Origin of the sequence: Accumulibacter sp. (assembly GCF_036625195.1) — a bacterium.
GTDB lineage: Bacteria > Pseudomonadota > Gammaproteobacteria > Burkholderiales > Rhodocyclaceae > Accumulibacter.
This window is the reverse complement of the sequence record NZ_JAZKUG010000001.1, coordinates 3,718,588-3,774,062: the sequence shown is the minus strand read 5'-3', so window position 1 is coordinate 3,774,062 and position 55,475 is coordinate 3,718,588. Positions and strand designations below refer to the sequence as shown.

55 protein-coding genes and 1 pseudogene (2 of these 56 only partly in view) are annotated in these 55,475 nt (G+C 65.9%); 12 read left to right on the top strand and 44 right to left on the bottom strand.

The window, feature by feature from the left end; translation table 11 throughout:
* Together V5B60_RS16535 and V5B60_RS16530 are read left to right on the top strand one after the other, a co-directional pair.
* Positions 1-69 carry the 3' portion of a hypothetical protein gene (locus V5B60_RS16535; protein WP_332345299.1) on the top strand. Its footprint begins 366 nt before the window's first position, so only the last 69 of its 435 coding nucleotides appear in the window; its start codon lies beyond the left edge, outside the window; the stop codon is at positions 67-69.
* Entirely contained in the window at positions 23-991 is a 969-nt protein-coding gene (locus V5B60_RS16530; protein ID WP_332347076.1) for an ISKra4 family transposase, read from the top strand. Before V5B60_RS16535 ends, V5B60_RS16530 begins: the two co-directional genes overlap by 47 nt.
* A 154-nt stretch (positions 992-1,145) precedes the next feature.
* Here V5B60_RS16530 and V5B60_RS16525 read toward each other — a convergent pair whose 3' ends face one another.
* Complete coding sequence (locus V5B60_RS16525; protein ID WP_332348306.1) at positions 1,146-2,078, bottom strand: LysR substrate-binding domain-containing protein; 933 nt, start codon at positions 2,076-2,078, stop codon at positions 1,146-1,148.
* Positions 2,079-2,176: 98 nt separating this feature from the next.
* Between V5B60_RS16525 and V5B60_RS16520 the strand changes: the two genes are divergently transcribed.
* Positions 2,177-2,953, top strand: a complete 777-nt coding sequence (locus V5B60_RS16520) for a ferredoxin--NADP reductase (protein WP_332350597.1) — start codon at positions 2,177-2,179, stop codon at positions 2,951-2,953.
* A 42-nt stretch (positions 2,954-2,995) separates the two neighbouring features.
* Here the strand turns inward: V5B60_RS16520 and V5B60_RS16515 are convergent, their stop codons facing one another.
* The 6 genes from V5B60_RS16515 to V5B60_RS16490 all read right to left on the bottom strand — a co-directional run bounded on the left by V5B60_RS16515 (position 2,996) and on the right by V5B60_RS16490 (position 6,565).
* Positions 2,996-3,880 carry an NAD(P)-dependent oxidoreductase gene (locus tag V5B60_RS16515; protein WP_332348304.1) on the bottom strand — a complete coding sequence of 295 codons (885 nt, stop codon included), beginning with the start codon at positions 3,878-3,880 and terminating at the stop codon, positions 2,996-2,998.
* Positions 3,880-4,758, bottom strand: a complete 879-nt coding sequence (locus V5B60_RS16510; protein ID WP_332348302.1) for an NAD(P)-dependent oxidoreductase — start codon at positions 4,756-4,758, stop codon at positions 3,880-3,882. The genes V5B60_RS16515 and V5B60_RS16510 overlap by 1 nt, the downstream gene beginning before the upstream one ends.
* 205 nt (positions 4,759-4,963) lie before the next feature.
* Positions 4,964-5,377 carry a secondary thiamine-phosphate synthase enzyme YjbQ gene (locus tag V5B60_RS16505; protein ID WP_332348300.1) on the bottom strand — a complete coding sequence of 138 codons (414 nt, stop codon included), beginning with the start codon at positions 5,375-5,377 and terminating at the stop codon, positions 4,964-4,966.
* A 20-nt stretch (positions 5,378-5,397) separates the two neighbouring features.
* The gene (locus V5B60_RS16500; RefSeq protein WP_332348298.1) at positions 5,398-5,538 is read right to left on the bottom strand and encodes a hypothetical protein; all 141 of its coding nucleotides are present in this window, start codon (positions 5,536-5,538) and stop codon (positions 5,398-5,400) included.
* A gap of 21 nt (positions 5,539-5,559) precedes the next feature.
* Positions 5,560-5,979, bottom strand: a complete 420-nt coding sequence (gene arfB, locus V5B60_RS16495) for an alternative ribosome rescue aminoacyl-tRNA hydrolase ArfB (RefSeq protein ID WP_332348296.1) — start codon at positions 5,977-5,979, stop codon at positions 5,560-5,562.
* A 7-nt stretch (positions 5,980-5,986) separates the two neighbouring features.
* Entirely contained in the window at positions 5,987-6,565 is a 579-nt protein-coding gene (locus V5B60_RS16490; protein WP_332348295.1) for a DUF1415 domain-containing protein, read from the bottom strand.
* 161 nt (positions 6,566-6,726) lie between these two features.
* On the opposite strand from V5B60_RS16490, the gene V5B60_RS16485 reads away from it, so the two are divergent.
* Together V5B60_RS16485 and V5B60_RS16480 are read left to right on the top strand one after the other, a co-directional pair.
* Entirely contained in the window at positions 6,727-7,860 is a 1,134-nt protein-coding gene (locus V5B60_RS16485; RefSeq protein WP_332348294.1) for an NAD(P)/FAD-dependent oxidoreductase, read from the top strand.
* Positions 7,861-7,863: 3 nt separating this feature from the next.
* Complete coding sequence (locus V5B60_RS16480) at positions 7,864-8,358, top strand: putative toxin-antitoxin system toxin component, PIN family (RefSeq protein WP_332348292.1); 495 nt, start codon at positions 7,864-7,866, stop codon at positions 8,356-8,358.
* Here the strand turns inward: V5B60_RS16480 and V5B60_RS16475 are convergent.
* The 18 genes and pseudogenes from V5B60_RS16475 to V5B60_RS16390 form a co-directional block, all read right to left on the bottom strand.
* On the bottom strand, positions 8,355-9,404 hold the full coding sequence (locus V5B60_RS16475) for a M14 family metallopeptidase (RefSeq protein WP_332348290.1): 1,050 nt from the start codon (positions 9,402-9,404) through the stop codon (positions 8,355-8,357). The genes V5B60_RS16480 and V5B60_RS16475 overlap by 4 nt on opposite strands.
* A 12-nt stretch (positions 9,405-9,416) precedes the next feature.
* Positions 9,417-10,838, bottom strand: a complete 1,422-nt coding sequence (locus V5B60_RS16470; protein WP_332348288.1) for a glutamate-cysteine ligase family protein — start codon at positions 10,836-10,838, stop codon at positions 9,417-9,419.
* Between the two features lie 71 nt (positions 10,839-10,909).
* Positions 10,910-11,680 carry a metallophosphoesterase gene (locus tag V5B60_RS16465; protein WP_332348286.1) on the bottom strand — a complete coding sequence of 257 codons (771 nt, stop codon included), beginning with the start codon at positions 11,678-11,680 and terminating at the stop codon, positions 10,910-10,912.
* A 78-nt stretch (positions 11,681-11,758) separates the two neighbouring features.
* A complete protein-coding gene (locus V5B60_RS16460) occupies positions 11,759-12,727 on the bottom strand; it encodes an ISKra4 family transposase (protein ID WP_332347076.1) in 969 nt (322 codons plus the stop codon).
* Entirely contained in the window at positions 12,681-13,115 is a 435-nt protein-coding gene (locus V5B60_RS16455) for a hypothetical protein (protein WP_332345299.1), read from the bottom strand. The genes V5B60_RS16460 and V5B60_RS16455 overlap by 47 nt, the downstream gene beginning before the upstream one ends.
* A 97-nt stretch (positions 13,116-13,212) precedes the next feature.
* Positions 13,213-14,055: a sensor histidine kinase gene (locus V5B60_RS16450; RefSeq protein WP_332348284.1), complete on the bottom strand. Its 843-nt coding sequence runs from the start codon at positions 14,053-14,055 to the stop codon at positions 13,213-13,215.
* Entirely contained in the window at positions 13,991-14,545 is a 555-nt protein-coding gene (locus tag V5B60_RS16445) for a hypothetical protein (RefSeq protein ID WP_332348282.1), read from the bottom strand. The genes V5B60_RS16450 and V5B60_RS16445 overlap by 65 nt, the downstream gene beginning before the upstream one ends.
* Before the next feature lie 5 nt (positions 14,546-14,550).
* Positions 14,551-15,060 (bottom strand): DUF1269 domain-containing protein, encoded by a 510-nt coding sequence (locus V5B60_RS16440; protein ID WP_332348280.1) that lies wholly within the window; start codon positions 15,058-15,060, stop codon positions 14,551-14,553.
* Between the two features lie 94 nt (positions 15,061-15,154).
* Complete coding sequence (locus V5B60_RS16435) at positions 15,155-16,246, bottom strand: phospholipase D-like domain-containing protein (protein WP_332348278.1); 1,092 nt, start codon at positions 16,244-16,246, stop codon at positions 15,155-15,157.
* Positions 16,247-16,595: 349 nt separating this feature from the next.
* Positions 16,596-16,718 (bottom strand): annotated as a pseudogene (locus tag V5B60_RS16430) (DNA-binding response regulator); the annotation flags it as partial.
* A gap of 9 nt (positions 16,719-16,727) precedes the next feature.
* Complete coding sequence (locus V5B60_RS16425; protein ID WP_332348276.1) at positions 16,728-17,492, bottom strand: DUF3047 domain-containing protein; 765 nt, start codon at positions 17,490-17,492, stop codon at positions 16,728-16,730.
* A gap of 28 nt (positions 17,493-17,520) precedes the next feature.
* Positions 17,521-18,768: an HD-GYP domain-containing protein gene (locus tag V5B60_RS16420; protein WP_332348274.1), complete on the bottom strand. Its 1,248-nt coding sequence runs from the start codon at positions 18,766-18,768 to the stop codon at positions 17,521-17,523.
* 134 nt (positions 18,769-18,902) lie between these two features.
* Positions 18,903-20,009 carry a class III poly(R)-hydroxyalkanoic acid synthase subunit PhaC gene (gene phaC, locus V5B60_RS16415; protein WP_332348272.1) on the bottom strand — a complete coding sequence of 369 codons (1,107 nt, stop codon included), beginning with the start codon at positions 20,007-20,009 and terminating at the stop codon, positions 18,903-18,905.
* A 63-nt stretch (positions 20,010-20,072) separates the two neighbouring features.
* Positions 20,073-21,152: a poly(R)-hydroxyalkanoic acid synthase subunit PhaE gene (locus V5B60_RS16410; protein WP_332348270.1), complete on the bottom strand. Its 1,080-nt coding sequence runs from the start codon at positions 21,150-21,152 to the stop codon at positions 20,073-20,075.
* Positions 21,153-21,295: 143 nt separating this feature from the next.
* A complete protein-coding gene (locus V5B60_RS16405; protein ID WP_332348268.1) occupies positions 21,296-21,715 on the bottom strand; it encodes a MaoC/PaaZ C-terminal domain-containing protein in 420 nt (139 codons plus the stop codon).
* Positions 21,716-21,725: 10 nt separating this feature from the next.
* Positions 21,726-22,166 (bottom strand): MaoC family dehydratase N-terminal domain-containing protein, encoded by a 441-nt coding sequence (locus V5B60_RS16400; protein WP_034934005.1) that lies wholly within the window; start codon positions 22,164-22,166, stop codon positions 21,726-21,728.
* Between the two features lie 58 nt (positions 22,167-22,224).
* Entirely contained in the window at positions 22,225-23,406 is a 1,182-nt protein-coding gene (locus V5B60_RS16395; protein ID WP_332348265.1) for an acetyl-CoA C-acyltransferase, read from the bottom strand.
* Positions 23,407-23,468: 62 nt separating this feature from the next.
* A complete protein-coding gene (locus V5B60_RS16390; RefSeq protein ID WP_332348263.1) occupies positions 23,469-24,236 on the bottom strand; it encodes a 3-hydroxyacyl-CoA dehydrogenase in 768 nt (255 codons plus the stop codon).
* A gap of 521 nt (positions 24,237-24,757) precedes the next feature.
* Between V5B60_RS16390 and V5B60_RS16385 the strand changes: the two genes are divergently transcribed.
* Together V5B60_RS16385 and V5B60_RS16380 are read left to right on the top strand one after the other, a co-directional pair.
* Positions 24,758-26,755 carry a PHA/PHB synthase family protein gene (locus V5B60_RS16385; protein WP_332348260.1) on the top strand — a complete coding sequence of 666 codons (1,998 nt, stop codon included), beginning with the start codon at positions 24,758-24,760 and terminating at the stop codon, positions 26,753-26,755.
* An 823-nt stretch (positions 26,756-27,578) separates the two neighbouring features.
* Entirely contained in the window at positions 27,579-28,685 is a 1,107-nt protein-coding gene (locus tag V5B60_RS16380) for a lipocalin-like domain-containing protein (protein WP_332348258.1), read from the top strand.
* A 24-nt stretch (positions 28,686-28,709) separates the two neighbouring features.
* Here the strand turns inward: V5B60_RS16380 and V5B60_RS16375 are convergent, their stop codons facing one another.
* From V5B60_RS16375 to V5B60_RS16355, 5 genes are all read right to left on the bottom strand, one after another.
* Positions 28,710-30,236 (bottom strand): mechanosensitive ion channel family protein, encoded by a 1,527-nt coding sequence (locus V5B60_RS16375; protein WP_332348256.1) that lies wholly within the window; start codon positions 30,234-30,236, stop codon positions 28,710-28,712.
* Between the two features lie 94 nt (positions 30,237-30,330).
* Positions 30,331-31,614 carry a molybdopterin molybdotransferase MoeA gene (moeA, locus tag V5B60_RS16370; RefSeq protein WP_332348255.1) on the bottom strand — a complete coding sequence of 428 codons (1,284 nt, stop codon included), beginning with the start codon at positions 31,612-31,614 and terminating at the stop codon, positions 30,331-30,333.
* A 78-nt stretch (positions 31,615-31,692) separates the two neighbouring features.
* Positions 31,693-32,784 (bottom strand): GTP 3',8-cyclase MoaA, encoded by a 1,092-nt coding sequence (moaA, locus tag V5B60_RS16365; RefSeq protein WP_332348253.1) that lies wholly within the window; start codon positions 32,782-32,784, stop codon positions 31,693-31,695.
* A gap of 112 nt (positions 32,785-32,896) precedes the next feature.
* Complete coding sequence (locus V5B60_RS16360; protein ID WP_332348251.1) at positions 32,897-33,550, bottom strand: TIGR04282 family arsenosugar biosynthesis glycosyltransferase; 654 nt, start codon at positions 33,548-33,550, stop codon at positions 32,897-32,899.
* A complete protein-coding gene (locus tag V5B60_RS16355) occupies positions 33,525-34,232 on the bottom strand; it encodes a TIGR04283 family arsenosugar biosynthesis glycosyltransferase (protein ID WP_332348249.1) in 708 nt (235 codons plus the stop codon). The genes V5B60_RS16360 and V5B60_RS16355 overlap by 26 nt, the downstream gene beginning before the upstream one ends.
* Positions 34,233-34,515: 283 nt before the next feature.
* On the opposite strand from V5B60_RS16355, the gene V5B60_RS16350 reads away from it, so the two are divergent.
* The 3 genes from V5B60_RS16350 (at position 34,516) to V5B60_RS16340 (ending at position 40,847) form a co-directional block, all read left to right on the top strand.
* A complete protein-coding gene (locus tag V5B60_RS16350; RefSeq protein ID WP_332348246.1) occupies positions 34,516-35,346 on the top strand; it encodes a formylglycine-generating enzyme family protein in 831 nt (276 codons plus the stop codon).
* Between the two features lie 324 nt (positions 35,347-35,670).
* On the top strand, positions 35,671-40,224 hold the full coding sequence (locus V5B60_RS16345) for an EAL domain-containing protein (protein WP_332348244.1): 4,554 nt from the start codon (positions 35,671-35,673) through the stop codon (positions 40,222-40,224).
* A complete protein-coding gene (locus V5B60_RS16340) occupies positions 40,221-40,847 on the top strand; it encodes a hypothetical protein (RefSeq protein ID WP_332348242.1) in 627 nt (208 codons plus the stop codon). Before V5B60_RS16345 ends, V5B60_RS16340 begins: the two co-directional genes overlap by 4 nt.
* An 81-nt stretch (positions 40,848-40,928) precedes the next feature.
* Here the strand turns inward: V5B60_RS16340 and V5B60_RS16335 are convergent, their stop codons facing one another.
* Complete coding sequence (locus tag V5B60_RS16335; RefSeq protein WP_332348241.1) at positions 40,929-41,459, bottom strand: low molecular weight protein-tyrosine-phosphatase; 531 nt, start codon at positions 41,457-41,459, stop codon at positions 40,929-40,931.
* Positions 41,460-41,465: 6 nt separating this feature from the next.
* On the bottom strand, positions 41,466-41,672 hold the full coding sequence (locus tag V5B60_RS16330) for a hypothetical protein (RefSeq protein ID WP_332348239.1): 207 nt from the start codon (positions 41,670-41,672) through the stop codon (positions 41,466-41,468).
* A 126-nt stretch (positions 41,673-41,798) separates the two neighbouring features.
* On the opposite strand from V5B60_RS16330, the gene V5B60_RS16325 reads away from it, so the two are divergent.
* Complete coding sequence (locus V5B60_RS16325; RefSeq protein ID WP_332348237.1) at positions 41,799-42,200, top strand: hypothetical protein; 402 nt, start codon at positions 41,799-41,801, stop codon at positions 42,198-42,200.
* Positions 42,201-42,228: 28 nt separating this feature from the next.
* Here the strand turns inward: V5B60_RS16325 and der are convergent, their stop codons facing one another.
* The 12 genes from der to V5B60_RS16265 form a co-directional block, all read right to left on the bottom strand.
* The gene (gene der, locus V5B60_RS16320; protein ID WP_332348235.1) at positions 42,229-43,677 is read right to left on the bottom strand and encodes a ribosome biogenesis GTPase Der; all 1,449 of its coding nucleotides are present in this window, start codon (positions 43,675-43,677) and stop codon (positions 42,229-42,231) included.
* Entirely contained in the window at positions 43,674-44,816 is a 1,143-nt protein-coding gene (gene bamB / locus V5B60_RS16315; RefSeq protein ID WP_332348233.1) for an outer membrane protein assembly factor BamB, read from the bottom strand. Before bamB ends, der begins: the two co-directional genes overlap by 4 nt.
* The gene (locus tag V5B60_RS16310; protein ID WP_332348231.1) at positions 44,816-45,499 is read right to left on the bottom strand and encodes a YfgM family protein; all 684 of its coding nucleotides are present in this window, start codon (positions 45,497-45,499) and stop codon (positions 44,816-44,818) included. The genes bamB and V5B60_RS16310 overlap by 1 nt, the downstream gene beginning before the upstream one ends.
* Entirely contained in the window at positions 45,499-46,797 is a 1,299-nt protein-coding gene (gene hisS, locus V5B60_RS16305) for a histidine--tRNA ligase (RefSeq protein ID WP_332348229.1), read from the bottom strand. The genes V5B60_RS16310 and hisS overlap by 1 nt, the downstream gene beginning before the upstream one ends.
* Entirely contained in the window at positions 46,794-48,038 is a 1,245-nt protein-coding gene (gene ispG, locus V5B60_RS16300; RefSeq protein ID WP_332348227.1) for a flavodoxin-dependent (E)-4-hydroxy-3-methylbut-2-enyl-diphosphate synthase, read from the bottom strand. Before ispG ends, hisS begins: the two co-directional genes overlap by 4 nt.
* Before the next feature lie 14 nt (positions 48,039-48,052).
* Entirely contained in the window at positions 48,053-48,958 is a 906-nt protein-coding gene (locus tag V5B60_RS16295) for a helix-turn-helix domain-containing protein (RefSeq protein WP_332348225.1), read from the bottom strand.
* Complete coding sequence (gene pilW, locus V5B60_RS16290) at positions 48,955-49,755, bottom strand: type IV pilus biogenesis/stability protein PilW (RefSeq protein ID WP_332348223.1); 801 nt, start codon at positions 49,753-49,755, stop codon at positions 48,955-48,957. Before pilW ends, V5B60_RS16295 begins: the two co-directional genes overlap by 4 nt.
* Positions 49,746-50,867 carry a 23S rRNA (adenine(2503)-C(2))-methyltransferase RlmN gene (gene rlmN, locus V5B60_RS16285; RefSeq protein WP_332348221.1) on the bottom strand — a complete coding sequence of 374 codons (1,122 nt, stop codon included), beginning with the start codon at positions 50,865-50,867 and terminating at the stop codon, positions 49,746-49,748. Before rlmN ends, pilW begins: the two co-directional genes overlap by 10 nt.
* 28 nt (positions 50,868-50,895) lie before the next feature.
* Entirely contained in the window at positions 50,896-51,324 is a 429-nt protein-coding gene (gene ndk / locus V5B60_RS16280) for a nucleoside-diphosphate kinase (protein ID WP_287697996.1), read from the bottom strand.
* A gap of 234 nt (positions 51,325-51,558) precedes the next feature.
* Positions 51,559-52,842: a TRAP transporter large permease gene (locus V5B60_RS16275; protein WP_332348218.1), complete on the bottom strand. Its 1,284-nt coding sequence runs from the start codon at positions 52,840-52,842 to the stop codon at positions 51,559-51,561.
* Positions 52,839-53,537: a TRAP transporter small permease gene (locus tag V5B60_RS16270; RefSeq protein WP_332348216.1), complete on the bottom strand. Its 699-nt coding sequence runs from the start codon at positions 53,535-53,537 to the stop codon at positions 52,839-52,841. Before V5B60_RS16270 ends, V5B60_RS16275 begins: the two co-directional genes overlap by 4 nt.
* A gap of 83 nt (positions 53,538-53,620) precedes the next feature.
* Entirely contained in the window at positions 53,621-54,634 is a 1,014-nt protein-coding gene (locus V5B60_RS16265) for a TRAP transporter substrate-binding protein (RefSeq protein ID WP_332348214.1), read from the bottom strand.
* Between the two features lie 209 nt (positions 54,635-54,843).
* Here V5B60_RS16265 and V5B60_RS16260 point away from each other — a divergent pair, with 209 nt between their 5' ends.
* On the top strand, positions 54,844-55,475 hold the 5' portion of the coding sequence (locus V5B60_RS16260) for a sensor histidine kinase (RefSeq protein WP_332348212.1). Its footprint extends 1,360 nt past the window's final position; the window shows 632 of its 1,992 coding nt (coding positions 1-632); the start codon lies at positions 54,844-54,846; the stop codon falls past the right edge of the window.

The window sequence follows — 55,475 nt, the reverse complement described above, 5'->3', positions numbered from 1 at the left end:
GCCATTCACGCGTTCGGCGGAGGTGGTCTGCCGGGGCTGCTCGGAGCCGCTGCAGCGAGCGATCGTTGATTTCGGGGCGGACGCGCCCGCGGCGCGCATTCCGCAGAAGCTGAAAGAGCACTACGGTATCGAGGTGTCCGCCAGTACGTGCTGGCCGATCGTCTTGCGGCATGCCGCGACGATCGACGAGCGCCCGAAAGCGGCGGCAAAAATCCCGGCACGAGACGGCGTAGAGCAGTTGATCGGCGAGATCGATGGGAGCATGATTCCCGTCGTGGAGACGGCCGAATCGGACGACCAGAGCGCGAAAGTGGACCGCCGCAAGACCCGCCGGGTGGGCTGGAGGGAAGCGCGTTTGAGTCTGGTCCATGCGCCGGGCTCCGTCACCCCGGTGTTCGGCGCCACCGTGGGCCCGCCCGACCAGGTCGGAGAGACGCTGTTGCGCACGGCGGTTCAGGCCGGACTGGGGCGTAAGACCAAGGTCCATGCGGTCAGCGACGGCGCCGCATGGATTGCGGATCAGGTGAGTGAGCAATTCGGACTGCAAGGCCACTTTCTCGTCGATTTCTACCATGTCTGTGACTACCTGACGGCCGCAGGGGACACGATCGCCGGCACGGCGGCGAGGGCTTGGCTGGAAACGCAGAAGGATCGGCTGAAACAGAACCGCCTCCAGGACGTCGTCGAGGAACTGCAGCGATTCGTCGAGGACGACACCGTTCCCGATGCCAACGCCCCGGTGCGCGCGGCGCATCGCTATCTCACCAATCGCCCGGGGCAGTTCAACTATCAAGACGCGCTCGTGGCCGGGCTGCCAATAGGGTCCGGCGAAATCGAAAGCGCACACCGTTACGTCATCCAGGACCGTCTCAAGCGGGCCGGCGCTTGGTGGAAACTGAAAAACGCCAAGCACATGCTGGCGCTGCGTGTCTGCCGTGCCAACCAGGAGTGGGACCGCTATTGGCAGTCCAGACGTCAACAGGCCGCCTGATCCACAGTCGCACTTCCGATTGCACCCCCCACCTCGGGAGAGCGGGCATCAGGTGCCCGGTGCCGGTTCCATCGATCCCCGACCTCATGTCGCCGGCGACACGACGCAACCCCGGCGGCCACGCGGCTGACGAGACGCAGGCGGCTTCCCCTGCTCACCCCTCGCCGACCAGCGACCATCTGATCAGGTCGCTGCGCTCGACGCCGACGGTCAGCGAGCGGCAGAGGCCGACGAACTCACGCATGCCCGCAGTCTGGAATTTGCGCCGCTGCTGCAGCAAGTGGAAATGGCGTCGGAGATCGAGTTCCGGTGTCGCGATCGGCAGCAGGCTGCGTCGGCGGAACGCTTCGCGCAATGCCAGGCGCGAAATGCAGCCGATGCCGAGGCCGAACTCGACGGCCCGCTTGATTGCCTCCGTGTGCTCCAGTTCGAGGCGGATCCGCAGCCGCGAGCAATCATCGCGCAGGGCCCGGTCGAGGGTTTCTCGCGTACCTGACCCGGTCTCGCGCACGATCCACGGCTGCTCGATCAACTCCGCGATCGTCGCGCTGCCCTTCCCCGCCAAGGGGTGAGTCGGCGAACAGAAAACGACCAGCTCGTCGGCCACCCATGGCTCGACAACCAGGTCGGGATGGCGGCAACTCCCCTCGACCAGGCCGAGATCGAGTTCGTGTTGCGCCAGTTGCTCGATGATCGTTGCCGTGTTATGCACCCTCAACTGCACGCCGCTTTCCGGGTGTCGCCGAAGAAACTCGGCGACGATGAGCGTCGCGAGGTAGTTGCCGATGGTCAGCGTCGCACCGATGCGCAGCCTCCCGTAGCCGGCCCGGCCTTCGAGGACGTTGTCGATCGCCGCCGCCCGCTCGAGCAACTCGACTGCCTGCGGCAACAGCGCCTGTCCGCGCTCGTTGAGCCGCAGGTTCCTGCCGAACCGGTCGAAAAGCTGCGTGTCATAGAGACGCTCGAGCTCGGCGAGTGAAGTGCTTGTCGCCGACTGCGACAGGGACACCTCGCTGGCCGCGCGCGATACGTTCTCGTGTCGGGCCACCGCAACGAAGACCGCCATCTGTCGCAAGGTGAATCTCATATCTATCTAAGCGATAAGACTTATATAAAGAATCTGTTTTACAAATATATCACGACGGAGCACGATGGCGTCGTCAGGAACATACGATCGGAAACATGATGAGCACCTACTCCGCACAACGCGTCCTTTCAGTCCGCCACTGGACGGATCGCCTGTTCAGCTTCCGCACCACGCGCGACCCGGCCCTGCGCTTCATCAACGGCCAGTTCGTCATGCTTGGCTTGCCCCAGGAAGGGCGACCGCTGACCCGCGCCTACAGCATCGCCAGCGCCAACCACGACGACTTCCTCGAGTTCTTCAGCATCAAGGTGCCCGACGGGCCGCTGACGTCCCGGCTACAGCATCTGGCGGTCGGTGACGAGGTCGTCGTCAGCCGCAAGCCGACCGGCACACTGGTGCTGCGCGACCTGCGTCCTGGCCAGAACCTCTACCTGTTGGCCACCGGCACCGGGCTGGCGCCGTTCATCAGCCTGATCCAGGATCCGGAAACTTACGAGCGCTTCGAGAAGATCGTGCTGATCCACGGCGTGCGCTGGATCGACGATCTGGCCTACCACCGCTTCATCAGCGAAGAACTGCCGCAGCACGAGTTCTTCGGTGATCTGCTGCGCGACAAGCTGATCTACTACCCTGCCGTCACCCGCGAAGCCTTCGGCCATCAGGGCCGCATCACGCAACTGATCGACAGCGGCCGCCTCTTCGCCGACATCGGTCTGCCGCCGCTCGATCCCGCTCGCGACCGGGCGATGGTCTGCGGCAGTCCGGCGATGATCAAGGACTGTTGCGCGCTGCTCGACGCGCGCGGCTTCCGGGTTTCGCCGTACATTGGTGCGCAGGGCGACTACGTGATCGAGCGGGCGTTCGTCGACAAATAGCGTAGCGCGGCTCGCTGCCGCAGGCGCTGCGCCGTCGGGCGTTCACTGGCTGCCGGTCGCCAACTGCCCCGCTTCAAGGACGCGCAGCAGCGAAGCCGTGTCGCAACGTCCCCAGCCCAACGCCATCAGCGCGTTGAGTTGCTGGCAGACCTGAGTCGAAACCGGCAGCGGAAGTCCCAGCCGGTGCGCTTCGGCGATCAACACCGCGTAGTCCTTGTGATGCAGGCGCGCCTCGACACCGGCAGCGAAATCGCGCGCCACCATCCGGCCGCCCATCGCCTGCAACACGCGACTGGCGGCCGAACCGCCTGCCAGAGCGGCGTGGGCCCTTGCCGGATCGACACCGGCGGCGCGGCTCAAATGCAAGGCCTCGGCAACCGCCTGGATCGTCGCCACCATCAGCATCTGGTTGCACGCTTTCGCCACTTGCCCGGCGCCATGGTCGCCGACGTGCACGATCGCGCTGCCGAGCAGTTCGAAAAGCGGCCGCACACGTTCCAGTACCGCCGCCTGGCCGCCGACCATGATCGACAGGCTGGCATCGATGGCGCCCTGCCCGCCACCGGAGACCGGCGCGTCGAGCATGGCGATCCCCAGCCTCACCAGCCGCCGGGCGATCGAGCGCGCCGCCTGCGGCGCGATGGTGCTCATGTCGACCAGGATCGAGCCGGCGGCGAATCCTTCTGCCAAGCCACCGGAAGCGAAGACAAGCTGCTCGACGTCGGCGTCGGCGGTGACGACGGTGAACACCACCTCGGCCGCAGACGCCACCGCCGCCGGACTGGCGCAAGCCACCGCGCCGGCCGCAAGCAACGGCTGCGCGGCCTCCGGCCGCCGCGCCCAGACCGCCAGCCGGTGGCCACCGCGCAACAGGTTCAGCGCCATCGGCCGCCCCATCACGCCGCAGCCGATGAAGCCAAGCCGCATCACCCCTCGCCCCCGGACAAACGCTCGAGGAGCTTGAGAATGGCGATCGAATCCTCCTCGCCCAGCCCCGAGCCGACCATGGCGTTGAACATCTGCGCAGTCGCCGCCGCTACCGGCAGACACAGGCCCAGTTCGTGCGCGCTCTGCATGACGATGTTCATGTCCTTCTGGTGCATCCACGACTTGAAGCCAGGCTTGAAGTTCCGGTCGAGCATTCGCTGACCGTGGTTCTCGAGGATTCTCGAGTAGGCGAAGCCACCGAGCAGCGCCTCGCGCACGCGAGCCGGGTCGACGCCACTCCGCGCGGCGAAATTCAGCGCCTCGGCGACGGTGAGGACGCCGACGCCGGTGACGATCTGGTTGGCCGCCTTCGCCACCTGGCCGGCGCCCGAATCGCCCACATGGACGATGTTGCGCCCGATGCATGCGAAGGCGGGCTGCGCGATGTCGAAGGCAGCGGTGCTCCCGCCGACCATGATCGACAGCGTGCCGGCAACCGCGCCGACCTCACCGCCGGAAACCGGCGCATCGAGGAAATCGATGCCGCCTGCCAGCAGCCTGCCGGCGATGGCGCGGGCTGCCGACGGCCGGATGGTGCTCATGTCGACAGCCACCAGTCCGCTCCGGCCGCGGCTGGCGACGCCGTTCTCGCCCAGCATCACCTGCTCGACATCGGGCGCATCAGCCACCATCGAGATCACCAGCTCGGCTTCCGCGGCCAACGCCGCCGGATTGGCGGCGCCGCTGGCGCCGGCGTCGAGGAGTGGCTGCATCGAGTCTGGCCGGCGCGCCCAGACGGTGAGCTGGTGCCCGCCGCGCAGCAGGTTGAGCGCCATCGGGCGCCCCATGATGCCGAGGCCGATGAATCCGATTCTCATTGAGTCCCCTTTCAAGTGTTGGCGGTCGCCGCGGCCGCGCGGCCATACTCAGTCATTCACGATCAGGGCGAACACCGGGCGTAAGGGTGTGACGGATGATCGCTGCCGCCGGTCGCCCGCGTCACCCGCCCTTTCGCCTGAGCGCGGACTGCGCGGCAGCGAGTCTAGCAAGAATCCGGCAGGCCCGCTGCCGCCGGGGGGCCGGTCAGCCGACGACGGTAACCACCACCCGCCGCCGATGGGGGACCGTCCGGTGTTCCCAGAGATAGATTCCCTGCCAGGTTCCCAGGCGCAGTGCGCCATGGCTCACCGGCACCGTCACCGACACTCCGGCGAGGATGCTGCGCCCGTGTGCCGCCATGTCGTCGTCACCCTCGCAGTCATGCTGATACGCCGGATCGGCGTCGGGAGCCCAGCGCCCGGCCAGGGTCTCCAGGTCTCGGCGAACCGATGGATCGGCGTTCTCGGTCAACAGCAGTGAGCAACTGGTGTGCAGGACGAAAACGTGCGCGATACCGGTAGGCACCCCCGCAGCGCGTGCAATGCGCCCCACCTCGGCTGTGATCTCGATGGTGCCGCGACCGCGGCTGTGGATGTCGAAGCTCTCCTGATAGGCCATGGTCCCTTCTCTCCTGCCGCCTACTGCGAGGCGGGAACTGGGGTCATGAGGAAATCTATCCCGGCCACCGTGGAGTGCGAGCCGAGGACGGCGTTGCGATTTGGGCATTGCGCCGGGCGCATTTCCTCAAACCCGAAGCGCAGCATCTCGGCCACAGGCATCGGCATCTCCTCTACCCTTCCTCAGCGCTCGTCGCTGACCCGCGCGCGCAGCAGTTTCACTGCGCCACGCTGCCGCTTGCTGTCCAGCCGCCGCTTCTGTGAACTGCTGGTCGGCCGCGTCGGTCGGCGCGGCGGCGTGACCGAAGCCGCGCGGGCGATCAGTTCGCGCAGACGGCACAGTGCATCGTCCCGGTTGCGCTCCAGGCTACGGTGGGCCTGTGCCTTGATGATCACCACGCCGTCGCCACTGATTCGTTGGTCGCGCCAGAGCAGTAAACGCCGTTTCAGCTCATCGGGCAACGACGAGGTGGCGATGGCGAAACGCAGATGGATCGCGTTCGATACCTTGTTCACGTTCTGGCCGCCGGCACCCTGCGCGCGTACGGCAGTGATCTCGACTTCCTCCGCGCGCACTTCGACGCGTAGCGGCAACTCGGGCATCGCCAGACTACTCCTTGGCCGCTCGTGAAACCCCGGCTGCGAGTGCCTGCCAGCCGTCGGCACCAAGCTGCCGCAGCGTTTGCAGGTTGCGCTCATAGATCATCGCCGCTTCGGGAAAAGCCGTCACCGCCCGGTCAAGACTGGCCTCGCGCAGCAGGTGCAGCGTCGGAAACGGTGAGCGGTTGGTATGGTTGGTGATGTCTTCGGCCGCGCAGTCCGCGAAGACGTAGTCGGGATGGAAGCTGGCCACTTGCAGGACGCCATGCAGGCGATGGGTCTGCAGGACGACATCGACCAGATCGAGGAAGCGCAGGAAGTCGGCGAAGTCGGTCAAGGCCCACGGATGGATCAGCAGCGTCGTGTCGACCTCGTCGGCAGGGATCGCGCAGAGCGCGAGCAATTCCAGCTGCAGGTCGTCGAGCAGCGACTCGTCGTTCGCTGCCGAGCTCACGACGTAGCGGATCTGCCCCTTGGCGTGAACACCCTTGGCAAAGGGACAGAGGTTGAGCCCGATCACGGCGCGCTCGAGCCAATCCCGCGTCCTGGCGATGACCTCGTCGTGGCTCGGTTGGGATTGGCTGTGCATGGCTGGCGATACGACGGGGGACGCTTTGACGGGAAGGGGATGATGATCGCCAGTGTAACCACTGATGCCGGCCGAGGCAAAGCCCTGCACGCCCGGCCAGCACCCCAGGCTTCGATCCCGGCGGCGTATACAATGTGCGCTTTGCGCGTGGAGAAGTCTGGATGGAACGGATTGGCGCAGCGGTCATCGGCGCCGGGGTCACAGGCCTGGCCTGCGCGCGTGAGCTGGCACGGCGAGGAATCGAAACACTGATTCTCGAACGGAACGACAGCTTCGGCCGCGAGACGAGTTCGCGCAACAGCGAGGTCATGCACGCCGGGCTTTACTACCCCAGAGGCTCGCTCAAGGCGACTCTGTGCACCGCTGGCCGGCGCCGGCTGTACGACTTCTGCCGCTCGCATGCCATCGCCCACCGCCGCTGCGGCAAGCTGATCGTCGCGACCAGCAGCGCCGACGAGGGAAGGCTGGCGGCGCTGCTGGAACAGGGCCAAGCCAATGGCGTCGACGACCTGCGCTGGCTCAGCGCCGCCGAGACTCGCGTTCTCGAGCCCGAAGTGGCGTGCACCGCCGCCCTGCTCTCGCCGTCCACCGGCATCATCGACAGCCACGGCCTGATGCTGGCGCTGCTCGGCGATGCCGAGCGCGCCGGGGCGGTGCTTGCCTGCCGCAGTCCACTCCTCGGTGGCGTGATCGAAGCGGGCGCCATCGTTCTCGAATGCGGGGGCAACGACACAGTGCGGCTGCGCTGCCCGCTGGTGATCAACGCCGCCGGTCTCTGGGCTGCCGACGTGGCCGCGTCGCTGGTCGGCTTTCCGCCCGCAGCGTTGCCGGTCATGCACTACGCCAAGGGCAACTACTGCGCCCTCGCGGGCCGCGCGCCGTTTTCGCGACTGGTGTACCCGCTGCCGGAACCTGGCGGGCTGGGGATTCATCTGACCCTCGACCTCGCCGGGCAGGCGCGTTTCGGGCCCGACGTCGAGTGGCTGCCCGACCCGCCGCCCGGAGGTGGACTCGGCGCCTTTGACTACAGCGTCAGCCGCGAACGCGCTGCCGCCTTCGAGAAGGAGGTCCGCCGCTACTGGCCCGGGCTGCCGGCAGGCAGCCTGCAGCCGGCCTACTCCGGGGTACGGCCGAAGCTTGCTGGCCGCGCTGCGCCGGCTGCCGACTTCCTGATCCAGGGGCCACCACAGCATGGCATCCCTGGCCTGGTGAACCTGTTCGGCATCGAGTCCCCCGGCCTCACCGCCTGCCTCGCGATCGCCGAGCACGTCGTCGGCGAACTGCAGCCCGGGTAGGCCATGCGCGCGGTTCTCGACACCAACAGCGTTCTCGACCTCCTGCACTTTCGCGATCCGTTCCTGTGCAGCCTGCAGGCAGCAATCGACAGCCGCCTGCTGCAGTGCTTCACCGACCGCCACTGCCTGGCTGAACTGCAACGGGTGAGCAGCTATCCGCGTTTTCGCCTGACGGCCGTGGCTCAGTCGGCGCTGCTCGACGAGTACCGCCGCTTCGCGCTCGCCTGTGAGGATCCAGGCGAGCAGGAAGAGGATGATCCCCTGCCGACGTGCCGCGACGCCGACGATCAGAAATTCCTGGTCCTCGCCCGGCGCTGTCGCGCGGACCTGCTGCTCACCCGCGACCAGCGCCTGTTGCAGCTGGATCGCCGCTGTAGACGGCGCCTGCCGTTCCGGATCCTGACCACAAGAGCTGCCTGCATCCTGTTGGCCGGTTGCCCGCCGCAAGCGGAAAGCGGCGCTGGCGACGACAGGCGGCCGAACGCACGAGCGCGCTAGGCGCCGCTGCCCAGCATGCGCCCGTGCTGCTGCCGATTGGCAAGTGGCAGGCGATCCATCAGGTAGCACAGGCAGTCCTGACGCACCACCTTCTCGTCGAGGGTCAACATGGCCGGGGTCGCCGCCCTTTGCAGGGTGATGCGACCCTCCTCACAGCTGAAGAACTCGCTGGCCACATCGCAGCCTCTTTCGTCGATGACGCCAATCGGCAGCGGCAGCCGGGTGTGGCCGAAGACGGTTCCGGGCTCGAGCGAACGGAAGTTCATGTGGTCCAGCTGCGGGTCGAAGTCGATGTCGGTGCGCGACGCGCCGAAGCCGAAGCCGAAGGAGACCGCTGCGGGAACGCGAACGGTGGCCAGCGTGTGATAGAGGTCGATATCGTGTTCGTGCACGTCATGCGAGGGAAACTGCGACAGGTGCAGGCACGCTTCGACGAAACGTGCTGCGTGTTCGGCATTGGCCTCGCTGCCCGGCTTGCCACATTCCACCGTCAACGCCGGACAGAGCGGCGAAAACGACGTGGTCTGTGTGCCGGCAAGGCCACGGAACCAGACGACCGTGCGCGAGAACAGCAGGCTCAGATGCAGGACGGCCTGGTCCAGCCGGTTGACGACGCAATAGTGCGGGTTGAGGCCGGTGTTGTTGTGAATGTCGATGCTGGCGAAAACGCCTCGTTCGCGCATCAGCCGATGCACTTCGCCCATGCTGGCGGCTTCGGGCGAGTCGAGATGCGCGTGCCCTCCGGGCCAGACGCGGTTGTAGTCGGGTTGCCCGTCGAGCCTGCGCAGTCCCTTGCGCGCAGCGGCGACATTGCCGATCAGGATCGACAGCGCACGCGGCAACATTCGCCTGCCGTTGCGCTGCAGCAGGCGCTGCAAGGCGACGACGCCGCTGTCTTCGTTACCGTGCAGCAGCACCGAGACGAACAGTGCGGGCTGCCGTCGGCCGGGCAGGTGGATCAGTGTCGGGCCACCGAAGATCTGGTGCAGTTCGCTGGCGGGGGTATCGAGAAAGCGTTCGGGCAGGGTATCGAGGATGGTCAGCATCAAGCTTGCAGCTCAAATCGGCCACTCATGCACCGGCATGAGGTGGCGCTGGTGATCAAGATAGTCGGCGGTCAGCCGGGCAAAGTCGTGGTGCCGCGCGTGGTGGGCCAACTGCCAGGCGGCGCCGTTGCGCCGGCTGCGCAGACGGCCGGCGATCACCTCCATGTAACGCGCGACATCGGCAGTGGACAGATCGAGGCGCTCAAGTCCGGCGCGCGCGAGTGGCAGCAACTGCTGCTCGAGCAGTTCGCCAGCCGACACTCGCTGGCTACCCAACCAGAGCAGCTGCGCATCGAGCCCGTAGCGAGCGGCGCGGTAAAAGTTCTCACGGGCCTGGGCAAAGGAGATCTGCGCTTCGGGGGCCAGCGGCTGCCGCATCAGCATGAGGACCGTGCCGTAGTAGAAGGCCGCGTTGGCAATCATGTCCACGATGCTCGGACCGGCGGGCATCACCCGCTGCTCAATGCGCAGGTGCGGTTGGCCCCTGTCATCGAAGCCGATGAGCATTCGGTTCCAGCGCCAGATCGTGCCGTTGTGCAGGCGCAGGTGCGCGTAGGACTCAACCGGCCCGGCGATCTCGAAAGGCAGCAGGACGGCATAGCTGGCGAGATTCTCGGCGAAACAGGCGGTTGGATCGGCGATCAGGTAGCCGGAGCCAAAGGTCACCCGCATGTGCTGTGGGCACCCCGGGTCGCAGCAGTCCACAGCCTGTTCGAAGAGCGGCACACGCGTCTCGTGCCACAGCGCACGCTCGAAAAGGAAAGGTGAATTGGCAGCCAGTGCGACCAATGGCGCCGCCAGGATCAGCGAGGCATTGTAAGCACGCGCGGCCTCGCCGGCAGGCACCTGCAGATGCACCTGAAAGGAAGTCGTCGCCGCTTCCAGCATGACGTCGCTGTGGATGGTGGACAGCGTGTCGATGCCGGTGATGTTGAGGCTCAACGGGCTCCCGCCACGCAGCCGGAGAATCTGCTCGTTGAGCACCTCGTAACGCCGCGCCGGCGACATGTTGCTGAGTGAAAGGTCCTCTTCACGCAGCGTCGGCAGGGTGCCAATGGCAAGCAGGGCGCTCTCGTCAGCGGCGGCAACGCGCTGACACTGCTCCCAGGTCGCGACAAGCTCGCTCTCCAGTCGTGAAAGTGCGCTCCCATGCAGCGGCTGCGGCGTCCCATTGATTTCGACGTTGAAGCGTGACAGCTCCGGTACGACCAGCGGATTGTCCAGGCGCGCCAGGAACGACACGTTGCGCGGCACCGGCAGGAGGTCCTGGCCAATCAGCCAGGCCTCGAGCTCGAAGCCGGCAACCAGCGCGTCGTTGGCGAATGCGCCACGGAAGTATGCCGTGTGCGCATGCCGCGTTTCTTCGCCCAGACGCCGTCGAAAACGCGCGAAGTCGTCTGCCGTGCAGCCGTTGCCTGCCACTTCCTTTCCCATCGGCCACCTCGCCAGGACAGTTGGTGGTTCAAACCCGGATGCGGGCGGGCCGGATGCCGGCCAACACCCGTCTAGCCGTCGCTATAGCACTGCGTTGGGCTCACCGCCACCGGCAGGTAGTGGCTGCACAGCCGCTGGCCAGGCACCCAGTCGTGCAGCAGACAAGCACCGGGCTCGAGCGTATAGGCCAATGGCCCATCCTGCAGGGCGATCTGGTGCGCCGGCGACGGCGCGACGATCGCCGGCCGGCCAGCAAAAGTGGTGCTGACGAAACGATGGACGTGCCCGCACAGCAGTGCCTCGACCTCATCGTGCCGTGCCAGCCAGGCCGCCAGCGACGCCTCGCCGCGACAGCGAATCCGGTCCATTCCCTCGATGCCGACGCTGAAGGGAGGATGGTGCAGTGCCAGCAGCACAGGCCGACGCCGCGGGCACGCACTTTCCAGCCAGTCGATCTGTGGCGCCGCCACCTCACCCCATTCCTCACCCGGGACGATGCAGTCGAGCAGCAGCAGGGTGCCGCCGTCGAGGTCGATCCGCTGGCAGCACAGCGGCGGCGGCGTCCAGGCCTGCTCGCAGAACGCTGCGCGCAGGTTGTCGCGATCGTCATGGTTGCCAGGCAGCAGTGCGCTGGGAAACGGTAGCGCGGCGATCCGCGAACGGAGCAAGGCGTACTCCTCGCTACGCCCCCCACTCGTCAGATCGCCGCTGAGCAGCAACAGATCAAGTGCCGGCCCCGCGGTCAGACGCTGCAACGCCATATCGAGAGCGCTCAGCGTATCGACCACGCCGTACAGCGGCTGGCTGCTCAAGTGGAGATCGGAGAGCTGGACGATGCGCATCGTCGAAGCTTACCAAAAAATGGGCCGCTCAGCCGTTCAGGTCTTCTGCTTGGGTGCAATCGGAAGTGCGACTGTGGATCAGGCGGCCTGTTGACGTCTGGACTGCCAATAGCGGTCCCACTCCTGGTTGGCACGGCAGACACGCAGCGCCAGCATGTGCTTGGCGTTTTTCAGTTTCCACCAAGCGCCGGCCCGCTTGAGACGGTCCTGGATGACGTAACGGTGTGCGCTTTCGATTTCGCCGGACCCTATTGGCAGCCCGGCCACGAGCGCGTCTTGATAGTTGAACTGCCCCGGGCGATTGGTGAGATAGCGATGCGCCGCGCGCACCGGGGCGTTGGCATCGGGAACGGTGTCGTCCTCGACGAATCGCTGCAGTTCCTCGACGACGTCCTGGAGGCGGTTCTGTTTCAGCCGATCCTTCTGCGTTTCCAGCCAAGCCCTCGCCGCCGTGCCGGCGATCGTGTCCCCTGCGGCCGTCAGGTAGTCACAGACATGGTAGAAATCGACGAGAAAGTGGCCTTGCAGTCCGAATTGCTCACTCACCTGATCCGCAATCCATGCGGCGCCGTCGCTGACCGCATGGACCTTGGTCTTACGCCCCAGTCCGGCCTGAACCGCCGTGCGCAACAGCGTCTCTCCGACCTGGTCGGGCGGGCCCACGGTGGCGCCGAACACCGGGGTGACGGAGCCCGGCGCATGGACCAGACTCAAACGCGCTTCCCTCCAGCCCACCCGGCGGGTCTTGCGGCGGTCCACTTTCGCGCTCTGGTCGTCCGATTCGGCCGTCTCCACGACGGGAATCATGCTCCCATCGATCTCGCCGATCAACTGCTCTACGCCGTCTCGTGCCGGGATTTTTGCCGCCGCTTTCGGGCGCTCGTCGATCGTCGCGGCATGCCGCAAGACGATCGGCCAGCACGTACTGGCGGACACCTCGATACCGTAGTGCTCTTTCAGCTTCTGCGGAATGCGCGCCGCGGGCGCGTCCGCCCCGAAATCAACGATCGCTCGCTGCAGCGGCTCCGAGCAGCCCCGGCAGACCACCTCCGCCGAACGCGTGAATGGCCGGATCTCCGGCCCGCGCGTCCCTTGCCGGAAGACCTGCTCCGCTACTTCGATCTGTCCGTACCGGGTCTGCCAATAGACGTTTTTTTTCCTTCCGCTGCACGCCCGGTTGTTGCGCCACCTCTTCTTCCTTCCGCTGCGCTTGCCGTCGCGCCCAGCCGTGCAACGCTTCGTTGCCCAACTGCCGCAATTCCTCCGTCACCCGCCGCTCCGCCTCCGCCGCCTTCTCAACATCGCCGGCCGCATTCTCGACCACCGCCAGCAACGACTCGATCTTGGCTTGGAGCTCGGGATGATCTCTAAACCGCTCTTCCAAACCCCGACTCGGCTTGAGTCGCCCCTCCATTTCCGACCACCTTTCTGTCATGGGTCTCGCTCCAAGGTGAAGTAACCCATCACTATTTACCCCACCTCCGCCCAATTGTCTAGTGCCGAATGCCACCGCCAACCACCTCGCCCCGGCGTCAGTCGCACTTCCGATTGCACCCCTTCTGCTTCGGGCGCTGGATCGATGGCAGCCGGCAGCTCGACCCGGAATTGGATGCGACCGGCGACATGGTCGACCCCCGCGACACCGCCATTGGTTTCGCCACCGTGCGCACAAAGTACAGCGCGAGGGCGGCGCCGGCGCCCTGCCGCGTCGCGTCGGCACGGCTGAAGCGTTTGAACATCCGCTCGCGCTGCTCTTCACTCGGCGCAACACCGTCATTGTCGACCCAGAAGCGGAGCCTGCCCACGCCCAGCCGCTGCACTCCGATGCCGACTTCGCCGCCGGCCGCAGCGTGCCGCAATGCGTTGTCGAGCAGGTTGATGGCGGTACGCACGACCGCCTCGAAGTCACCGACGACCCACCGGGGCTCGTCCGGAATCTCTCGCCGCCAGCTCAGCACGCTTTGCCGGGCCAGCGCATACATCTCGTCGGTCGCCTGGTGCAGCAGGAAGGCGAGATCAAGAGGCTGCATCTTCCGTGCATTGAGCGCCTCGGCTCGGGCGAGCCAGAGAAAGGCCTGCGCCATGTCGAGCGCGCGCCACAACTGTGTCAGCAGGCGCCCGGCGTCGACACCATCGCCGTTGGCGATCTCGCTGACTGCGTTTGCCAGCGGCGCGCGCAGGTCATGCCCCGGACGACGAGCCGCCGCCGCTCGCGGCTGATGACGCGATGCCCTGGACCCGCTTGCTTGATGCTGTGTGGACGCCGCCGGCTCGATCGTGCTCCTGCGCTCGACACCATCGCAGCTCGCTTCAGTTGTGCCGAAACGCTCGATGCACGTAGAAACGCACCGGCGTAGCCACCAAAAGCGCCTCACCAGACCGGTCGACGACCGCCAATTCGAGCGTATGCTCGACCTCGTCGCGAGCCGCTATCTGCCACTCGTCGGCGGTGACGTCGAACTGCAGTGTCGTTCGCCTGTCTGGCAACACGGTCCCGTCGAGGCGGACTGCGATGGCATCGCCCCGTTCGGGGCGAAGCGGCGGTTCGAGGGCGAGCGCGACGGAAAACTGACCGGTATTCGTATGGATGGTGCCACCATCCTCGGGCTGCGTGATCTGCACGCTGGTGTATGCTGCAGCCTGCGGCGGCGACGCGGGCAACGGCGTCGCCGCCGGCGAATCCATCAGATTCGCCGGCGGCAGCCGCACCTCGCTGGCGTCGGGGCCCGGCATGTCCGAAAACACCGGACCAGCCCGGTCGCGGCTTTCGTAGACCGGCTGTGCGACGGCCTGCGTCACGAGCAGCAAGCCGGCCAGCAGGAAGCGACGCCTGCGCCATGTCCACTGCCTGGACTTCCGCCGCATCGGGCTCAGCCCTCGCCAGCGGCCGGCGTCTGCACCTTGTCCAGGACGGCCTGCAGTTTCGCTTCCTCCTCGTGCGTCAATGAAGTCTTGATGACCTTGCCGCCCGTGCCCTGCAGTTCTTCCAGCACCTTGTCCGGAGTCGCCTTGCGGACGAGCACGAAGAGCACCGAACTGCCGTTGCCGAAGGTTGCTGCCAGATCCTTCATGAAATCGTTGTTGATCCCGACGTCGGTCAGTGCTCCACCGACGGCACCGGCTCCTGCGCCAACCGCCAGGCCGAGCAACGGATTCATGAAGATGAGGCCGATCAACGTTCCCCAGAAGCCGCCGCTGAGAGCGCCGCTCGCCGTCAGGTTGTACATCTGGTGCAGCTTGACCTTGCCCTTCTCATCCTTCACTGCGACGACGGCGTCCTCGAGGTCGATCAGGTAGTCCTGCTGCAACTTGCGCAGCTTGGTGCGGACTTCCTCTGCCCGGAACTGGTCGTCGTAAGCGACTACGATCAGATTGCTCATCAGCTTTCCCTCCTTGTTTCAGTGTGGTCCAAAAACTCGTCTGCAGTCCCCTTCCGGTAGCTGCAAGGTCGCTTTCATCGCCCGTGGGCGATGGCTAAGTCGCATGATGCCTGTGTCCCTCATGCCCGTGCCCGTTGTGCTCGGCGTGCGCGTCCGGTGTACTGTCACCGCTGCGCCGGTGATGCTCGCCACCACCGGCGTGCGGAACTTCCAGGGCGAGCATTTCCGCCACGTCCGGCTCGTCCTCGGCGAGATCCGCGAGCAAGCCCTCGTCCGACAGATCCAGCGGCCGGGAATTGTGCCAGTCCCGGGTGACCACCTCCCCGAGGCGCTTCACCACCGCCTCGTCGTGCACATCGATGGCGAGTTCGCGGCGGCTGTCGAAGCTGCCCGGTGCCAGGTTGATCGAGCCGATGATCGCCCGCTTGCCGTCGGCGAGCATCATCTTCGCATGCAGCTTGAGTCCCTTGAGACGGTGCACCTTGGCACCCAGATCTTCGAGGATGCGCAATCCCTCGACACCTTCGACCAGCTTGCCGGCCTTGAGGAAATGCATCGGCCGCGCCAGCACGTGCAGTTTGACGCCGCGGCGGGTGGCGCGCACCAGCCGTTCGATGATCACCTCGTCCTGATAGCGCTCGTTCTGCAGGAAGAGCGATTCGCTGGCGGCGTCGATGAAACGCGCGATGCGATTGCGACCGTTGATGTTGCACCAGATCAGGTGCGACTCTTCGCCCGGATCGAATCTCTCGCGCGACCAGTCGGCATCGAAGCACTGGACGATCTCATCCACCTCGTGCCGGTGCGACGTGACGACCGCGTAATCGCGTGTCACGGTGAGGTTCTTCGTTTCCCAGTTGAGCGAGTGCACGAAGGCCGTCTCTTCGTCGACGACGAGGGATTTCTCGTGCGTAATGTCAAAGGCGGGATTGCTGTCAGCGACCTCGACGCCGCCCTCCTCAAGCATCTTGCGGCTCGACTTGTTCTCCGCTTCACCACTGCGGCGCGCGGGGTTCAGCATCACCCGCACCCTGACCCCACGCTGCTGCGCCGCGATCACCGCCGCCAGCAGCGAGGGGTCGGAGAAGAGGAACATCTTGATCCGAATCGAGCGCCGAGCCGCGTTGATCGCGTCGACGATCGGTTGGCCCGTATCCTCGGGCAGGACGATGAGCGAACGATGCATCTGAGATGGGCTCCGCAGGCTGTGCGCCACCCGGTTGGCGAGACTTGCTTCCTGTCATCCCGGGAGACGGCAGTTTAGCCGCATGCGGCTCCTTCGCCAAGCGCCGCGACCGTGCGCGACGACCAGGAGCGCCGCGGTTGCCACAGTTGGCGGGGCCACGCGATGCCGTCAGCGCTGCGGGAAGGCTCGCGCAAAGGTGGGTTCGGCGGTCCTCCCGGCGGCTCGATCAGCGAAGTGCCGCCATGCTGTCGGCCGCAGGCTCCGGCATTCGACACCAGAACTTCCCGATACCCGTCGGCCGAGCGCTCTCACGCCAGCGTCAGCTGCGTTTGCGTCAGCCGATTCGACCCAGGGCGAGGTGCAGCCCGTCCACGCCGTCGCGTGCCAGGTCGACGACGAACCCCGCCTCGCTCAGCCCCTGCCCCTGGTAGTCACCGGTCTTGACCTCATCCTCGACGATCAGCATCACCATCGCCCCCACTCAAGGAAACGCGCAGGCTGCGTCCCGCGCGACGAAGTGGAAATCGGCGAAACCGGCGCGTGCAGACTCACCCGTATTGTCCGTATCGCTGGCGATCGCCAGCCCGGTCAGTCGCGCCGGCAGGTCGCCGAAAGCGCGGTGAAGATCGCTGCTCACGTCGCGCCTCTCGGTAACCCAGTGGCCGGCCCTCTCGGCGCCGCTTTCGAGCACCAGGAGCTGGGCACGATCCGTATAGGCGTTGGCCCGCAAGGTGCCAATGGGGTGTTTGTTGTCCCAGACGTAGTTGATCGCCGCGTCGGGAAGCGAGGCACCCCAGAGGCTGCGCGCAATCGCCAGCTTGCTGCGGGTTACCAGGCCGAGCGCTGCCGGAGGGACGCTGAAGCTCAGGTAGACGCGCGCCGCGTAGTCGTCGCCCGCCTTGCTCGCGAGATCGGCAGTGAGCAGTGGTGCGTCGATGCGCCAGCGCCAGCAGAGAACCGGCCTGATCTCGAGATCAACTGCCAGCGGCCGCACGAGCAGCGCCATGCTCCTGAGCGCCGTCGCCTCGACGGCGGCAACGCCATCCCACGAGCGCTGGCGGTATTCGGTCGCCGGGAGGTGGGGGTTCAGGTGCTCGACCGTCCAGCCGGCGGGCAGACCACCGGCGCTGCCATCGAAACGGCCAACCCACAGCGGCGGCGCAGCGAAGGCACTGCCGACGAGCGACAGCACGGCAACGATCGCCGGCAGGCGCCGCTGGCCTGCCGGCGGCGAAACAGGCGGCATGCCGGCATGCTCCGTTGGCGGCCGCTGTTCACCCATCCCCGTCGCTTGCCAGCGGCAGGGTCGCCGCCCGCCAACTGCCGTCGAGATCGTCGCAGGCGACGCCGACCAGATCGCCATCGAGAACGCCCTGGCGAACGAAGTCGTCGAGGAAATCCGGAATCTCTTCGGCCTGCTGCCGGCCTCGATAGGGCCGCTCCTGCGCCAGCGCCTGAAACACGTCGGCAACGGCAACGATCCGCGCCTCCGTCGACAGCCTCCCAGCATCACGCCGGAACGGGTAGCCGTGCCCGTTCAACGCCTCGTGATGGAAGGCCGCCCATTCCGCGACCTGCTCCAGACCGGGGATATGGCGAAGGATCTGGTAGGTTTCGAAGGCGTGCCGCTCCATGACCGAGAACTCCAGTGGCGTCAGGCTACCCGGCTTGTCGACGATTTCGTCCGGCACGCAGAGTTTGCCGACATCGTGCAACAGGCCAGCAACCTCGATTCTTGCCAGCGCATCGTCGTCGAAGCCGACGCGCTCGCCGAGGTGGCGCGCGAGTCGGGCGACGCCGACGGAGTGGGCTGCGGTGAAAGGGCTCTTGGCATCGACGATGCTCGAGATCAACCGCGCAACATGGCCGAACTGCGGAAAATCGATGCTGATGCGCCACTCGCTGAGCGCCAGGTCCGCGAGATAGCGTAGGACATGGCGCGGTGCCAGTGCGATCCAGAAGGCCTCGCGCGCGGCTGCCGCGGCAAAGGCGTGCGTCACAGCCGGCGACAGGACGCTGCCGGCAAGAGCCGTGATCGCCTCGACGATGCCGATCCTGTTGAAGAGCGGGTTGTCGAGACCTCGCCGCAACAGCATGCCGTCCACCCGGTCGGCGAGCTGGATCAGGTTGCTGTCGAGCGCATCCGATTCGCCAAGCCCGACCGGGAGTTCGCACCACGGTGTATGGTGATGGCGCACCGCATTGGCCAGCAGGGACAGGTGGGCAAAGGGGCGCAGCAGGCGGTAGCCGGTCTCGCAATGCGCGTTGCGGTCATGCCAGTCGGTCTGGTGCAGCAGGCGCCGATGAACGGCGGTGGAAGAAACGCCCACATCGTGCAACAGACCGGCACAGACGATGCGGTCGAGACGCTGCTCCGGCAGACCCAGCACGCGCGCCGTCTCGCACGCGATCATCGCCACCCGCTTGCCATGCTGGAAATCATTGACTCCGACCAGGTCGAGCGCGTCGGAGAGCGCCAAGATGGCGCTCCTCAGGTCGAACATCAGTGTCATGGCGGGCATGCCAGTCGTCGGTGGAAACGGAAGACGCCCCGCGCGGCGCCGCGGCTGCAGAAACGCAGCCTGACGTTGCGCGGGGCGTCCGCTTCGCTCATTTCCGCCCCCGCCCCCCGGTCAGAGGAGTCGGCTGGCGGAACTCAGGCGCCGCGCTCGCGCATCCAGCTGGCCACCTTGGGGGCCAGGACCTTCTGCGCCAGACCGCCGGTGTAGATGCCGATGTGGCCGGTATTGATGGCAAACTCGCTATAGTCCTGGCTGCCGACATGCTTGCCGAGGGCCACCGTGCACGGCGGCGGCACGATGTGGTCCTTCTCGGCAAAGATGTTGAGGATTGGCATCGTCAGATTCTTGAGGTCGACCTTGCGGCCACCGACCTCCAGCGTTCCCTTGACGAGCTTGTTGCCTTTCAGGAAGTCGCGAATGAACTCCTTGAAGGTCTGGCCGACGGCGTCGGGACCACCGAACAGCCACTTTTCCATGCGCAGGAAGTTCTGCAGGGCCGGCCGGTCATCCAGGATGTCGATCACGTCCGCGTACTTGCCGTAGTTGAGGATGAACGGCGAAGCCATCATGAACGATTCGTTCAGTACTGAAGCCGGTACGTTGCCATGCACGGCAACCATCTTCTCGACATCGGCGTCGGCACCCATGGTGAACATCAAGCCTTCGTGCGGCTTGTGGTTCGCCTTGTAGGCGTCGAAGTCGATCGGCGAGACAGTCAGCGTCAAGTGGCTGATCTTGTCCGGATTGAGTGACGAATAGGTGGTGGACATCGTCCCCCCCTGGCAGATGCCGAAGAGGGCAATCTTGTCCACACCATGGTGCCTGCGGATGAAGTCCACCGTCTCGTCGAGGTAACCGTTGATGTAATCGTCGACCGTGCGGTATTTGTCCACCTGGCGCGGGTAGCCCCAGTCGTTGAGGTAGACGTCGAGGCCCTCGTTCAGCAGGTTGCGCACGACTGAGCGATCGGGCTGCAGGTCGGCCACCTCGTAGCCGTTGATCAGCGGCGGCACGATCAACAGCGGCGTCTTCATGATCTTCGCCTGATCGACCAGCGGGTGGTAGTGATAGACCTTGATGCCGTCCTGGGCGAAGACGACGTCCTTCGGCGTGCTGCCGATGTCGATGTCGTCGTCAGTCAGGTTGGTGAGATTGTTGATGCCCTTGGCGAGCTTCGCGTTCAAGGCTGCGGTTTCCTCCGCCACGTCGGCGGGGAGAATCTGGATCGGGAAAGAAAACATCGATAGCACCCTCCTAAAGGTCTATTGGCTTGTCAGCCGGCAAATGAGGTTCAGGTTTCCGGCTCATTCGCTCTTGGCACGCGCTGCCGCAGCCTTGCGCGGCGCAGTGACGGCCTTGGTCGCTGCCGCCGTTGCTGCTGGCAACAATGCCTTCTTGAGAGCTCGGACCTCCATCTTGAGTTCGTGGATCACCTGATAGGCCTCATCCAGTTCGCTGCGCGTCGGCATGTCGAGACCACGGAAGATGTCCTCGACGACCGCGCGCTGGGCGAGCTTGAATTGCTGTTGCGACCTCGTGAAGGCGTTCTGCTTGTCGAGGAACTCCTGCGTGTTGAAGGTCACCAGCAATGACTTGTCGGCCGTACGGTACCAGAGCCCCATCACTTGGCGCACCGAACTGATCTTCTCGCCCTTGGCGGCGACCTTGGCAAGTTCCTCGACGGTCGCTTCGACTGCTCTCGACAGCGCTTCGGCGAAAGCGGTGTGGAAGCTCAGACTGTCCTTGCGCAGATCAACGACCGCGTCGACGAGACGCAACAGCTTGGCATTCTTCTCGCGCGACGCGCCAAACAGGGGAATCTCGCCGACGCCGGCGAGCGCGCTGCCCTCTCCTTCCATCGACAGCAGGCGATTGAGTCCGGCTGTGCCGCCAATCATCGCTTCGCCGACGTGACCGGCTGAAGCGGCCTGCATCAGGAAGGACAGCCACGGTCCGAAGGCCTCGGGCAAGTCCTTGTTCAGCGTTCCGCCGAGGGCGCCAAGGTGCGAAGCGAGGCCGGAACTGCGCTCGAGCATGGCCGTCGACTCCTTGGCCCACTGCTCGGCAAAGCCCTTGAGGTCGGGCCGCCAGTCTTTGCCGGCATCCATGTTCGGCGCGACGACCTTCATTGACTTGAAGAAGAAATCCATCACGCGGTTCATCGCCGTCTGGCTGCTGTTCATGCGATCCATCAGCATGCGGGCAGCTTCGTTCGTACCCGTGGTCGCGGCAACCACACCCTTCTTGACGGCCTCGGCAGGACCGCCTTCGGCGCCAGGGAGATTCTGCAGCAGCGAGGCCCAGTCGCCCCACATCCGCTTCTGCATGTCAGCCCAAGCGTTGACGACGCCCTTCAGTTGGTCATTCGGATTCTTGTTTTCCACTCCTGTGATCTCCTTTCAGTGTGCCGGGCACACCTGCCGGCACGGCAGGCGGATGCCCCGCGGTAGACTGAGTGCACTCTACAACCAAACTGCGGCCGTCTGACGACGGCCGCGATCATGCAGATGTCTTGGCCCTGAGGGAATCAGTTCAGGGCCACCACTGCATCTGCCTTGTGCTTCGCCTCACCCTGCTCATTGGCGCAGGTCAACTCGAGACGAACACATTTCTCACCGGCCTGCTCCAGTTTCTCGACCACCTTGCCGGTGCACACGAGGCGCTCACCAACCTGCGTGATGGCCGTGAAACGAACACCGAAGCTGCGAATCGCCGCCTGCGGCACCCATTGCGTCAACAGCCGGCCGAGATAGGCCATGCCGAGCATGCCGTGCGCGAAAACGTCCGGAATCCCCTTCGAGCGCACGTAATCCTGGTCGAGGTGCAGCGGATGGTGGTCACCTGAACCCGTGGCGTAGAGCGCCAGGGTCAGCCGCGACACCGGCTCGGTGGTGAACGACGGAATTGCATCGCCAACGTTCAGCGCATCAAAATTCGGTTTCGTCATCGACGTTCCCCTATGCCCGAATGACCATCACGGAGTGCACGTCGCACACCAACTCGCCCTGACGCAGCACCTTGACATCCTTGACGACGAACTGCAGTGCGCCGTTCTTCTTGTCGTAGATGTCGGTGATGACGCCATCGAAGTCCAGCTTCTCGCCCGAATGGACCGGCTTGTGATAGACGAACGACTGCTCGCCGTGCAGCATCTTGCCGAGGTCGCAGCCCATCGTTTCGAGGTAGTCGAAGGGATGGTCCTTGTCCATGTCCATGCAGAAGAAGAAGGTCGGCGGCACCAGCACGCCGGGCAGTCCCGCCTCTGCAGCGGCCGCTTCATCGAAGTAGATCGGGTTGCTCTCCCCGGTCGCCTTCGCGAACCACTTGAGTTGCCACGCCGTCGGGGTTACCGAGTGTGGCGGCACTTTCATGCCGATATGTTTCTTGTCGATCAACATCGGTTTCACTCCTGGCCCACCCCGCCGCGCGGGGTGGGAGCATGGGTTGGCGACTGGCTCAGAGTACTTCGATGGCGATGGCCGTTGCCTCACCACCACCGGCGCACAGCCCGGCGATGCCGCGCTTCAGCCCGCGCGCCTTGAGCGCGTAAAGCAGCGTCACCAGAATCCGCGAACCGGTGGCGCCGATCGGATGGCCGAGCGCGCACGCGCCGCCATTGACGTTCACCTTGTCGTGCGGCAGGTCGAGGTCACGCATCGAGGCCATCGTCACCGCCGCGAACGCCTCGTTGATTTCCCAGAGATCGACGTCGCTGGTCTGCCAGCCAACCTTCTTCAGCAGATTCTGGAAGGCGAACACCGGTGCGGTGGTGAACCATGCCGGGTCGTGCGCGAAGGTGGCATGACCGACGATCCGCGCCAGCGGCGTGATACCCGCCTTCGTGGCGTCGGACTCCCGCATCAGGACGAAGGCCGCCGCGCCGTCGGAGATCGACGATGAGTTGGCCGGCGTCACCGCACCGTCCTTCTTGAAGGCCGGCTTGAGTTTGCTGATCTTCGACGCGTCGCATTTCATCGGCGTCTCGTCGAGAGCGAACACTTCCTCGCCCTTGCGCGTGGTGATCGTAACCGGAGCGATCTCGGCGGCGAAGACGCCGGCCGTCACCGCTTTCTGCGCCCGCGTCACCGATTCGACGGCAAAGGCATCCATCGCCTCACGCGAAAAACTGTACTTGTCGACACACAGCTCGGCAAAGGCGCCCATCAGCTTGCCCTGCTCATAGGCATCCTCGAGGCCGTCGAGGAACATGTGGTCATGCAGGACGCCGTTGCCCAGCCGGTAACCCGAGCGGGCGGTGGTCAGTACGTGCGGCGCATTGGTCATCGACTCCATGCCACCGGCGACGGCGACGTTGATCGAACCCGCCAACAGCTCGTCATGGGCAATCATGACCGACTTCTGCGCCGAGCTGCACATCTTGGTCAGCGTGGTGCACGGGACGGACTTGGGCAGACCGGCTCCGAGCACGGCTTGCCGTGCCGGTGCCTGCCGCACACCGGCCATCAGGCAGCAGCCCATCAGCGCTTCATCGATATCCTCTCCCTTGACTCCCGCCTGCTCGACGGCAGCCTTGATCGCCACCGCGGCGAGTTGCGGCGCGCTCAGTGCGGCGAACTGACCCTGAAAGGCGCCAACCGGCGTCCGCTTCGCGCCGACAATGACAACAGACTCACTCATGAGACACTCCTTGCAAATGGGCGGGCCACGCCCGCCTGGTTGATCTTCAGTCTGTCCGCGGACTACTTGGCAGCCATGCGAATGGCGCCATCGAGGCGGATGACCTCACCGTTGAGGTAGCCGTTCTCGCAGATGTGGCGGACCAGCGCGGCGTACTCGGCCGGCTTGCCCAAGCGCGACGGGAACGGAACCATCTTGCCGAGAGAATCCTGCGCAGCCTGCGGCAGGCCCTTGAGCATCGGCGTCTCGAAGATGCCGGGGGCGATGGTCACGACGCGGATACCGTGCGCCGCGAGTTCGCGCGCCACCGGCAGCGTCAGGCCAACGACCCCCGCTTTCGATGAGGCATAGGCGGCCTGCCCGATCTGCCCATCGTAGGCGGCCACCGAAGCCGTGTTGACGATCACGCCACGCTCACCCCCTGCGTTCGGCTCGTTGCGCGCCATCGCCTCGGCAGCCAGGCGAATCATGTTGAAGGTGCCAACCAGGTTGATGTTGACCACCCGCGCGAACGTCGCCAGGTCATGCGGACCTTCCCGGCCCAACACCTTCTTCGGTGGAGCCACGCCGGCGCACTGGACCAGTCCGTGTACGCCGCCGAACTCGCTGACGGCGAGGTCGATGGCGGCGCGTGCGCTCGCCTCGTCCGTGACGTCGGTCTTGGCAAAACGCGCACTGGCACCCAGCGCGGCGGCCTGCGCCTCGCCGGCTGCGGCGTCCACGTCGACGATCACCACCTTTCCTCCAGCGCTGATCAGGCCGCTCGCCGTTTCTGCTCCGAGACCCGAACCTGCGCCCGTTACCACAAACACACTGCCATTGATTTGCATGTTAACCCCCAAAAAAATATCGCGACATCACGCGATGCCGCGCTCCTGGCCTGCGCCGACCACCGCTCCGAGGAGTCTCGAAACCGTCGTCGTCACAGGAAATTGCGTGCCTCGTTTGCGTGCCTGATTCGCCTGTCCCGCCATTTGTTGCGTGGCTCGGCGCCGCGGCGACAAGAAGTCGCCTGGACATGCTGCCCCGCAATAGCGATGCCGGGGTCGTCTGCCCCGGAGTTCCCGTCAGCGTTACCCCCGGGCCGACGTTCCTGCCGCCACTACGAGCAATCCCGGCATTGTCGACCGTTGAGTACCGTCGAGTCAAGCATCGGGCGCGGCGCAACAAAAGGGCCGGGCAGACGATCGTTGCGACCACCGGCGAGCGGTCGCAACGACCAGCGGCAGCGCGGGCCGGGAGGACCGGCGGCAAGCGGCTCACGCGGCGGTGGCAGCAGTTGACCTGGATCAGCAACGCATTGCGACGATGCCTTAGGATAGCCTGTCACAGCGCACAACGGAGAGTCCCCATGGTCCAGATTGTTGAACAACCTTTGCCCGGCGACGCCGCAATGGCAGACCCCGGCGCATCACCCGTCGCGCCAGTGAAGCGGCGCACCCGCTCGGCCACGGATGGTCGCAAGAAGAGCAGTGCGCCGCCGGCAGCCCCGGCAGCCGGCTCGGCGCTCGCGGCAACGGCGCCCGCGGCGCCAACGGCGGCAGCCCCGACCGCGGCACCGACCGCCGCACCGCGAGCGGCCCAGGGCGAGCTTTCGCGGCGCTTGGGCGACCGCCACCTGCTCGACTCCGACGCGCTGGAAAACATCGACCGCATGACGAACATCGCGCTCGGCCAGATGAGCGGCGGCATCTCGCCGGCATCGCTGGCGATGGCCTATCTTGATTGGACGGTGCATCTGGCATCCTCGCCCGGCAAGCAGTTCCAGCTCGGCGCCAAAGCGCTGCGCAAGGCGATGCGCCTGGGCGCCTATGCCCTCTCGTCGGCGATGACCGGCAAGGCGGAACCGTGCATCAAACCCCTTCCGGGAGATCATCGCTTCGATCATCCGGGGTGGGAGCGCTATCCCTACAACGTGGTGTCACAGGGCTTCCTGCTCAACCAGCAGTGGTGGCACAACGCGACGACCGGGATTCGTGGCGTCTCCAAACATGCCGAAGCGGCCGTCTGGTTCACTGCCAAGCAGATCCTCGACATGACCGCCCCCTGCAACATCCCCTTCCTCAATCCGGAGATCGCCGAGACGACCATCCAGGAGCGGGGCGCCAATCTCGCGCGCGGTGCCGAGTTCTATCGGGAAGACATCCGCCGCTCGCTGCGGGAGGAGAAGCCTGCGGGCCTCGAGGCCTTCCGCGTCGGCGAGAACCTCGCCATCACTCCCGGCAAGGTCGTTTATCGCAACCTGCTGATGGAACTGATCCAGTATTCGCCGACCACCGACACCGTGCAGCGCGAACCGGTGCTGATGCAGTCGGCGTGGATGATGAAGTACTACATCCTCGACCTGTCGCCACACAACTCCTTGGTCAAGTACCTGGTCGACCGCGGGCACACGGTGTTCATGATCTCCTGGATGAACCCGCGCGCCGAACACCGCAACCTGGGCATGGAGGACTATCGCAAGCTCGGTACGATGGCCGCCATCGACGCCATCTCGGAGATTCTCCCCGGCCGCCGGATCCATACCGTAGGCTATTGCCTCGGCGGCATCCTGCTGACCATCGCCGCCGCCGCGATGGCCCGCGAGGGCGACGACCGCCTGGCGAGCATCACCCTGTTCACCACGATGACCGACTTCACCGAGGTCGGCGAGATCAACGTCTTCATGGATGCCAGCGAAGTCACGCTGCTTGAGGACATGATGTGGGAAAAGGGCTATCTCGGGCACAAGCAGGTCTCCGGCGGCTTCCAACTCCTCAAGTCAGCCGACCTGATCTGGTCCAAGATGGTGCGCGAGTACTACCTCGGGCACCGCGAACCGATGTTCGACCTGATGGCCTGGAACGCCGACGGCACGCGCATGCCGTATCGCCAGCATTCCGAGGTCCTGCGCCGCCTGTACGTCGACAACGAGCTCTTCGAAGGCAAGTACATGGTCGGTGGCCGCGCCATCTCGATCAGCAACATCCACGTGCCGATCTTTGCCGTCGCCGCGGTCGCCGACCATGTCGCCCCCTGGCACTCGGTGTACAAGCTGCACCTGCAAAGCGACGCCACCGAACTCACCTTCGTCCTCACCAGTGGCGGGCATAATGTCGGCATCGTCAACGAACCCGGCCGCCCGCGCCGCTCGTACCAGCTCAGCGTCTGCCGCGAAGGCGAACGCTTCCTTGATGCTGCCACCTGGAAGGAGACGACGCCGAGCTACCAGGGGTCGTGGTGGCCGGCGTGGCAGAAGTGGCTCGTCGATCACTCGACCGGCAGCGAGCAGGCGCCGACGCTGGGCGCCACGGAGAAGGGCTATGCGCCGCTCTGCGACGCCCCCGGAACGTACGTGCTGCAGACATAGCACGCACCCACCCCGGCCGCCGTCGCTGGCAGCGGCCGGGAGCACGGCTTTCGGCCACTTGATCGGGGCGGCGCATCTTGCCGCCGGCCTGTCCGTGTGGCTCTTCCGGCACGGCACCACGCCGCCTTGCGGGAGCCTCGGCCTGCGCGGCGGTCCAGCTCCACAACGGCGTGTCGCCGCCAGGGAGGCTGTGCAGAAATCGTCGCGAGCAGGCCGAGACGCGGGGCGCGAGCGAGCGAACGATGAAACATATCAGGTGGATCGACGCGGAGTGAGCGAGTGGGCAACGCTGTAGATCGGTCGCGCATCGGATTGATTCACAGCCTCTGACGGCTCGAGCGAAGAACCAAGGAGCGAACATGAAATGGTTGTTGGTTGCAATCGTATTGAATACCCCCATCAGGACGGACCTCGTTTTCAACAATCTGGCCGATTGTCTTGCCGCCGAGTCTCAAATGAGAAAAGAGTGGTCGGAATCGTACAACCAGACCAAGAAGTCCGGTGCCACGAGCGAGGCCTTGGGCTTGCTCAGTTCGCAAATGACGAAGGGCACTTGCATCCCGTCGAGATAGGCAACGCGTGTGGTGAAGTCCGCGTTCGACGGCATTCCGTGCCGGCATCACCTGGCGGACCTGCACAGTGGGCAGCGCGGACTCGGCTGCGCTGATGTCGCGACAGCGACGGCGGAAATCGGCAGGGTCGACGCCATCGACGAGGCGCATGAAGTCGCCTTGGCGCCCCTCCCGGCGCGATGACAGCAGCCATCGTCTGAGCGCCCCGCCCCACCCGTTGCTCGCAGCCCGCTAACTGCAGAGGCCGCACGATGCGCCGCCGCAGCTTCCTCGCCACTCCGCTGCTCTTGCCGAGCCTGAGCAGTGGCGCGGCGGTTGCGGCAGCCGTCGCCTACCCGGCGGTCGAAGCCGGTGCCGAGTTGGTCTTCCCGCGCGATCACGGCGCCCATCCCGCCTTTCGCACCGAATGGTGGTACGTCACCGGCGCCCTGGAGATGCCGCAGCCCGATGTCGGTTTCCAGTTCACCTTCTTCCGCAGCCGGCCGGGAATCGCCGAAGGCCTGCGCTCACCGCTCGCCGCGCGCCAGATCGTCTTTGCGCATGCCGCTCTCACCGTCCCCGGTGACGGCCTGCAGCACGCCGAACGCGCCGCCCGTGCCAGTCTCGGTGGGCGCTTCGCCAGTCACGACCTGGATGTCAGCATCGGTGCCTGGCGAATGTTCCGGCGGGAGACCAGCGGCCGGCAGTCGTTGCAATTGCGCATGCAGAGCCCGCAGTTCTCCTGGGATCTGTCGCTCACTCCGTCGCAACCGCTGTTGCTGCAGGGTGATGGTGGCCATTCGCGCAAGGGGCACGCACCCGGCTTGGCCAGCCACTACGTCAGTTGGCCGCAGTTGCTGGTCAGCGGGACGCTGCTGCGCCAAGGTCGCCGGCAAGCGGTCGAGGGCCGCGCCTGGTTCGACCACGAATGGTCGACCACGCTGCTCGGCGACGGCGCGGTCGGCTGGGACTGGCTGGGAATCAACCTCGCCGATGGCGGCGCGCTGATGGTCTTCCGCATGCGCGACGCAGCCGGGATGACGCTCTACGCGCACGCCGCCTGGCGCGATGCCGGCGGTCGCCTGCGGCAGTTCGCCAGCGACGAGGTCCGCTTCACGGCTCTGCGCCGCTGGCAATCGCCGCGCAACGGCGCCGGCTATCCGGTGGAGATCGAAGTCCGCTTCGGCGAGCACCGCATCCGCACACGCCCGGTCATCGACGATCAGGAGCTGTCGACCACCGTGCCGACGCCGGTGAGCTACTGGGAGGGCCTGGTGCAGGTCGACGGCAGCCTCGCCGGTCGCGGCTATCTCGAAATGACCGGTTATGCGGGTCGCCTGCGCGTCGGCGGGGAAGCTGCAGGTGGCGAACCGAACTGATGCCGGCAGCGGCAGTGCCGACGGTCAGAGCCCGAGGAAGGTGCGAATCCTGTCGAGCATGCCCGCCTCCGCCTTCGTTCCGCCCGGCGGCGTCTCGACGTAACGTTGCGAGAACTCGTCGATCTCCTGCTCGCGGCGGGCCAGGATGCCGGCAAACGCCTCGGCGATCTCCGGCCGCGACTGGACGAGCTGCTCGACCGTCGCCTGGTCGAGACGGTAGCAGACGAGGTCGCTGCGGGCGATGACGGTGTCGCGGCGCAGTTCGCCGGTGAGGACGCCGCGCTCGCCGAAGGTGCTGCCGGCGGCGATGGTGCGGAACAGCTGCCGTGGCTGCTGTGGAAACTCGAGCCACACGTCCGCCTCGCCGGCGGTGAGCAGATAGAGCCAGTGGGCGACGTCGCCCTGCCGGTAGATCACGTCACCACTGACGAAGGGCGCATGGATCAGGTGCTGGCTGATGGTCAGCAGCTCGTCTTCCTGCAGGCTGGCGAAAATCTCGAAGCCACGCAGGTCGGCCAACCGCCGTTCCCCTTCCCGGCGCTGGATCGATCTGCGGTAGGCCTCGTTCTCCTTGGTGACCAGAAGGGACTGCTCCGGCACGGCCAGTTCCATGCCACCACGCTGCAGGGCGGCGAGCAGGTGCACGCGCACCGTCGAGTCGGTCGGGTCATCGGCCTGCGGATCGATCATCCAGTAGCGCAGCGCGTAGCGCGCGTAACCCGGGCCGAATTCCATGAGCACGCAGGATGGCCGCGGATCGTCGGCCACGTTGGGAATTTCGGCGACGCTGATCGCCTTCTCGACGGCAGCGATCACCTGTGTCGGTGGCGAATCGTAGGTGAGGTTGAACCAGAGCCAGCGCCGCCACGGCCAACTGGCAACCTCCTCACGGCCATAGACGGTGAAACGGCCGCGCATCAACTGGCTGTTCGGCACCACCACCACCTCGCCGTTGCGCGTCCGGATCGTCGTCTGCCGCCAGCGCACCTGTGCCACACGGCCGTTGATGTCGTCGATGCGGATCCAGTCGCCGGTGCGCAGCGAGTTGTCGAGCTGCAGGGCGACGCCGGCGAGAATGTTGCCCAGCGTATCCTGCATTGCGAATGCGAGCACGGCGGTGATGACCGCCGACGTGGTCAGCAGGCTCGACGGATCGAGGCCGACGAAGTGCAGCCGGGCGACGATGAACAGCGCGTACACCAGCAGCACGCTGATGTCCTCGGCGATGCGCGCGACGACGATGCCGACGCGCGGCAGGATCGCCCGGAAGACGAAGATTGCCAGCAGCCGGAACAACGCCATTCCCGAACCGATGACGAAAAGCTCGTGCAGCATCACCGCCAGCCGCGAGTAGTCGAGCGCTTCGAGTACGGCGCCGATGAGCTGGCCGAGCAGGCAGAGGACGAAGGCGACGAAGGTCGCAGCCACCCGCCGGCGTTCCTTGGCCAGCAAGTGGAAAGAGAGCAGCGTCACGCCGACGGCAGCCGCGATGATGTACTTCGTCTCGGGCAGCCAGAAGTAGGCCCAGATCCGCTGCAGCATCAGGTCCATCGCGCCTCACTCCATCGGCCGGTCAGCATCCTGCCCACCTGTCCCCCTGCCCACGCGGCCGCCATGGCCCGCGCCATTTCCCGTTCGCAAGAAATCAGATCAGCCCCTCGAAGGCCTGCACCTCGACGACATCGCCGGCAGCAACCGGCCCGCGCTCGTGCCCGAGGACGATGAAACAGTTTGCCTCGGTCATCGAACGGAGGACTCCCGAGCCCTGGGTGGCGGCCGGGCGGACCCGCCAGCCGCCGGCTGCGTGGCTGAGGATGCCGCGCTGGTATTCGCTGCGCCCCGGCGCCTTCTTCAGGCCTTGCTCGCACACCGCCGGCAACAGCGGCACGACGGGCAGCGGATCGGCACCCATCAGCCGGTACAGAGCCGCGCGGACGAACTGGTAGAAAGTCACCATCACCGCCACCGGGTTTCCTGGCAGACCGAACAGCCAGGCGCCGCCGTCGGCATCACCGGCAGTGCCGCCGATGCGGCCAAAGGCCAGCGGCCGCCCGGGTTTCATCGCGACCTTCCAGAACAGGACTTCCCCCAGCTCAGCCATCAGCGGCTTGACAAAATCGGCCTCGCCGACCGACACGCCGCCACTGCTGATCACCACGTCGGCCGCGGCCGCCGCCTGGCGGAAGGTCTCGGCGAGGCGCTGCGGATCGTCGGCGACGACGCCGAGGTCCAGCAGCTCGCAGCCGAGCCGGCGGAGCATTCCGAACAGAGTGTAACGGTTGCTGTCGTAAACCTCGCCTTCCGCGAGTGGTGTGCCGATCGAGCACAGTTCGTTGCCGGTGGAGAAGAAGGCGACCCGCAAGCGGCGGAAGACGCTGATTTCGGCGAATCCCAGCGAGGCCACCAGGCCGAGCTCCGCGGGGCGGATCAGCCGCCCGGTGGCCAGAGCCGGCCGCCCGAGCGCCAGATCCTCGCCAGCCAGGCGGATGTTCTGGCCCTTGCGCTGGCCGCCCGGGATGAGGACACGCTCACCATCGACGCGGGTGACTTCCTGCATCACGACGGTATCGCAGCCCGGCGGCGGGACCGCGCCCGTCATGATGCGCACGCACTCGCCGGCCGCCACAGCCCCGGCGCAGGGGCGGCCGGCCAGGGCCGTGCCAATGACGCGCAGCGACGTCGTGCCGACATCGTCGAGGTCGGCGTGGCGCAGCGCATAGCCATCCATCGCCGAATTGTCGGCAGCGGGAACGTTGCACGGGGCGATCAGGTCGCGTGCAAGCACGCGACCGAGCGCGCCGCGCAGCGCGACGCACTCGCTCGCCAGCCGCGGCCGCAACTGGCTGTGGATGAAGGCGCGTGCCTGTTCGACCGTCAAGGCATCCGGGTCGTGTCCATCGAGGCGACTGAAACGCGAGGAAAGGCTCATGGCTGTCCATCCGACAGGTTTCGTCGTCCGCACGCTCCGGGCATCGCGGCCGGCTCGCGACGCGTTCGTCCCGAGCGCTCAGCCACCGGTCATCGACATGAAGCGAAGCACCTGCGGCGAGTCCATCTGGTTGGCGAAATCATGCCCCCTCGCCTTGATTCCCATGCCCTGGATGATCGCCGCACGCAGCGGCTGCTGGTCGATCGGGTGTGCGCGCAGCACCGGCAGCAGCGGCACGGCGCCGTTGTTGCCGAGACAGGGGTAGAGTTCGCCGCGGGCGGTGATGCGAACCCGGTTGCAACTGTCGCAGAAATTGTGGCTGTGCGGCGAGATGAAACCGACGCGGGTCTGTCTGCCCGGTATCCGCCAGTAGCGCGCCGGGCCGCCGCTGCTTTCGGCGGAAGGCATGAGGACATGCCGCGTCTGCAGCAGGGCAAGCGCTTCGTCGCTGCCGAAGAAGCGTTCGTCGCGCGCATGGCCGACGTCGCCCAGCGGCATCTGCTCGATGAACGAGATGTCGATGCCGCGCCCGACGGCGAAGTCAAGGAGATCGACCAACTCATCGTCGTTCACCCCTCGGATCATCACCGTGTTGAGCTTCAGCCGTTCGAAACCGGCCGCCTGCGCCGCGTCGAGGCCACGCAGGACCTTGGCCAGGTCGCCGACGCGGGTGATCTGGCGGAAGCGCGCGGGCTGCAGGGTATCGAGGCTGATGTTGATCCGCCTGACACCGGCAGCCCGCAGTTCCGCAGCGAAACGTTCCAGTTGCGAGCCGTTGGTCGTCAACACCAGCTCGCGCAGGCCCGGCAGGCAAGCGATCCGCTGCAGGAGCCAGACGACGTTGTGGCGGACGAGCGGTTCGCCGCCGGTGATCCGCACCTTGCTGACGCCAAGTTCCACGAAGGTGCGGGTAACGCGCAGGCACTCCTCGAGCGTCAGCACCTGCGCGCGCGGCAGGAACTCCATCTCCTCGGCCATGCAGTAGTTGCAGCGGAAATCGCAGCGGTCGGTGATCGACAGCCGGATGTAGCTGACCCGCCGCCCATACCTGTCGATCAGCGGTGCCGTCGCCGGGGACTGGCCGCCGGGCAAGGGTTCCGACGACGCAGCAACGTCCCCGCCGGCGGGCGGCTCGGCAACGACGTCTGGCGGCAACGATTCATGGCGCATCGGCGAGACTCCCGCGGGTGTGCCGGCGAGAACAAAAGGGTGGCGACCGTGGCCGCGGATTATAGCCCACTTCGCTCGCCCAAGGCCTGCCGCCAGCGGCGCCGGCGTGCGATCAGCCGCTCCACGCGGCCAGCTCCTCGAAGTCCGCCAGGCGACACAGATCCTCGGGCCGATCGACGTCCCACAGAGCCGGCAGCTCGAGCCAGCGCAGGCGGGCGCTGGCCAGGCGCGCGCGTGTCTGCGCCATCACCCGCTCGCTGCCCCAGTCGATGCCGGCGAACAGCGAGGGCTGCGGACGGCGCAGGCCGACGAGAACATAGCCGCCATCGTCGGCCGGGGTGAAGATCGCGTCAGGGCCGTCCGCCGCCTCGTCGCACAGCGCGGCGGCAGCGGCCTGCAGGTCGGCCGGCCGCAGCGCCGGGCAGTCACAGCCGATCAGCAGCAGCGGCCCGCCGTGGGCGGCAAAGGCGGCAGCCATCCGCTCGCCGAGATCGCCGGCTGCCTGCGCGCGCAGCGCGACACGGCAGCGCCGCTGCACGGCGCGGAAGAAGCGCTGCTGCTCGTCCGGCGCGCACCAGAGGCAGACGCTGCCGATCGCCGCCTGCTGCGCAACCGCCAGCGCGCGCAGGGTGAGCCGGCGCTGCAGGCGGGCGGCAGCGACCGCCCCGAGCGCCGGAATCAGCCGCGTCTTCGTCGCTCCGGCCAGCGGCGCCCGGCTGAAGACGGCGACGGTGACGTCTTCAGTCCTCGCGCGGTGAGTAGCCATAGCGTATCGCCAGTCGCCGCGGATCGGCGCCGAAGAAGTAGCTGGCGCGCAGGCGCCACATCAGCAGGATGGTTCGCAGGACGCCATGCTTCTGCCAGCGGCGCGCAGAGGTGTAAACCGTCTGGCGCAGGCAGGCCGGGTGCCCTACCCGCTTCAGGCGCTTCGCCAGGGCGATGTCCTCCATCAGCGGCAGATCGGGAAAGCCGCCAACCCGCTCGAAGACCTCGCGGCGAACGAAGATGGCCTGGTCACCGGTAGCGATCCCGGTCAGTCGCGAACGCCAGTTCATCATCCGCTCGATGACCCGCAGCAAGGGCTGCGCACCGTCGATGCGCACGTCGAAGCGGCCCCAGGCGGCGCCGGCGGCCAACGCGGCGTGAATCAGTTCGGCAGCCGCCGGCGGCAGGCCGGTGTCGGCATGCAGGAAAAGCAGTACCTCACCGCGGCTGGCTGCGGCACCGGCGTTCATCTGCGCGGCCCGGCCACGCGCCGACGCGAGCACGCGGTCCGCGAGTGGGTGCGCCAGCCGCGGGGTTTCGTCGGTGCTGCCACCGTCAACCACCAGCAGCTCCGCCCCCTGCTGCCGCAACGCGGCCAGCCCGGACAGATGCGCCGCGATCGTCATGGCCTCGTCGAGCACGGGAACGATCACCGACATCCACCGCGCAGTCAGCGGGGCCATCGCGGGTGGTGCCGCGCTCGTGGGAGTCGTTGGGGCAGGCTGACGGGTCATGGAGGGATCCTCCTCAAGCCGCATTATCGCGCAGCGTCGGCCGGCCGGACGACGCTGCCGGCCGAGTCGTCCGCCGCGCACCACGGCGACGGTGGCAGGCGCTGCACCGCGCCTGCGCGCCCGGTATGAAAAAACCCGCTTCGGCGCACAACGCTTCAGGGTATAGTGTGTCCCGTGCGCCGGCGACTGCTCCCTGATGAGCTGGCGCCGCAGCCCATCGCAGCGAAGCCGAATGATGAGTTCCCGCGACCTTCAAAGCCCCCGCATACCAGACGGAGCCGGATCTCCCTGCGCCATCCGCGGCGCCGAGCGGCAGACCGATGACGCCTTCGGGCCCCGTCTGACGCTTGCTGTCGGCCAAGCCCGGCAGACCTTCCGCTGGATTCCGCCCGGCCACTTCCTGATGGGATCGCCGGACGACGAAGCCGCACGCGGCAGCGCCGAGATCCTGCATGAGGTGACGCTGAGCCGCGGTTTCTGGCTTGCCGACACCGCCTGCACGCAGGCGCTGTGGATGGCGGTATGGCCCGTCAATCCCAGCCACTTCGCGGACGATCCACGCAACCCGGTGGAGAACGTCGCCTGGCATGACGCGCAGCGCTTCATCGGCGAACTCAACCGCCGCCTGCCGGGTGTGCAGGCGCGCCTGCCCACCGAGGCGGAGTGGGAGTACGCCTGTCGCGCCGGTACGACGACGCCCTTCTCCTTCGGCACGACCGTATCGACCGACGAAGTGAACTATCACGGCGCCTTTCCCTACCCTGGCGGTGAGCCGGGCCCCTCTCGCCAGCGTCCGCTACCGGTCGCCTCGTTGCCGCCCAACGCGTGGGGGCTGCACGAGATGCACGGCAACGTCTGGGAGTGGTGCGAAGACTGGTACGCGGACTACCCGCAGGAGCCGCAGGTCGATCCGCGCGGCCCGTCCTTTGGCAAGATGCGCGTGCTCCGTGGCGGCACCTGGAGCGACCCCGCACGCTACGCCCGCTCCGCCACCCGCAGCCGCATCGAACCGGTCTACCGCCCGCGCAGCACCGGCTTCCGACTCGTCCTGGGTCCCCCCTGAGGCCTGCGGACGAATCGTCGCCGGCGGCGCCGGTGATGGCGTTCCCGCCGTTGGCGCTGCCGATGCAGCGCTCTGCCCGCGCCTGTTGGTCTGCACTCAGGCTCCCGCCAGCAGCGTACAATCGCTGCCACGAAAGCCGGCCGGGGTGGCTCCACGGCAGGCGAAAAGCCGCAGCGGCAGGGAACCGGCGGTTTGCGACACCGGTCAGTGGACCAGCCGGACAGTCCTTAAACCCACACTGGAACGGATCTGGAAGAGACACAGATGAACATCGCCAGCGAAGAAGAACCGAAGAAGAGGCGTTCAGGCGTACGACGTGCAGCGATGAGTGCGAAGTCCGCCGACGCCGATGGCCCACACGCACGCGCCGACGAGCGGCCCTTCATCATCGGCATCGGTGCCTCGGCCGGCGGTCTCGAGGCATTGAGCCTGCTGTTGCCGGGCTTGCCGAAGAACCTCGGCCTCAGCTACGTCGTCGTGCAACACCTGTCGCCGACCTATCGCAGCATGATGTCGCAGTTGCTCGGACGCGAGACGACAATGCCGGTCCGCGACATCGAGGACGGCATATCGCCGGAACCGAATACCGTCTATATCACACCGCCGAATCGTAATCTGACGATGATGGAAGGCCACTTCCGCCTCGTCGAGCCGGCCCGTGAGTCGATGCCGAAGCCGTCGGTGAACCGTTTCTTCGCCTCGCTGGCGGAGGAAATCGGCGAGTCGACGATCGGCATCGTCCTCTCCGGCACCGGATCCGACGGCGCTTCGGGAATCCATGCGATCAAGGCGGCGGGGGGCTTCACCTTCGCCCAGGATCCCGACACCGCCAAGTACAACGGCATGCCGCAGTCGGCGATCGACACCGGCAGTGTCGACTGGATCCTGCCGCCCGAGAACATGGGCGCGGAGATCAGCCTGATTGTCCTCAACCGCGGCCTGATCCCGGTCGCGACGCAGGCTGCGAGTGCTCCGGCGACCCTGAAAACGCTGCTCGGCAAGGTGCGCAGCCGGACCAAGGTCGATTTCTCGCAGTACAAGGAGCCTACCCTGTGGCGCCGGATTGAGCGCCGCATGGCGGCCAACCACGTCAGCACGCTGCATGACTACCTGCAGGTGGTCGACCAGACGCCGGTCGAACTCGACAAGCTGTGCAAGGACATCCTGATTTCGGTCACCGCCTTTTTCCGCGATACCGAGGCCTTTGCCCGTCTCGACAAGGTGGTTGCCGAGATCCTCGCCGGCAAGCAGCCGGGCGACGACATCCGCGTCTGGGTTGCCGGTTGCGCAACCGGCGAGGAAGCCTATTCGCTGGCGATCCTGTTTTCCGAGCGACTCGGCGCCGCATTCGACCAGTACCGGCTGCAGATCTTCGCCACCGACATCGATCTCGATGCGATGGCCCTCGCCCGTCGTGGCGTCTTTGCCGCATCGAGCCTGGCGCACATGGACCGTGGCCGCATCCGCGCCCACTTCACGCCGCACGGCGATCGCTACGAGATCAACAAGAACCTGCGCGATGTCGTCATCTTCGCCCGCCAGGATCTGGTGCAGGATCCGCCCTTCCTGCGGCTCGACCTGGTGAGCTGTCGCAACGTCCTGATCTACTTTCAGAGCGAGCTGCAGGCGCGGCTGCTTTCGGTGTTCCATTACGCGCTCAATCCCGGCGGCTATCTCTTCCTCGGCAAGTCGGAGGGAATCTTCCAGCAGGAAGCGCTGTTCGGGGTGGTGGACAAGGATGGTCGCCTGTACCGGCGGCATGGCGTAAGCACCCGGCTGCCATTGTTGCGCACCGAGATGCAACCGCCGGCAGCCGGTCTCAACCAGCACCAGCGGGTCGGCAAGCCGACGACACCGCTGGCTTTCGAGAACATCCTGCTCGAGGCGGCCGGGCGTTACTTCATCCCGACCAGCATCCTGATCAACGGCAAGTTCGAGATCCGCCACATCCACGGCGACGCCAGCCGCCTGCTCAACGTTTCGCCGGGCAAACCGGCCTTCGACCTGATCTCGCTCATCCGGCGCGAATTGCGTACCGAGGTGCAGGTGCTGATGCGCCAGGCGCAAGTGAAGCAGACGGTCGCCTACGGGCGTCCGCGCCACATCAAGGCACTCGACCCCACGCGCGGCGTTCGCCTGTCGGTGCACCCATTGTCGGCGATCGACAGTGAAACGCTGTTCATGGTCTGCATTGAGTGGATCGTACCGGCAGCGGGCAAGAACGCGATCGAGGACAGCAACAACGCCAGCGACAAGGAACTCGAGGACGAACTCGCGGCAACGCGCGAACACCTGCAGACGCTGGTCGAGGAACTCGAGACCTCGAACGAGGAAATGCAGGCGCTGAACGAGGAGATCCAGGCGTCGAACGAGGAAATGCAGGCGTCGAACGAGGAACTCGAAGCGTCGAACGAGGAACTGCAGTCGACCAACGAGGAACTGGCGACGGTCAACGAGGAACTGCAGATCAAGACCGCCGAGACGCAGGAACTCAACATCGAACTCGAGTGCATCCAGAACAGCGTCGACTACCCGCTGCTCGTCCTCGACCGCAACCTCGGCCTGCAGCGTTTCAACAGCGCCGCTGCGCGGCTGTTCAAGCTGACTGCGGTGCAGAGCGGCCGCCACCTCCGCGACCTGCAACTGCCGCCGGGGATGCCAGACCTGGTCGCCAACAGCCAGCAGGTGATCGAAACGCAGAATGCGCTCGACTGCCAGATCGTCAACGCCAACCGCCGCCACTATGCCCTGCACATCGTGCCGCTGTTGCGGGACGCGCAGCGCATCGCCGGCGTCATCCTGCTTTTTTCCGACAACACCAACCTGTACGAGGTCGAGCGTTCGGCGCGCGAAACGCAGGTGCGGCTGCTCGCCGTCATGAACAACTCGGTCTCGCTGATGGCCGTCAAGGACGCCTCCGGACGCTACCAGTTCGCCAATCCCAAGTTCGAGGCCACCTTCGGTTTCGCCAACGGCCAGGTCATCGGCAAGACCGACCTGCAGCTCTTCCCGGCCGAAGTCTGCGACGTCTTCCGCGAGAGCGAACTCGAAGCGATGCGCCTGCGGCAGGGGATCGAACGGGAGGAAGCGTTGCCACTGGCGAATGGGCCTCGCCACTTCCTCGCCGTGCGCTTCCCGCTGCTGGACGACGATGGCGCGATCACCGGCCTCTGTTTCCAGGCCACCGACATCACCGCGCGCAAGGAGGCCGAAGACGGATTGCGCCTGGCGGCGATGGTCTTCGACCGCGCCTCGGAAGGGGTGATGGTCACCGACACCGAGCAGCGCATCCTGACCGTGAATGATGCCTTCACCGTACTTACCGGCTTTACCCGTGAGGAAGTGATCGGTGAGAAACCGAGCCTGCTGCGGTGCAACCTGACACCGCCCGAGCTCTATGAGGAAATGTGGGAGCGGATCAACCGGCTTGGAGTTTGGCAGGGCGAGATCTGGAACCGGCGCAGGAACGGCGAGCCCTTCCTCGAGTGGTTGTCGATCAACACGGTCAAGGACCAGAACGGCAAGGTGGTGAACTATGTCGGCATGTTCAGCGACATCACCAAGGTACGCGAGTCGCAGCAGCGCATCGAGTACCTGGCGACGCATGACGAGCTGACCGGACTGCCCAACCGTGCGCTGTTCAACGACCGGCTGCACCTCGCGCTGGCTCGCGCCGAGCGGCAGCAGCAGAGCATGGGCGTCGTCTTCATCGATCTCGACAACTTCAAGGTCGTCAACGACACCCTTGGCCACGTCACTGGCGACCGCCTGCTCAAGCAGGCTGCGATGCGGCTGCTCGACTGCGTCCGTTCGGAAGACACGGTGGCCCGTCTGGGTGGCGACGAGTTTGTCGTCCTGCTCGAGACCACCGATCGCAAGGAAGCGACGCGGACGGCCGAACGCCTCCTGGGCGCGCTGAGTGCGAGCTACCACTTCGAGGAACACGAGTGCTTCGTCAGTGCAAGCATCGGGCTCAGCATGTTTCCCGAAGATGCCGCCGATGCCGGTGCGCTGATGCGCAATGCCGACTCCGCGATGTACCGCGCGAAGGATCACGGCAAGAATGCATTCCGCTTTTTCACTGCCGATCTCGCCAGGCATGCCGCACGCCGGCTCACCCTCGAGGCCGGCTTGCGGCGCACGATCGAGAGCGGGGAGCTGACGGTCTGCTATCAGCCGCAGGTGATCCTCGACAGCCAGCGGCTGATCGGCGCCGAGGCACTGGTCCGCTGGCACTACAACGGCGAGACGATCGAGCCGGTCGAGTTCATCCCCGTCGCCGAACAGAGCAACCTGATCGTCGAACTCGATGAATGGGTTCTCGGCGAGGTCTGCCGCCAGATCGCGGCGTGGGACGCGGGCGGGCTGCCGCCCGTGCGCATCAGCGTCAACATCTCGGCTCGCCATTTCCGCAAGGAAGGCATGGCCGGCGAACTGATGCGCATCGTCAGCACGCACGGCGTCGCGCCGCAGCGCCTGTGCATCGAGATCACCGAAGGCGTCCTGATGGACTTCGACCGCGCGCAGCGAATGCTCGCCGAATTGGTCGCCTGCGGTCTGACGATCAGCATCGATGACTTCGGCACCGGTTTCTCGTCGCTTTCCTACCTCAAGCGCTTCCCGATCCACGAGTTGAAGATCGCCCGTGGCTTCGTCGACGGCATATCGACTAGCGCTGACGACCGGGCGATCGGCTCAGCGATCATCGCCCTGGCGCGCAATCTGGGGATGAGCGTCGTCGCCGAGGGCGTCGAACAGCCCGAGCAGCATGCCGAACTCGACGCGTCGGGCTGCCACCATGGACAGGGCTTCCTCTATTCCCGCCCACTGACGGCCGACGAGTTCGCGCAATGGCTCCAGGAACGCCCTGCGGCGTGAGGGATGATCGGCGCTGCGGCGGGCAGCGTGACTGCAATCAACCCACGGACGAAGCGCCGGACGCAACGCTGCTGCGCTATACGCTCGATGCCAGCGACGCGATCGTCGCGGTGTCTGGTGACTGGGATCGCTTCGCTCTGGCGAATGGTGGCGAGGCGATTCTGGCGGAACGAGTCATCGGCCGCCGACTCGACGACTTCATTGCCGGTGACGTCACGCGGATGTTCGTACGCACCATGCTGATGTCGGTGAGAACGCTCGGGCGCGAGCTACAGCGCCCGTATCGTTGCGATTCACCGCTGATGAAGCGCCTGATGCAGATGACCATCACGCCGCGCGCCAACAAGCTCGTCGACCTCTGCCATCGCCCCTTGCGCCAGGAACCGTGGCCCGGCTCGCTGCCGGTCGTCAGGCCGGCGAGCGCCGACGCGACACGCGTCGTCAAGCGCTGCAGCATGTGCAACCGCGTCCGCTTCGGCCGGCAGTGGTGCGAGCTCGACGAAGCGTTGCGCGCCGCTTGCCTGTCGGCTGCCGCATGCCTGAACGTCGTTCATGGTGTCTGTCCGGACTGCTTGCGGGACGTCGGCACAAGCCGGACCCCGCAGCGACGAGTCCGGAGCTGAACGCGCCACCGGCAGCCAAGGCGGGTGGTCGACACAACTGCCAGCGGCACGCTCGCTGCCGCATGCACGGGCAGCCCGTCTTCAGTTGCTGCCCGGGATCGAGTTGCCTTCGCCGACGGATGATTGCGGAGCGGCGTTTTCCTGCAGTTGCTGCTCGATGCTCTCGACCAGACCTTGCGCCGCGTCCTCGATCATGTCGAGGACGAGGTCGAAACCGTGGCCGAGGCCGTAATAGGGATCGGGAACTTCATCGTCATCGAAGCTCTTCGAGTAGCTCATCAGCAAGCCGAGGCGGTCGTGCTTCTCTGGTGGACAGATTCGCTTCAGGACGTCGAGGTTGTTGCGGTCCATGGCGAGGATCTGGTCGAAATACTCCAGGTCCTGCGACGCGACCTTGCGCGCCCGCATCTCCGAAAGGTCGTAACCGCGCACCGCAGCCGCGCGCTGCGTTCGCTGATCCGGAGTCTCGCCGGCATGGTACCCATGCGTCCCGGCCGAATCGACCTCGACGCGGTCCTCAAGACCCTTCTGTCGCAGGATGTGGCGGAGCACGCCTTCTGCCGTCGGCGATCGACAGATGTTTCCCATGCAGACGAACAGGACCTTGATCACCTTCAGTTATCCGGATACCGTGAAGCCCGCCTCGGCTCGCTGCACCCCGAACGGCGACACCCGGGGAGCGCGTGCCCGGCTCCAGGCGAGACTGGCGAAGGCATAATGATCGGTGGAAACCGTTTCCAGTGCAACAGCAAAGCGCCCATCCGCCCCGCCCGCCTTCGCACGGACGCCATCCTGCGGCAGTGGATTGGCTTGTCCCGCGGTCACGCGGGCCTGCCGTCGCGAACGACTCGAGCATGGCCTGCCCAGGAAGGGGCGGCAGCAACCCGTTCGACTCTCTATATATAATGCGCTCTCCACTTCGACAGCTCGTACCATACAGGGGGAATAACGATGAGCATTCTGGATCAGGCCAAGGAAGCTGCTGCGGCAGCGCTCGAAAAGACGATCGAAGTTGCCGGATCGGCCGCCGAGGCAGTCGGGGAAGCGGGCGCCAAGGCGAAAGAGCTGGCCGAGGAGGCGGGTGCCGCCGTCGCCGAAGGCGTGAGCACGTCCGCCGGCAAAGCAATCGAGCTGGCGACCGATGCGGTCGATAGCGGCAAGCAACTCGGCGCGACGCTGATCGACGAGGCAAGCGGCTTGCTTGACCGGTCACGTGCAGCGCCCGTCCGGGCTGGCGAAAGCATCGTCGGCGGCAGCTCGGAAAGCGACACAAGCGGTTCGGAAGGCAGCGGCGGCGGTGCGGGAGCAGCTGCCGGCGGTGCGGCGGCGGAGGACACCGCCAACAAGGGCTGAGCGCTCGCGACGATGCCGGGACGATCGCTCAGCTACGACCGGGGACTTTTCGTCTGATCGCTGGCCGCGCGACCGCAGCTGCCTTGACGCCATTTGCATCGGTCGCCTTGCCGCGCGCGCCCGACGACGGGCGGCGGCGGTTTTGCTCTGCTGCCGGCTTGTCGGCAAAAGGGTTGCTGCTGACGTTGAACTGAATCTGCAGGGGCGTCCCCTGCAGCTTGAAGACCTCCCGGAAGGCGTGTTCGAGATAGCGACGATAGGACTCGGGCACCTTGTCGAGCGCGTTGCCGTGAATCACGACCAGCGGCGGATTGCGGCCGCCTTGGTGCGCGTAACGCAGCTTCGGCCGGAACTGCCCGCTGCGCGGCGGTGCCTGCCGGGCGACGGCGTCGATCAGCACCCGCGTCAGTTGCGGCGTCGGCAGATCGACGGTTGCTGCCTGATGCGCGGCATCGACCGAGCGAAACAGCGTTTCCAGGCCCTGCCCGCGCAGCGCCGAGACGTAGTGAAAGCGGGCAAAGTCGATGAACGACATCTGGCTCTCCAGAGCCGCCTTGATCTGCTCGCGCAGGTACGGCGTGAGCCCATCCCACTTGTTCACCGCGACGACGAGCGCGCGCCCCGATTCGCGGATGAAGGCGGCGATGTGCGCATCCTGATCGGAGATGTCCTGCCTGGCATCCAGGACGAGCACCACCACCTGTGCCCCTTCGATGGCCTGCAGCGTCTTGATCACCGAAAACTTCTCGATCGTCTCGAAGACCTTGCCGCGGCGCCGCAGGCCGGCGGTGTCGATCAGGCTGTAGCGGCGGCCAGCGCGCTCGAACTCGATCTCGATCGCATCGCGGGTCGTCCCCGGCTGGTCGAAGGCGATCACCCGCTCCTCACCGACCAAGGTGTTGATCAGCGTGCTCTTGCCGACATTCGGCCGACCGACGATCGCCACCCGGATCGAATCGCCGGCGCCCTCCTCCAGCGATGGCTCGGGAAAGGGCTGCAGGGCCATATCGACGAGGGAGCGCACGCCCTCGCCGTGCGCCGCCGAAATCGGTATGGGCTCGCCGAGACCCAGTTCATGGAAATCGGCAGCAACGACGCCAGAGCTCATTCCTTCCGCTTTGTTGACCGCCACCAGGACGGTGCGGCCGGAGCGTCGCAGGCGGTTGGCGATTTCCTTGTCCAGCGCGGTGACGCCGCTGCGGCCATCGACCAGAAAGACGATGACGTCGGCCTCGTCGATCGCCTGCTCGGTCTGTCGTGCCATCTGGTGCACGATGCCATCGCGGACCAGCGGTTCGAAGCCGCCGGTATCGACGACCAGGTAGGGCTTGCTGCCCAGCCGTCCGTGCCCGTAATGGCGATCGCGCGTGAGGCCGGGAATGTCTGCCACCAGCGCGTCGCGCGTCCGCGTCAGGCGGTTGAAAAGCGTGGACTTGCCGACGTTCGGACGCCCGACGAGGACGATGCTCGGCTTCATTGCGCGTCGATCGCGAGCACACTGCCCTTGCTGGTCTGTGCCAGCAGACTGCTCCCGAGCCGCTGCAGCGGTGCCCTGATCGGACTGCCATCGGTGTTCAGGCGGGCGACGAAGGAGCCGTCGTCGCGACTTAGGAAATGCACGACACCCTTGACGTCGCCGACCGCGACCATGTTGCGCAACGGTTGCGGCGCCGTCAGTCGGCGCAGGAAGAGCTTGTCCTGTTTCCACAGGCTGGCGCCGCTCGCCTTGTCGAGTGCATGCACCGCGCCCTTGTCGTCGGAGACATAGAGGTAACGGCTGTCGACCGCGACGCCTGCGGCACTCGAGATGTCGCGCGACCAGATGAGGTTGCCGTTGCCGAGATCGAAACAGGCGATGCGCCCCTGGAAGGCCGCGGCACAGATCATGCGGCCGTCGATCACCGGCACGCTGGTAACATCGGCCACGCGATCAAGTTCGGTCGCGCCCTTCGGCAGGGCGACGGTCCCTTCCCAGAGTGGAGCGCCGTTGTCGAGGCTGACAGCCATCAGCTTGCCACCCGGAAAGCCGACGAAGACGTACTTCTCGATGATCAGCGGCGCCGCAGTGACGCGCAGCGACAACGGAGTGCTGGGACGCTGGTAGAGCCACCTGCGTTTGCCGTCACTGGCGTCGTAGGCGGCCAGGCGATGGTCGACCGTGCGCACGATCACCAGGTTGGAGCTCAGTGCCGGTGGCGCAACCACCTCGCTACTCGCTTTCGCTTTCCACAACGGACTGCCGTCGAAAGTCGAAAAGGCGAGCACTTCGCCTTTTGCCGTACCGACGACGAGCATCCGCGCGTCGGCGCCGACGCCACCGGAGAGCGTGACGCCGGCCTTGATCCTCCACGCCGGCTGGCCATCCTCGAGACGCACGATCGTCCCGTCGCGCGCCGCGGCATAAACCGTCGAGCCGACGACTGCCGGTATCAGGGTGTAGTCCTCGCTCCTGCCCACCCCATCCGACCAGAGTACGCGCGCCTCGGCGCTTGCCTGGATCGGCTGCAGCTCGGCCATTTTCGGCCCGCTGCTGCTGAAGGGATTCAGCGCGTCGAGCGTCGAACAGCCCGCGAGGCTTGCCACCAGCGCCGCTGCCGCCCACAGTGGTCGCATCATCAACCCGGCTCCCCAAGTCCATCGAGCTTCAGTTGCAGCGATTCGCGATAGGCGGCGTTGGCCTGGCTGTCCTGCAGCGAGTTCCTTCCCTTGTCGCCTCCGTCGGCAGAATCGAGCCCGCTCAGCGCAGACCGGTACGCCGCACGCGCCTCGCCGGCCTTGCCCTGCGCCACCAGGACATCGCCGCGGGCGTCGGCGAAGCGCACGGCGAATCCCGCAGCCGGCGTTGCCTCGAGCAGCTTGAGAGCCTCGTCGTAAGCCTTCTCGTCGAGCAACAGGGCGGCCAGCCGCAGCCGCGCCAAGTCGCGCAGTTCATCCTTGCCATGCTCGACGACCCAAGCGAGTTGCACTCTTGCCGTCTTGACATCGCCCGCATCGATCAGCGCCCGCGCCGTCTTCAGTGCAGCCAGCGGCGCATAGGCCGTGCCACCGTACCTGTCGACCAACTCGCCGCTCGTCGCCTTGATGCGCTGCGAGTCGTTGTTGGCGATTGCCTTCTGCAGACCCGCGAATACCACCGCTGCCTGCGCTGACTGCTGCCGTTGGTACCAGTTCCAGCCCTGCCAGGCAAGAGCCGCGAGTGCTGCCGCCGTGATGATGCCGCTCACCAGGTTGCCGTACTGCTTCCACCACGCCTTCAGCTCGGCGATCTGTTCCTGTTCTTCGAGGTCGTAGGTAGCCATCAGGCGTCCTCCCAATCCATTGTTGCATCGATGATCGCGTCGGCGAGGCGGTCCACGCCGATGCGCCGCTGTTCGTTGGGCAGCTCGCCCACCGGACGCAGCGGCTTCAGGCTCGCCTCGCCGGCGCTCGCCTCGTCGTCGCCGATGATGACGGCGAAGGCGGCGCCCGAGGCGTCGGCCTTCTTCATCTGCGACTTGAAGCCGCCGCCGCCGCAATGGAAGAGGACGTCGATGCCGCGATCGCGCAGCGACTCGGCGACCCGCGCCGCCAGACGCGAGGCCGTGGCGCCCTGATGCACGACATAGACGTCCACCGGCTGCGAACCGGTGGCGCCGCCAGCTTCGCGAATCAGCGTCGTCAGCCGCTCGACGCCCATGGCAAAACCGCAGGCCGGCGACGGCCTGCCGCCCAGTTGTTCGACCAGCCCGTCGTAGCGACCGCCGGCACAGACCGTCCCCTGCGCGCCGAGACGATCCGTCACCCACTCGAAGACGGTCAGATTGTAGTAGTCGAGTCCACGCACCAGGCGCGGGTTGATCTCGAAAGGCTGGCCGGCGTCGCGCAGTACCTGTTGCACGCTTGCGAAGTGCGCCAGCGATTCATCGCCGAGATGATCGAGCAACCGCGGCGCGCCATGAATCAGTTCCTGCAGAGACGGGTTCTTGCTGTCGAGAATGCGCAGCGGGTTGCTGTGCAGGCGCCGCCGGCTGTCCTCGTCGAGAAGATCGCCATGCCGTTCGAGGTAGGCGATCAACTCGGCGCGATGGCGTGCGCGTTCCGCCGGCTGGCCGAGCGTGTTGAGCTGCAGTGCGATGCCATCGAGGCCAAGGTCGTCCCACAGGCGGGCGCCCATGAGGATCTGCTCGGCATCGATGTCGGGTCCGGCAAAGCCGAGCGCCTCGACACCGACCTGATGGAACTGCCGATAACGCCCCTTCTGCGGCCGTTCGTGGCGGAACATCTGGCCCATGTAGTAGAGCCTCTGCGGCTGCTGCGCCACGAGGTTGTGCTGGATCACCGCACGCACACAACCCGCCGTGCCTTCCGGGCGCAGCGTCAATTGCTCGCCGTTGAGGCTGTCTACGAACGAGTACATCTCCTTCTCGACGATGTCGGTCACCTCGCCGATCGCCCGCTTGAAAAGCGGCGTCGGCTCGACGATCGGCAGGCGGATCGGCCGGTAACCATAGCTGTGCAGCCAGGAACGGACGGTCTCGTCGAAACGGTCCCAGAACTCCGCCTCATCGGGCAGAATGTCGCTCATGCCACGCAGCGACTGGATCCTGTTCGCATTCATCGCGTCGCAACCTTTCTCTGGTAGGTGCGTGCGACGTAGGCATCGACGATGGCGGTGAACTCCTCGGCGATGTGGTCGCCGCGCAGGGTCACCGTCTTCATCCCGTCCTCGAACACCGGCGCCACCGGCGCCTCGCCGGTTCCCGGCAGGCTGATGCCGATGTTCGCGTGCTTGCTTTCCCCCGGCCCGTTGACGACGCAGCCCATCACGGCCAGCGTCATGTTCTCCACGCCATCGTGCTCGACGCGCCACTGCGGCATCCGCTGCCGCACATGCTCCTGGATCGACTGCGCCAGTTCCTGGAAGAAGGTGCTGGTGGTCCGCCCGCAGCCGGGGCAGGCGACGACCATCGGTGTGAAGGCGCGCAGCCCCATCGTCTGCAGCATCTCCTGCGCGACGATCACCTCCTGCGTCCGCGCCCCGCCGGGCTCGGGGGTCAGCGAGACGCGGATCGTGTCGCCGATCCCCTCCTGCAGCAGGATCGCCATCGCCGCCGTGGACGCGACGATACCCTTCGAGCCCATGCCGGCTTCGGTCAGCCCCAGATGCAGAGGGTAGTCGCAGCGCCGCGACAACTCGCGATAGATCGCGACCAGATCCTGCACGCCCGACACCTTGCACGACAGCACGATCCGCTCCCCCGGCATGCCGAGCGCCTCGGCCCGGGCTGCCGATTCGAGCGCCGAGACGACCATTGCCTCGCGCATGACGGCGACCGCGTCCTGCGGCACGGGACGGCGCGCGTTCTCGTCCATGATCCGCGCCAGCAGGTCCTGGTCGAGGCTGCCCCAGTTGACGCCGATGCGCACCGGCTTCTCGTATCGACAGGCGACTTCGATCATCTGCGCGAACTGCTCGTCGCGCTTGCGGCCGTGACCGACGTTGCCCGGATTGATGCGGTACTTGGCAAGTCCCGCGGCACACTCCGGATGGTCGGCGAGCAGGCGATGCCCGTTGTAATGAAAGTCGCCGATCAGCGGCACATCGACCCCCATGCGGCCCAGTTGCTCGCGGATCGGGGCCACGGCGGCAGCTGCCTGCGGCGTGTTGACCGTCACCCGCACCATTTCGGATCCGGCACGTGCCAGCTCGGCGCACTGGATCGCCGTGCGGACGACGTCGGCGGTGTCCGTGTTGGTCATCGACTGGACGACCACCGGCGCCGCGCCGCCGATCGTCACCTGCCCCACACGGACCGGCCGCGTCGGCCGGCGCAGCGTGCCCTCGAGCGTACCGCTCACCACTGGCACCCGCCTCACTCGACCGTCAGCCGGGCGACGTCACCCTTGCTGTGCGGCGCCAGATCGATCACGCGGCCGCGATACTGCAGCGTCACCTGCGTCGCGTTGCCGATCACCAGCGAAAAAGGGGCCTGACCACCCACCTCGCGCTGGCTGGCGGCCGGCATCATCCCGGAAACGATCGTCTGACCCATGGCGTCACGCACCTCGACCCATGCCGACTGGGCAAACGACAGCCTGAGATCGCCCGCGCCCGCGGACGCCGCGTCCGCGGACGCCGCCGCCAGCACCGTGGCATTCGGCGGGCTGACGCTGGTCACCGATTCGGCAGAAGCCGCATGTGGCGTCGAATCGTGGGCTGTCGGCAGCACTGGCGCGGGCTGCGCGCGTTCGGCATGTGGCGCCATCGAGCGGCTCTCGATCATCTCGCTCAGCCGCGCCTGCCACTCCCTCAGCGGCGCAAAGAAGTAGACCAACACCGCCAGCACCAGCAACAGCAGCCCGCCCAGAACCGCCAGGTAATCGCGTCGCTCGGCCCGGCGGCCCGGCGGCGATGGCAGGTTGGCGCTGGTTCCGGCAGAAGCGGCGAGCTGCGGCTTCTGCTGCAGCCGGGCGGCATCGAGACCGCGCATCAGTTGCTCGACGTCGAGGTCGAACAGGCGCGCATAGTTGCGGACGAAGCCGCGAATCATCGTGTTGCCCGGCAGGAGCTGCCATTCCTCATTCTCGAGGGCGGCCACCTGGCCCGGCCCGAGCTTGAGCGACTGCGCCACCTCGGCCAGACTGAGCCCGCGTCCCTCGCGCGCTGCGCGCAGTTGTTGCCCGACACCACCGACAGCCAAAGCTGGCGGTTCGCCTGCCGTCCCGGCGGCAGCCGGCCGCTCGTCGGGCGGGAGCGGAAAAACGCCCTGCCCGTTCATTCCGCTCTTCCCTTCAGCAACTCCTCCGCCTCGGGCGACAGCGGGAACTTTCGTCGCAGCTGGCTGGCGTAACGGGCTTCCGCCGGACGGTTGCCGAGAGCCCGCTCGATTCGCACGCCGAGCCACAACGCCTCGGCGTTGGGGTCGTTTTGGCGCAGCAGTTCGACGAGTTCGTGGCGCGCCCGCTCGACGTCACCCTTGCGGAAGTTGATGCTGGCCAGTTCGAGCAGCGCCGGCGGGTTCCCCGGCAGGATGCGCAGGCTCTGCTCGACATGAGCTTCGGCACTCGCGAGGTCGCCAATCCGGGCATAGCAGCTGCCGGCGTTGAGGTAGGCCTTTTCCGGCGTCTTGTAGAGCGGGTTCCTCATTGCCGTCTGGATATGGCCGAGACCCTCCTTCTCACGTCCCACCTGACAGAGAAACCAGCCGTAATTGTTGTTGATCTCCGGATCCTTGCCGTCGAGGCTGAGCGCGCGACGGAAATCCTGGTCGGCCAGTTGCAGCTCGCGGATGCGGTACGCCGCCAGTCCGCGCATGGCGTAGGCCGTCGCATAGTCCGGATCGATCAGGATGGCGATGCTCATCTCCTCGAGCGCGACCGTCAGGTTGCCGCTCTGCAGATACATCGCGCCGAGTTCGGTGTGCAGCTTGGCGCGCGTGCGCGGGTCGCGTGGCTTGGTCGGCTGGCGCGAATCGACCTCGTCCTCGGCGGGCTTCTTCGCTGCCGGCGACACCGAGCCGGAAGAGCAGGCGGCAAGGCCCAGGCAAAAGAAGAGGCAACAGAGGATCAGCCGCATGCGCTCTCCTCCTGCGACACCCGTTCGAGAACGAAACTGCGGCTCCCTCGCCGCGTCCGGTCGCGCACCTGCCCCGCCAGTTGGCCGCAGGCAGCGGCGATGTCGTCCCCACGCGTCCTGCGCGTCGTCGTGACGACGCCGCCGGCGAGCAGGATCTCGGCGAAGCGACGCACCCGCATGGCCGGCGAGCGCCGGTACGGCGAGTCCGGGAAGGGGTTGAAGGGAATCAGGTTGAACTTGCACGGCACCTCGCGCGTCAGCGCCAGCAGTTCGCGCGCCTGCGCATCGGAGTCATTGACACCGTCGATCATGACGTACTCGAAGGTGATGAAATCGCGCGGCGCCCGTTCGAGATAGCGCTGGCAGGCGGCGAGCAGTGCGCGCAGCGGATACTTGCGGTTGATCGGCACGAGTTCGTCACGCAAACCGTCGTCCGGAGCGTGCAGCGACACCGCCAGCGCCACCGGGCACTCGTCGCGCAGCCGGTCCATGGCCGGCACCAGGCCGGAAGTCGACACGGTGACCCGCCGCCGCGACAGGCCATAGGCATTGTCGTCGAGCATCAGGCGCAGCGCGCGCACGGTGTTGTCGAGATTGGCCAGCGGCTCGCCCATGCCCATCAGGACGACATTGCTGATCATCCGCTCGCCGTTCGCCGGGCGCTCCGCCCAGCCACCCAGCGCATGCTGCGCCTGCCAAAGCTGGCCGATGATCTCCGCCACCGTCAGGTTGCGGTTGAAACCCTGCTTGCCCGTGGCGCAGAACGAGCAGTCGAGCGCGCAGCCAGCCTGTGTCGAGATGCACAGCGTGCCGCGCTCCTCCTCGGGGATGAAGACAGCCTCGACGGCGTTGCCGCTGCCGACGTCGAAAAGGAACTTGCGCGTGCCGTCGTCGGCCACCCGATCGGCGATCACCGGCGGCGGCTGCACGACCGCCTGCGCGTCGAGTTTCTCGCGCAGGCCGCGGGCAATGTCGGTCATCGCCGCAAAGTCCGCCTGCCCGAAGCGATGCAGCCAGCGCAGCACCTGCCGCGCGCGAAACGGCTTCTCGCCCCGGTCGGCGAAGAAGGCCGTCAGCGCGGCGGCATCGAAATCGAGCAGGTTGACCGTCATGGTGACCGACGAGGCAGGTCCGCGAAGACTAGCGACCGGCGTAGACGCTCATTTCCGGGAAGAAGAAGGCGACCTCGACCTTCGCCGTCTCCGGTCCGTCGGAGCCGTGCACGGCGTTGGCGTCGATCGACTCGGCGAAGTCGGCGCGAATCGTCCCCGGCTCGGCCTTTTTCGGATCGGTGGCGCCCATCAGCTCGCGGTTCTTGGCGATCGCGTTCTCGCCCTCGAGCACCTGGATCATGACCGGACCCGAGATCATGAAATCGACCAGATCCTTGAAGAAAGGACGCTCGCGATGCACGGCGTAGAAGGCGCCGGCTTCCTGCGGTGACAGCCAGGCCATTTTGGCGGCAATCACCTTCAACCCATTGGTTTCGAAACGGGAATAGATCTTGCCGATGACGTTCTTCGCGACGGCGTCGGGCTTGATGATGGAAAGGGTACGTTCGCTGGCCATGGAGCACTCTCCGGATGCGGTGGATGAAGAAGAAAAACGACGCGAAATCATATTGCTAGACGACTAACCTGAAGATTATACCAAGACTCGGGCACGCGTGCCGGCAGCGACGCAAATTGGACCGCGAATCGATCGCCGACCGCCACGATCGCCATTCGCCAGCAACGCAAAAAGGGCGCACACGGGTTGCCCCGCGCGCGCCCCGACAGAACAGGCCGCGGTGTCCGCCAACGGCTACATCATGCCGAGTGTCCTCGGCAGCCAGAGCGACATGATCGGCACATAGGTGACGACGACCAGGAAGACCAGCATCGACAGCAGCCACGGCCAGACGGCGACGGTCAGTTCGGTGATGCCCATCTTGGTGATGCCGGAGGCGACGTAGAGGTTGAGTCCGACCGGCGGATGGCACATGCCGACCTCCATGTTGACCACCATCAGTATGCCGAAGTGCACCGGATCGATGCCCAGCTTGATCGCCACCGGGAAGAGGATCGGCGCGAAGATGAGGACGATCGACGACGGTTCCATGAAGTTGCCGGCGAGCAGGAGGATGATGTTCACCGCCAGCAGGAAGGCGATCATTCCCAGCCCGTGGCCGAGCATCCAGTCCGCCAGCGCCTGCGGGATGTTCTCGTTGGTCATGATGAACGAGAAGAGGACGGCGTTGGTGATGATGTAGAGCAGCATCGCCGACATGTTCGCCGAGTTGAGCAGCACCCTCGGCACGTCCTTCATCGTCAGGTCCTTATAGACGAAGACGGCGACGAAGAAGGCATAGACCGCACTCATCGCTGCTGCCTCGGTCGGCGTGAACATGCCGCTGTAGATGCCGCCCATGACGACGACGATCAGGAACAGGCCCCAGGCCGACTCGCGGAACGACTTGACGCGCTGCGTGAAGGAGGCTTTCGGCATGCGCGGATAGTCGAACTTCTTCGCCCGGTACCAGGTGACACCACCCAGCGTCATCGCCAGCAGGATGCCCGGGATGACGCCGGCCATGAACAGCGCGCCGACCGAGGTGTTGGTCGCCACCGAGTACATGACCATGACGATCGACGGGGGAATCAGGATGCCGAGTGCGCCCGAGGTGGTGATGACCCCGGCGCCGAAGCGGTTCGGGAAGCCGGCCTTGACCATCGCCGGCATCAGGATCGAGCCGATGGCGACGACGGTTGCCGGCGACGAGCCCGAAACCGCTGCGAACAACGCACAGGCCATCACCCCGGCGAGGCCGAGGCCACCGTACCAGTGGCCGACGACGTCGGTCGCGAACTTGATCATCCGCCGCGCAACCCCGCCATGGGTGAGAAAGTTGCCGGCCAGGATGAAGAACGGAATCGCCATGATCTCGAACTTCTCGATGCCGGTGAACAGCTTCAGCGCCACCGATTCGAGCGGCACCTGGGTGAACATGAAGAGGAAGCTGAGTACCGTCAGGCCGAGCGAAATCGAGATCGGCATGCCGGTCAGCATGAGGACCAGCAGGATGACGAAGATGATCGTCGCGTTCATTTCTTCTCTCCTCCCTGACCAGACCGATCTTCCGGATGGTGTTGCGAGTAGTTGCGATCATGTGGGTGCAGGTTGTCCTCGAGACGGTAGGTCTCGGCAACGTCCGGATTCTCCTCGATGCCATCGACGTGGCCATGATCGTGGTGTGGCAGTTCGCCGGTGCGGATGAAGCCCCAGGTGACCTGCAGGAAGCGGAAGCACATCAGTGACGAACCGAGCGGAATGGCGCTGTAGACGATCCAGGTCGGCCATTCGAGGTCCGGCGTCGTCGGGCCTTCCGGTACGTCGCCGACGTCCCAGCCAAACCAGGAATAGAAGGCGTAGTGGAAACCGTTCTCCCAGACGAAGTGCGCCCCCAGGGTGCCGACGATGCCGGTGAACAGCGCTCCGGCGAGCAGGCCGAAAATGACGAACTTGCCGCGCGTCTGCTCGCTCATGCGGTTGATCAGCACGTCGACGCCGACGTGGATGCCGGTCCGTACGCCGTACGCGGCGCCGAACTTCGCCATCCAGACGAACATGATGATGCACAGTTCCTGTGCCCAGCCGAAATTGAGCGACAAGAGCCAGTCCTGCAGCCCGGGAATCGACATGCCCGAGAGATAGCGGTGCATCACCGACAGGAAGATGATCGTCGTTGCCGCCCCCATGAGGAAGGTGATCAGCCACTCCTCGAGGTGGTCCAGTAGCTTCATAGAGAATGCCTCCTCCGACTGCCTGCAAAAAGGCCCGCTGGGTCAGGCATCCCAACGGGCCGTTTCCGTCCTCCTGGCCGCGATCAGAACTTGCTCGGATCGAAGCCTGTCTCCTTGTACACCGATTGCAGCAGATCCTTGCCGATGCGCGACTCCATCTTCACATGCACCGGTGCCAGCGCCTTCTTGAAGGCGGTCTTCTCGTCGGCCGTCAGGGTGTAGACCTGCGTCTTGCCGCTCTTCTTCACGCCTTCCAGATCCTTGTCGTTCTGCTCCTTGGCGATCTTGTTGGCGTAGATGGTCGATTCCTTCATCGCCTGCTCGAGCTGGCCACGGACGTCGGCCGGCAGACCTTCCCAGAACTTCTTGTTGGCGATCACCGCGTAACCGAGGTAACCGTGGTCGGTCAGCGCGAGATGCTTCTGCACCTCGTACATCTTCTGCGTATAGAGGTTGGAGATCGGGTTCTCGGTGCCATCGACGACGCCGGTCTGCAGCGCCTGATAGACCTCCGAGAAAGCCATCACCTGCGGCAGCGCACTCAGTGCACGGATTTCCTCCTCGAGCACCTTCGACGACTGGATGCGCAATTTCTTGCCCTTCAGGTCGGCCGGGGTCTTGATCGGCGTGTTGGCCGAGAAGGACTTGAAACCGTTGTCCCAGAACGCCAGCCCGACGACCCCCTTCGGCTCGAGCTTCTTGAGCAGGCTCTGGCCAACCGGGCCCTGCGTCACCTTGTGCAGTTCCTCGTAGTTGTCGAAGATGTACGGCAGATCGAAGAGCTCGAATTCCTTTACTCCGAGCGGACCGAACTTGGCCAGCGAGGGGGCGAGCATCTGCACCGCGCCAAGCTGCAGCGCCTCCATCTCTTCCTTGTCCTTGTACAGCGTCGAGTTCGCGTAAACCTCGACCTTGACCTTGCCCTTGGTCAGCTCGGCTGCGCGCTTGGCGAAGTACTCGGCGGCAAGTCCCTTCGGTGTATCGTGTGCGACGACGTGGCTGAACTTGATGACGATCGGCTGCTGGGCGACGGCTGTGAACGGGGTTGCGGCCAGCGTGCAGGCAGCCAGACCGAAGAACAGCTTGGCAAGTCTCATGTTTTCTCCTCCTTGGGAATGATGTCGAATTGATGACGACCGGTACGGCAGCGGCGACTATCACAGAAAGCCGCGTGCGCGAAAATTGTGGAAATCCGCAATGCGCCGGCGGAGACGGTCGCGCGGCCGTCTCCGGCCGAGGACTGGTGGTCGAGGAGTGCGGGCCAGGGATGGGCGGCAAGTGGCGAACTTGGGTAAGATGTCCGCCGATGAAGCAGGTCCACCTACCCTACCAGTACGACCGGCGGCGGCCACCGCCGCTCAGGTGGTCGACCTGGTATCTCTTCGCCCTCAAGCTGGCGACCGGATTGCTGCTGATCCTGCTGATTGCCCTGCTCTGGCTGCTGCATCGCAACGAGATCGACGAGCAGCGCTCGGCGCTGATCGCCGACGTCCTCTGGCTCGAGCAGACACTGCGCTTCCATCTCGAGGGAAACGCCGAGCAGTTCCAGCAACTGGCACTCGACCTGACGCGCGCGGGCAGGCCGGCGGAACTGTTCGACCTGCGCGCCCGCCACCTCCTGCGCAACAGCCCCGAATTGCGCCAGGTGCTGTGGCTCGATGCGACGGCGAAGGTGCTGCACGGCATGCCGACGCTGACGCTGCCGCGGGTCATCGACGAGGCCTTCGGCGACAATCCGGTCAGCCGCTCGCTCGAACTCGCGCGACTCGGCAAGCCGATCTACAGCGACGCCTTCCGCACCATCGAGGCCGCGCAGTTCGAGGTCTATGTGCCGATCTTCGCTGACGGCGCGTACCGCGGCGCGCTGCTCGCAGTGTATTCGCTGAACGGGCTGCTCAAGCACCAGATCCCGTGGTGGTTTGCCGAGAGGTATCAGGT

Excerpts from the sequence above, each read along its gene's own strand:
- V5B60_RS16525 (WP_332348306.1), bottom strand. The coding sequence starts at position 2,078 with ATGAGATTCACCTTGCGACAGATGGCGGTCTTCGTTGCGGTGGCCCGA.
- V5B60_RS16520 (WP_332350597.1), top strand. The coding sequence starts at position 2,177 with ATGAGCACCTACTCCGCACAACGCGTCCTTTCAGTCCGCCACTGGACG.
- V5B60_RS16515 (WP_332348304.1), bottom strand. The coding sequence starts at position 3,880 with ATGCGGCTTGGCTTCATCGGCTGCGGCGTGATGGGGCGGCCGATGGCG.
- V5B60_RS16510 (WP_332348302.1), bottom strand. The coding sequence starts at position 4,758 with ATGAGAATCGGATTCATCGGCCTCGGCATCATGGGGCGCCCGATGGCG.
- V5B60_RS16505 (WP_332348300.1), bottom strand. The coding sequence starts at position 5,377 with ATGGCCTATCAGGAGAGCTTCGACATCCACAGCCGCGGTCGCGGCACC.
- V5B60_RS16500 (WP_332348298.1), bottom strand. The coding sequence starts at position 5,538 with ATGCCTGTGGCCGAGATGCTGCGCTTCGGGTTTGAGGAAATGCGCCCG.
- arfB (WP_332348296.1), bottom strand. The coding sequence starts at position 5,979 with ATGCCCGAGTTGCCGCTACGCGTCGAAGTGCGCGCGGAGGAAGTCGAG.
- V5B60_RS16490 (WP_332348295.1), bottom strand. The coding sequence starts at position 6,565 with ATGCACAGCCAATCCCAACCGAGCCACGACGAGGTCATCGCCAGGACG.
- V5B60_RS16485 (WP_332348294.1), top strand. The coding sequence starts at position 6,727 with ATGGAACGGATTGGCGCAGCGGTCATCGGCGCCGGGGTCACAGGCCTG.
- V5B60_RS16480 (WP_332348292.1), top strand. The coding sequence starts at position 7,864 with ATGCGCGCGGTTCTCGACACCAACAGCGTTCTCGACCTCCTGCACTTT.
- V5B60_RS16475 (WP_332348290.1), bottom strand. The coding sequence starts at position 9,404 with ATGCTGACCATCCTCGATACCCTGCCCGAACGCTTTCTCGATACCCCC.
- V5B60_RS16470 (WP_332348288.1), bottom strand. The coding sequence starts at position 10,838 with ATGGGAAAGGAAGTGGCAGGCAACGGCTGCACGGCAGACGACTTCGCG.
- V5B60_RS16465 (WP_332348286.1), bottom strand. The coding sequence starts at position 11,680 with ATGCGCATCGTCCAGCTCTCCGATCTCCACTTGAGCAGCCAGCCGCTG.
- V5B60_RS16455 (WP_332345299.1), bottom strand. The coding sequence starts at position 13,115 with ATGACAGAAAGGTGGTCGGAAATGGAGGGGCGACTCAAGCCGAGTCGG.
- V5B60_RS16445 (WP_332348282.1), bottom strand. The coding sequence starts at position 14,545 with ATGCGGCGGAAGTCCAGGCAGTGGACATGGCGCAGGCGTCGCTTCCTG.
- V5B60_RS16440 (WP_332348280.1), bottom strand. The coding sequence starts at position 15,060 with ATGAGCAATCTGATCGTAGTCGCTTACGACGACCAGTTCCGGGCAGAG.
- V5B60_RS16435 (WP_332348278.1), bottom strand. The coding sequence starts at position 16,246 with ATGCATCGTTCGCTCATCGTCCTGCCCGAGGATACGGGCCAACCGATC.
- V5B60_RS16425 (WP_332348276.1), bottom strand. The coding sequence starts at position 17,492 with ATGCCGCCTGTTTCGCCGCCGGCAGGCCAGCGGCGCCTGCCGGCGATC.
- V5B60_RS16420 (WP_332348274.1), bottom strand. The coding sequence starts at position 18,768 with ATGCCCGCCATGACACTGATGTTCGACCTGAGGAGCGCCATCTTGGCG.
- phaC (WP_332348272.1), bottom strand. The coding sequence starts at position 20,009 with ATGTTTTCTTTCCCGATCCAGATTCTCCCCGCCGACGTGGCGGAGGAA.
- V5B60_RS16405 (WP_332348268.1), bottom strand. The coding sequence starts at position 21,715 with ATGACGAAACCGAATTTTGATGCGCTGAACGTTGGCGATGCAATTCCG.
- V5B60_RS16400 (WP_034934005.1), bottom strand. The coding sequence starts at position 22,166 with ATGTTGATCGACAAGAAACATATCGGCATGAAAGTGCCGCCACACTCG.
- V5B60_RS16395 (WP_332348265.1), bottom strand. The coding sequence starts at position 23,406 with ATGAGTGAGTCTGTTGTCATTGTCGGCGCGAAGCGGACGCCGGTTGGC.
- V5B60_RS16390 (WP_332348263.1), bottom strand. The coding sequence starts at position 24,236 with ATGCAAATCAATGGCAGTGTGTTTGTGGTAACGGGCGCAGGTTCGGGT.
- V5B60_RS16385 (WP_332348260.1), top strand. The coding sequence starts at position 24,758 with ATGGTCCAGATTGTTGAACAACCTTTGCCCGGCGACGCCGCAATGGCA.
- V5B60_RS16380 (WP_332348258.1), top strand. The coding sequence starts at position 27,579 with ATGCGCCGCCGCAGCTTCCTCGCCACTCCGCTGCTCTTGCCGAGCCTG.
- V5B60_RS16375 (WP_332348256.1), bottom strand. The coding sequence starts at position 30,236 with ATGGACCTGATGCTGCAGCGGATCTGGGCCTACTTCTGGCTGCCCGAG.
- moeA (WP_332348255.1), bottom strand. The coding sequence starts at position 31,614 with ATGAGCCTTTCCTCGCGTTTCAGTCGCCTCGATGGACACGACCCGGAT.
- moaA (WP_332348253.1), bottom strand. The coding sequence starts at position 32,784 with ATGCGCCATGAATCGTTGCCGCCAGACGTCGTTGCCGAGCCGCCCGCC.
- V5B60_RS16360 (WP_332348251.1), bottom strand. The coding sequence starts at position 33,550 with ATGGCTACTCACCGCGCGAGGACTGAAGACGTCACCGTCGCCGTCTTC.
- V5B60_RS16355 (WP_332348249.1), bottom strand. The coding sequence starts at position 34,232 with ATGGCCCCGCTGACTGCGCGGTGGATGTCGGTGATCGTTCCCGTGCTC.
- V5B60_RS16350 (WP_332348246.1), top strand. The coding sequence starts at position 34,516 with ATGATGAGTTCCCGCGACCTTCAAAGCCCCCGCATACCAGACGGAGCC.
- V5B60_RS16345 (WP_332348244.1), top strand. The coding sequence starts at position 35,671 with ATGAGTGCGAAGTCCGCCGACGCCGATGGCCCACACGCACGCGCCGAC.
- V5B60_RS16325 (WP_332348237.1), top strand. The coding sequence starts at position 41,799 with ATGAGCATTCTGGATCAGGCCAAGGAAGCTGCTGCGGCAGCGCTCGAA.
- der (WP_332348235.1), bottom strand. The coding sequence starts at position 43,677 with ATGAAGCCGAGCATCGTCCTCGTCGGGCGTCCGAACGTCGGCAAGTCC.
- bamB (WP_332348233.1), bottom strand. The coding sequence starts at position 44,816 with ATGATGCGACCACTGTGGGCGGCAGCGGCGCTGGTGGCAAGCCTCGCG.
- V5B60_RS16310 (WP_332348231.1), bottom strand. The coding sequence starts at position 45,499 with ATGGCTACCTACGACCTCGAAGAACAGGAACAGATCGCCGAGCTGAAG.
- hisS (WP_332348229.1), bottom strand. The coding sequence starts at position 46,797 with ATGAATGCGAACAGGATCCAGTCGCTGCGTGGCATGAGCGACATTCTG.
- V5B60_RS16295 (WP_332348225.1), bottom strand. The coding sequence starts at position 48,958 with ATGAACGGGCAGGGCGTTTTTCCGCTCCCGCCCGACGAGCGGCCGGCT.
- pilW (WP_332348223.1), bottom strand. The coding sequence starts at position 49,755 with ATGCGGCTGATCCTCTGTTGCCTCTTCTTTTGCCTGGGCCTTGCCGCC.
- rlmN (WP_332348221.1), bottom strand. The coding sequence starts at position 50,867 with ATGACGGTCAACCTGCTCGATTTCGATGCCGCCGCGCTGACGGCCTTC.
- ndk (WP_287697996.1), bottom strand. The coding sequence starts at position 51,324 with ATGGCCAGCGAACGTACCCTTTCCATCATCAAGCCCGACGCCGTCGCG.
- V5B60_RS16275 (WP_332348218.1), bottom strand. The coding sequence starts at position 52,842 with ATGAACGCGACGATCATCTTCGTCATCCTGCTGGTCCTCATGCTGACC.
- V5B60_RS16270 (WP_332348216.1), bottom strand. The coding sequence starts at position 53,537 with ATGAAGCTACTGGACCACCTCGAGGAGTGGCTGATCACCTTCCTCATG.
- V5B60_RS16265 (WP_332348214.1), bottom strand. The coding sequence starts at position 54,634 with ATGAGACTTGCCAAGCTGTTCTTCGGTCTGGCTGCCTGCACGCTGGCC.